Origin of the sequence: Actomonas aquatica (genome assembly GCF_019679435.2) — a bacterium.
GTDB lineage: Bacteria > Verrucomicrobiota > Verrucomicrobiia > Opitutales > Opitutaceae > Actomonas > Actomonas aquatica.
Window position 1 is genome coordinate 1 of sequence record NZ_CP139781.1, and the last position, 57,671, is coordinate 57,671.

At 63.5% G+C, this 57,671-nt stretch carries 44 protein-coding genes and 2 tRNA genes (1 of these 46 running past the window's edge); 32 read left to right on the forward strand and 14 right to left on the reverse strand.

The features are described from left to right. Nucleotides 1–8 precede the first annotated feature (8 nt). The 8 genes from K1X11_RS00005 (at nt 9) to K1X11_RS00040 (ending at nt 4,578) form a co-directional block, all read left to right on the forward strand. Entirely contained in the window at nt 9–428 is a 420-nt protein-coding gene (locus K1X11_RS00005) for a DUF2262 domain-containing protein (RefSeq protein ID WP_221029186.1), read from the forward strand. Nucleotides 429–865: 437 nt separating this feature from the next. Then, nucleotides 866–1,408 carry a hypothetical protein gene (locus K1X11_RS00010; RefSeq protein ID WP_221029185.1) on the forward strand — a complete coding sequence of 181 codons (543 nt, stop codon included), beginning with the start codon at nt 866–868 and terminating at the stop codon, nt 1,406–1,408. Between the two features lie 24 nt (nt 1,409–1,432). After that, nucleotides 1,433–2,308, forward strand: a complete 876-nt coding sequence (locus tag K1X11_RS00015) for a hypothetical protein (protein ID WP_221029184.1) — start codon at nt 1,433–1,435, stop codon at nt 2,306–2,308. 290 nt (nt 2,309–2,598) lie between these two features. After that, nucleotides 2,599–2,844: a DUF6429 family protein gene (locus K1X11_RS00020; RefSeq protein ID WP_221029183.1), complete on the forward strand. Its 246-nt coding sequence runs from the start codon at nt 2,599–2,601 to the stop codon at nt 2,842–2,844. Between the two features lie 175 nt (nt 2,845–3,019). Continuing rightward, complete coding sequence (locus K1X11_RS00025; RefSeq protein ID WP_221029182.1) at nt 3,020–3,205, forward strand: hypothetical protein; 186 nt, start codon at nt 3,020–3,022, stop codon at nt 3,203–3,205. After that, a complete protein-coding gene (locus K1X11_RS00030) occupies nt 3,190–3,498 on the forward strand; it encodes a type II toxin-antitoxin system RelE/ParE family toxin (RefSeq protein WP_221029181.1) in 309 nt (102 codons plus the stop codon). Before K1X11_RS00025 ends, K1X11_RS00030 begins: the two co-directional genes overlap by 16 nt. A 57-nt stretch (nt 3,499–3,555) precedes the next feature. Next, a complete protein-coding gene (locus tag K1X11_RS00035) occupies nt 3,556–3,924 on the forward strand; it encodes a hypothetical protein (RefSeq protein ID WP_221029180.1) in 369 nt (122 codons plus the stop codon). A gap of 30 nt (nt 3,925–3,954) precedes the next feature. Beyond that, complete coding sequence (locus K1X11_RS00040) at nt 3,955–4,578, forward strand: alpha/beta fold hydrolase (protein WP_225919222.1); 624 nt, start codon at nt 3,955–3,957, stop codon at nt 4,576–4,578. A gap of 329 nt (nt 4,579–4,907) precedes the next feature. On the opposite strand, the gene K1X11_RS00045 is transcribed toward K1X11_RS00040, so the two are convergent. Then, entirely contained in the window at nt 4,908–7,082 is a 2,175-nt protein-coding gene (locus K1X11_RS00045) for an ATPase, T2SS/T4P/T4SS family (RefSeq protein WP_221029178.1), read from the reverse strand. Nucleotides 7,083–7,195: 113 nt separating this feature from the next. Between K1X11_RS00045 and K1X11_RS00050 the strand changes: the two genes are divergently transcribed. The 4 genes from K1X11_RS00050 (at nt 7,196) to pgl (ending at nt 11,108) form a co-directional block, all read left to right on the forward strand. After that, entirely contained in the window at nt 7,196–7,600 is a 405-nt protein-coding gene (locus K1X11_RS00050; protein WP_225919221.1) for a YraN family protein, read from the forward strand. Nucleotides 7,601–7,691: 91 nt separating this feature from the next. Continuing rightward, on the forward strand, nt 7,692–9,224 hold the full coding sequence (zwf, locus tag K1X11_RS00055; protein WP_225919220.1) for a glucose-6-phosphate dehydrogenase: 1,533 nt from the start codon (nt 7,692–7,694) through the stop codon (nt 9,222–9,224). Nucleotides 9,225–9,243: 19 nt separating this feature from the next. After that, nucleotides 9,244–10,233: a glucose-6-phosphate dehydrogenase assembly protein OpcA gene (locus K1X11_RS00060; protein WP_221029177.1), complete on the forward strand. Its 990-nt coding sequence runs from the start codon at nt 9,244–9,246 to the stop codon at nt 10,231–10,233. 140 nt (nt 10,234–10,373) lie between these two features. Continuing rightward, a complete protein-coding gene (pgl, locus tag K1X11_RS00065) occupies nt 10,374–11,108 on the forward strand; it encodes a 6-phosphogluconolactonase (RefSeq protein ID WP_221029176.1) in 735 nt (244 codons plus the stop codon). 449 nt (nt 11,109–11,557) lie between these two features. On the opposite strand, the gene K1X11_RS00070 is transcribed toward pgl, so the two are convergent. The 3 genes from K1X11_RS00070 to K1X11_RS00080 form a co-directional block, all read right to left on the reverse strand. Continuing rightward, nucleotides 11,558–13,237, reverse strand: coding sequence for a GH39 family glycosyl hydrolase (locus K1X11_RS00070; protein ID WP_221029175.1), 1,680 nt, complete (start codon nt 13,235–13,237; stop codon nt 11,558–11,560). Between the two features lie 127 nt (nt 13,238–13,364). Further along, on the reverse strand, nt 13,365–15,035 hold the full coding sequence (locus tag K1X11_RS00075) for a sodium:solute symporter (protein ID WP_221029174.1): 1,671 nt from the start codon (nt 15,033–15,035) through the stop codon (nt 13,365–13,367). A 101-nt stretch (nt 15,036–15,136) separates the two neighbouring features. Continuing rightward, entirely contained in the window at nt 15,137–15,940 is an 804-nt protein-coding gene (locus K1X11_RS00080) for a 3-keto-disaccharide hydrolase (RefSeq protein WP_221029173.1), read from the reverse strand. Between the two features lie 72 nt (nt 15,941–16,012). Between K1X11_RS00080 and K1X11_RS00085 the strand changes: the two genes are divergently transcribed. Continuing rightward, complete coding sequence (locus K1X11_RS00085; protein ID WP_221029172.1) at nt 16,013–16,765, forward strand: tRNA-uridine aminocarboxypropyltransferase; 753 nt, start codon at nt 16,013–16,015, stop codon at nt 16,763–16,765. A 192-nt stretch (nt 16,766–16,957) separates the two neighbouring features. Here the strand turns inward: K1X11_RS00085 and K1X11_RS00090 are convergent, their stop codons facing one another. From K1X11_RS00090 to K1X11_RS00115, 6 genes are all read right to left on the reverse strand, one after another. Next, nucleotides 16,958–23,023 carry a DUF3857 domain-containing protein gene (locus K1X11_RS00090; RefSeq protein WP_221029171.1) on the reverse strand — a complete coding sequence of 2,022 codons (6,066 nt, stop codon included), beginning with the start codon at nt 23,021–23,023 and terminating at the stop codon, nt 16,958–16,960. A 62-nt stretch (nt 23,024–23,085) separates the two neighbouring features. Beyond that, nucleotides 23,086–24,747 (reverse strand): aldehyde dehydrogenase family protein, encoded by a 1,662-nt coding sequence (locus K1X11_RS00095; RefSeq protein WP_324726046.1) that lies wholly within the window; start codon nt 24,745–24,747, stop codon nt 23,086–23,088. Between the two features lie 42 nt (nt 24,748–24,789). Continuing rightward, entirely contained in the window at nt 24,790–26,376 is a 1,587-nt protein-coding gene (locus K1X11_RS00100) for an aldehyde dehydrogenase family protein (RefSeq protein WP_221029169.1), read from the reverse strand. 242 nt (nt 26,377–26,618) lie between these two features. Then, on the reverse strand, nt 26,619–27,515 hold the full coding sequence (locus K1X11_RS00105; protein WP_221029168.1) for an FMN-dependent NADH-azoreductase: 897 nt from the start codon (nt 27,513–27,515) through the stop codon (nt 26,619–26,621). Between the two features lie 321 nt (nt 27,516–27,836). Beyond that, a tRNA-Ser gene (locus K1X11_RS00110) sits at nt 27,837–27,926 on the reverse strand. A 70-nt stretch (nt 27,927–27,996) separates the two neighbouring features. Further along, a complete protein-coding gene (locus K1X11_RS00115) occupies nt 27,997–28,728 on the reverse strand; it encodes an energy transducer TonB (RefSeq protein WP_221029167.1) in 732 nt (243 codons plus the stop codon). Between the two features lie 124 nt (nt 28,729–28,852). On the opposite strand from K1X11_RS00115, the gene K1X11_RS00120 reads away from it, so the two are divergent. The 15 genes from K1X11_RS00120 (at nt 28,853) to K1X11_RS00185 (ending at nt 48,780) form a co-directional block, all read left to right on the forward strand. After that, nucleotides 28,853–29,320: an NYN domain-containing protein gene (locus K1X11_RS00120; protein ID WP_324726047.1), complete on the forward strand. Its 468-nt coding sequence runs from the start codon at nt 28,853–28,855 to the stop codon at nt 29,318–29,320. Further along, entirely contained in the window at nt 29,317–30,561 is a 1,245-nt protein-coding gene (locus K1X11_RS00125; protein ID WP_221029165.1) for a DUF2851 family protein, read from the forward strand. Before K1X11_RS00120 ends, K1X11_RS00125 begins: the two co-directional genes overlap by 4 nt. Nucleotides 30,562–30,673: 112 nt before the next feature. Next, nucleotides 30,674–31,909, forward strand: a complete 1,236-nt coding sequence (gene nusA, locus K1X11_RS00130; RefSeq protein WP_221029164.1) for a transcription termination factor NusA — start codon at nt 30,674–30,676, stop codon at nt 31,907–31,909. Nucleotides 31,910–31,966: 57 nt separating this feature from the next. Next, the gene (gene infB / locus K1X11_RS00135) at nt 31,967–34,537 is read left to right on the forward strand and encodes a translation initiation factor IF-2 (RefSeq protein ID WP_221029163.1); all 2,571 of its coding nucleotides are present in this window, start codon (nt 31,967–31,969) and stop codon (nt 34,535–34,537) included. Nucleotides 34,538–34,609: 72 nt separating this feature from the next. Further along, complete coding sequence (rbfA, locus tag K1X11_RS00140; protein WP_221029162.1) at nt 34,610–34,984, forward strand: 30S ribosome-binding factor RbfA; 375 nt, start codon at nt 34,610–34,612, stop codon at nt 34,982–34,984. Next, a complete protein-coding gene (locus K1X11_RS00145) occupies nt 34,981–36,000 on the forward strand; it encodes a DHH family phosphoesterase (protein ID WP_221029161.1) in 1,020 nt (339 codons plus the stop codon). Before rbfA ends, K1X11_RS00145 begins: the two co-directional genes overlap by 4 nt. A gap of 17 nt (nt 36,001–36,017) precedes the next feature. Continuing rightward, nucleotides 36,018–36,743, forward strand: a complete 726-nt coding sequence (truB, locus tag K1X11_RS00150) for a tRNA pseudouridine(55) synthase TruB (RefSeq protein WP_221029160.1) — start codon at nt 36,018–36,020, stop codon at nt 36,741–36,743. Next, a complete protein-coding gene (gene ribF / locus K1X11_RS00155) occupies nt 36,740–37,708 on the forward strand; it encodes a riboflavin biosynthesis protein RibF (protein ID WP_324726048.1) in 969 nt (322 codons plus the stop codon). The genes truB and ribF overlap by 4 nt, the downstream gene beginning before the upstream one ends. A 62-nt stretch (nt 37,709–37,770) precedes the next feature. Next, nucleotides 37,771–37,847: transfer RNA gene (locus K1X11_RS00160), tRNA-Val, on the forward strand. A gap of 134 nt (nt 37,848–37,981) precedes the next feature. Then, a complete protein-coding gene (locus K1X11_RS23405; protein WP_225919251.1) occupies nt 37,982–38,218 on the forward strand; it encodes a GIY-YIG nuclease family protein in 237 nt (78 codons plus the stop codon). Nucleotides 38,219–38,286: 68 nt separating this feature from the next. Next, a complete protein-coding gene (locus tag K1X11_RS00165; RefSeq protein ID WP_221029158.1) occupies nt 38,287–39,945 on the forward strand; it encodes a DNA repair protein RecN in 1,659 nt (552 codons plus the stop codon). An 81-nt stretch (nt 39,946–40,026) separates the two neighbouring features. Next, nucleotides 40,027–42,294: an alpha/beta fold hydrolase gene (locus K1X11_RS00170; protein ID WP_221029157.1), complete on the forward strand. Its 2,268-nt coding sequence runs from the start codon at nt 40,027–40,029 to the stop codon at nt 42,292–42,294. Nucleotides 42,295–42,302: 8 nt separating this feature from the next. Next, nucleotides 42,303–44,300 carry a polysaccharide lyase family protein gene (locus tag K1X11_RS00175; protein ID WP_221029156.1) on the forward strand — a complete coding sequence of 666 codons (1,998 nt, stop codon included), beginning with the start codon at nt 42,303–42,305 and terminating at the stop codon, nt 44,298–44,300. A gap of 17 nt (nt 44,301–44,317) precedes the next feature. Next, nucleotides 44,318–47,803: a beta-galactosidase gene (locus K1X11_RS00180; protein WP_221029155.1), complete on the forward strand. Its 3,486-nt coding sequence runs from the start codon at nt 44,318–44,320 to the stop codon at nt 47,801–47,803. Between the two features lie 53 nt (nt 47,804–47,856). Then, on the forward strand, nt 47,857–48,780 hold the full coding sequence (locus tag K1X11_RS00185; protein WP_221029154.1) for a ThuA domain-containing protein: 924 nt from the start codon (nt 47,857–47,859) through the stop codon (nt 48,778–48,780). Between the two features lie 15 nt (nt 48,781–48,795). Here K1X11_RS00185 and K1X11_RS00190 read toward each other — a convergent pair whose 3' ends face one another. The 3 genes from K1X11_RS00190 to mnmA all read right to left on the reverse strand — a co-directional run bounded on the left by K1X11_RS00190 (nt 48,796) and on the right by mnmA (nt 51,111). Further along, nucleotides 48,796–49,281 (reverse strand): hypothetical protein, encoded by a 486-nt coding sequence (locus K1X11_RS00190; protein WP_221029153.1) that lies wholly within the window; start codon nt 49,279–49,281, stop codon nt 48,796–48,798. Nucleotides 49,282–49,403: 122 nt separating this feature from the next. Further along, nucleotides 49,404–49,937, reverse strand: coding sequence for a GNAT family N-acetyltransferase (locus K1X11_RS00195; protein WP_221029152.1), 534 nt, complete (start codon nt 49,935–49,937; stop codon nt 49,404–49,406). A 43-nt stretch (nt 49,938–49,980) separates the two neighbouring features. After that, nucleotides 49,981–51,111: a tRNA 2-thiouridine(34) synthase MnmA gene (mnmA, locus tag K1X11_RS00200; RefSeq protein ID WP_221029151.1), complete on the reverse strand. Its 1,131-nt coding sequence runs from the start codon at nt 51,109–51,111 to the stop codon at nt 49,981–49,983. A 128-nt stretch (nt 51,112–51,239) separates the two neighbouring features. Between mnmA and K1X11_RS00205 the strand changes: the two genes are divergently transcribed. The 4 genes from K1X11_RS00205 (at nt 51,240) to tpiA (ending at nt 57,275) form a co-directional block, all read left to right on the forward strand. Further along, nucleotides 51,240–53,699: an alpha-amylase family glycosyl hydrolase gene (locus K1X11_RS00205; protein ID WP_221029150.1), complete on the forward strand. Its 2,460-nt coding sequence runs from the start codon at nt 51,240–51,242 to the stop codon at nt 53,697–53,699. A 214-nt stretch (nt 53,700–53,913) separates the two neighbouring features. Beyond that, nucleotides 53,914–54,963 (forward strand): type I glyceraldehyde-3-phosphate dehydrogenase, encoded by a 1,050-nt coding sequence (gene gap, locus K1X11_RS00210; RefSeq protein ID WP_221029148.1) that lies wholly within the window; start codon nt 53,914–53,916, stop codon nt 54,961–54,963. 175 nt (nt 54,964–55,138) lie between these two features. Next, nucleotides 55,139–56,383 (forward strand): phosphoglycerate kinase, encoded by a 1,245-nt coding sequence (pgk, locus tag K1X11_RS00215; RefSeq protein ID WP_221029147.1) that lies wholly within the window; start codon nt 55,139–55,141, stop codon nt 56,381–56,383. Between the two features lie 124 nt (nt 56,384–56,507). Next, nucleotides 56,508–57,275 (forward strand): triose-phosphate isomerase, encoded by a 768-nt coding sequence (gene tpiA, locus K1X11_RS00220; protein ID WP_221029146.1) that lies wholly within the window; start codon nt 56,508–56,510, stop codon nt 57,273–57,275. Between the two features lie 237 nt (nt 57,276–57,512). Here the strand turns inward: tpiA and K1X11_RS00225 are convergent, their stop codons facing one another. Further along, a protein-coding gene (locus K1X11_RS00225) for an alpha/beta fold hydrolase (RefSeq protein ID WP_221029145.1) crosses the window boundary here: on the reverse strand, nt 57,513–57,671 show its 3' end. 354 nt of this gene lie beyond the right edge of the window; the window shows 159 of its 513 coding nt (coding positions 355–513); the start codon falls outside the window, past its right edge; its stop codon occupies nt 57,513–57,515.

Consider the following 57,671-nt stretch of genomic DNA (forward strand, 5'->3'; position numbering starts at 1 on the left):
GCAGAAATATGAAATTCGACCTCCCACGCGATAATGATGCCTTTCGCCAATATACGGGCTGGGATTTCGAGCTATCCCACGAAGGCATTGATTTCCAAGTATCGACGCAGGAAATCGAGGGCATTGCCGAAGAAGATGAACTGTCGCATCTGAAGGAAGTCGTGAGTCGGATTCTCGCGCAGAAAGAGACTGCCGTCGATAAAGCCGCCGATGGCTACTTCGAGTCGTTTCTAACGAAATGGAACCGCGACGAGCCTATTTCGCGCGAAGAGTTTAAGGCACGGCTCCGCCCAGGCACTATTTCGATTGGGAGTGATCGCAGCGTGTCGCTGGAGCTTGAAGATGAGCACGATATGTTTTGGGGGCACGCTATTGTCGTGCACTTTGATCGTAATCTACAGATCCATGATACCGAACTAGCCGGATGAAAAAGACGGAGCCCAACCAGTCGCTACAGAGAACCTCCACAGCTGTCACGGATCGTGCTGCGCACGCTCCGCGCCAGCCGCTCCGGTCTCTGAGCTGAAACGATGGGCGAATAAGGTGATGCGAACGGTTGCTCAAATTCTGATTACGGTGCTCGTTCTCTTGCTCGCCATGAAGCTCGCGTGGCATGTGCAGCATGCTCTTCGGAGCGGCGTCGCCGTTGCGAACGGTCTGCGCGAATACAAAAGAAAGAAGAGGCCATTCGTATATTGGACGGCAGTCTCAGCCCAGGCCGCCATGTCGATTCTTTTGCTCTACTCCGTCGTATTGAGTATCGGGAGGATCATCCGATGAAAAAAGAGCCCATCCACCCACCGCAGCCAACGCATGTCAGCTCCGCTGACATGCGCGGCTGAGTTCAGACGATGGGCGAACTAGAATGCGTGCTATCATCACAGTCCTTTGCGCTGCACTGTTTTTAAGCGGGTGTGCAAAGTCCGATGACCAAGATACCGTTCTCGGCTTTGCCTGTGGTGACATTTCTTCCGAAGTTTCCATCGTCGCGGTTGATGGTGAGAATTTTGAGCCGCTCGAAGGGGTGAAGATCACTTTCTACGACAAATACGCTATTGTTCAGCTTAGGCTCATCGAGGCCTTGCAGAGTCGCGGGAGCACCGATCTTCCAGAGCGTCCGATAGGCCGCGTAGTCGCTACCGACTCGGATGGTCACGCAGACCTCAAGTGCACGTTCGGATTCTCTGATCTGACCATGACCTCAGGCCGGAAGAAGACTGAGATCATTCCCGACGGCATGATCCGAGTGGAGCGCATTGGCTACGTCTCATTGCTCATTTCTTCGGACCAGCTATTCCCTAACGCTCCCTATGATGAGATGCCGCAATCCGCTAGGATCACACTCGAAAAAGAGCCCATCCAGCCACTGCAGCCAACGACCGACAGGTCCGCTGTCAGTCGCGGCTGAGTTCAATCGTCAAAAATAGAAAAGATGCCTTTCGATCGCTGGAAACCTGTTAATCAATATTCGCTAGCGTGGCGCTTGTTTCAGCGCCACCACACCCACTTCAATCGTATTTTTTGGTCCGACCAAGCAGCGAGAAGAAGAGTATACACTTTCACGCGAGGGAAAGTTAAGTCCATCCCAGCCAAAGATATCTTTCCATTAGATGAACACCCCCGCGCACTTCTTGAAAATCTAGGCGAATGGTCACAGAACTATAATGCATTTGATCGCTGGGCTCGAATTGCCGCAGTCGCGGCATTAACAGGTTACCTCGAAACATTCATATCACAGCTGGCATACGCTGCTCTTGAGTCTTGTCCCGCACTCCTAGTTGGAGGTTCACGAGAAATTGACGGTGTTATTCATCTAAAGAATAATACCTTCCCAGAGCTAGAACGGGCAGTTTCACCTCTCGTTAGGGGTGAATGGTCTTCTCGCTGTTCAGCTTATGCTACACTATTCGGATCATGTGGCTTCACAGCCCACATTTCGACTCTGGAGGAAATGCGAAACTTAAGAAATGACGCCAGTCATTCATTTGGAAGGCCGATTGCATCTATGCGCATGGCAGAAAAATATTTAGTCGAGCGCATCGATAAAATATCAGACGCTCGAATCCAAGGCTTTCTTGGGGCTGTTGAGTCCGTCGCAAAATCCATAGAAAAAGATATCACCCATAGGTTTGTAGGTGCCTACGAATCCATGCGTATATATCACAATTGGCCTAGAAAGAATGATTTCAGTGGATATAGCCTCAAATCAGTAGCGATGGATTTTGGGGGCTATTACCAAGAAGTTACCAGCTACGGAATACCTAAATATGTAGGCGTTTCTCTAATTCAGCATTACCAGAAACTATGAAGAAGCCGAACCAGGCACCAGAGCCAACGACCATGCTTGTCACGTTCCGTGCTGCCGCACGGCCAGCGCCAAGAGCGGTCGCAGCTCGCCTTTTACGTTGAGACTGTCGAAGCCCCCCGTTTGTCGGAAATTTTTTGATACACGGTTGGCCTGATAAATGATGGGGCGTGCACATCATGGCGAAGTATAAACCTTACGACTACGCGCAGACGATGTCGCTGGCCGGGGACACTGGAACGGGTAGGGACTGGAAAGATGCTTAAGTTTGGGTTAAGCACCGGTCCATTCCTATGAAGCACGATACGGACAAGATTGATGAAGACGTTTTGGCGCTGCTGTTCCTGACTGCTCATCGCGAGCGAGATGGTTACCCGTGGCGGACGTGGAAAGGGCACGACTGGGAGGTAATGGACCGCCTTTGCGAAAAGGGCTTCATCTCTGACCCTCACGGTAAAGCGAAGTCCGTGGTCTTCACCGAGGAGGGCTTTGCCAAAGCCCAACAGTTGTTCGAAGCGAAATACACGAAACCGGAGTAAGCTTCATCGTGCAGTTGCAGTGTCCTCGACGTCGGGATGCTCAAATGGGGCTACATTCTGTTTTCGAAGCCGGCATTTCAGTGGCAGACCCGGTTGGCGGTTCATCATTCCATCGGCCGAGTTCCTCGTTGGACGGAGGCTTGCTCCGTTGCCGTCATTGGTTATCGATCACGCCATGAGTAACAAGGAACTCGTATCCGATCTCCTGACGCGGCTGCCTGATGATGTTTCGCTGCAGGAGATTGCGCGGGAAGTGGAGTTCATTGCGGGCGTGCGCGAGGGCATGGCTCAGCTTGAACGCGGCGAAGGCGTTGAGATCGATCAGGTCGAAAAAATGATCGGGTCATGGATTACAAAGTAGTCCTCTCTCCCCGTGCGATCGAAGACCTGAGAGATATCGTGCTCTACATTTCCCCTGATCGGCCCGAGACGGCTCGTCGCTTGGGACTGGCGCTCGTCGAGAAGACCAAAACCCTGGCGCAGTTTCCGTTGTCCGGTCGCATCGTTCCGGAGTTTGGCGACTCTACCATTCGGGAACTGATTTTGAGGCCCTATCGAATCGTCTATTGTGTCGATGCGCGGTCCGCGGTGGTGGGTGTCGCTCGATTTTGGCATGGCGCGCGCGAGGAAATCGGCAACGAGGATATGGGATAGTCAGCCGTTCGCCGAGAGCCGGTAAGGTTATCAACAGACTGCTTTGGAGAGACGCTTATGATGAATTTTCTTTGGGATCTAGGGCAGGAGGGGCGGATTCGCGGTGCGGAGAAGCAAGCGGCGCGGGCCGAAAATAAGACGATCGATTTGGCCAGTGGGGCGGGGTCGGTGCAACGACGCCTCGATGTGATGACGCTCGCTAACCAGGCGCTGTTTGAGATCTTGCGCGACCGACTCGGGATATCCGAGGAGGAGGTGCTTTACCGGATGGCGGAGATCGATGCTCGGGATGGGAAGAAAGACGGGAAAATCGCACCTCGGGTGGTTTCATGCCGGCGTTGCGGACGAAAAGTCAGCACGGCGCGACAGCATTGCATGTATTGCGCCGAGGTGGTCGTGGAGGGGCACCTCTACGAGAAGAGCTGAGGCCTGAGGCGACGCGGACGGTTTTCTCCTATGGTGACCTATGTTCTTCCCGGGATGGGTGCGGATCAGCGGATGTATGCGGGGGCATGGCATCGGCTGCCGCAGGTGCGATTTCTCGATTGGCCGAAGGAATCCACGGCGTCGTCGCTGGCTGAGTTGGCGGTGGAGGTGATCGCGATGGCCGGCATTGAAGATGGCGCGGTGGTGGTCGGCTCGTCGCTCGGAGGAATGGTGGCGGCGGAGATCGCCAAGCGGCGGAGTCTGCAGCGGCTTATTCTCGTGGGCAGTGCGCTGCAGAAGGAGGAGGTGAGCGCTCTGCTGCGGCTGCTTCACCCGCTGGTCGGCCTCGCGCCGCTTTCCTTTGTGCAGCGGGCGGGTGGGAAGCTGCCGTCCGAGTTGTGCACGATGTTTAGCGAGGCGGATGCGGCGTTTATCCGGAACATGTGTCGGGCGGTTTTTGCGTGGGAGGGATTGGATCACGCAAATGTGCCCGTTTCACGGATACATGGCCGTTTCGATCGCGTCATTCCGCCGCCGAAGGACGCTACGTTGCTCGATGGTGGGCATTTGATCGCGATGACGCACGCCGACGCCTGCGTGGAGTTTATTGAACGGGAGCTCGGGGCTCGCTGGGACGAGGGATGTCGGGCGTGAAGCCCGACCCACAGATGATGGGGAAGCGCCGACCCACAGATTGGTTTCTGTGTTTCAATATGGCCGGGCTTTCCTCGCGACGAGCCTTGCTGTAGCCGGTCGCGGTGAGGCCGGCCCTGGGTCAATGATCTTCGCCGAGTCTTCGGCGCGCGGGGACGAGGGATGTCGGGCGTGAAGCCCGACCCACAGATTGGTGGAGACGCGGGTTAGCGCAGTGGAGCGCGGTAGTAGTAGCCGATTCCGTGATCCTGCTTCGGGCCACGCTTTCACCTCCGGCTCAAGCGCAGCTACATAGGCTAGGCCTTCGGTGTGTATCCGTGGTCCTTGCCTCAGGTGATGAGGTCGGGGGGGACGTTGGCGAGGGCTTCTTCGATGGTGGTGATGCCTTCCTTGACCTTGAGCATCGAATCCTGGTGGAGCGTCTTCATGCCGTTGCGCATGGCGATGCGCTTCAATTCGGCCACTTCGATTTCCTTGTTGATGCCGGCGGTGAGCTCCTCGGAGTTGACCATCAGTTCGTGGATGCCGACGCGGCCTTTGTAGCCGAGGCCACCGCAGGTGGGGCAGCCTTGGGGGTTGGCTTTGTAGATCTGGCCCGTCCAGCCGATGGCCTTTTCCATGAGCATCTTTTCGCGGCCCTCCGGCTCGTAGGGCACCTTGCAGTTTTTGCAGACGCGGCGCATGAGGCGCTGGGCGCAGACGCAGAGCAGGGAGGCGGAAACGTTGAAGGGTTCGACGCCCATTTCGCCCAGACGGGAGACGGTGGAGGGCGCGTCGTTGGTGTGCAGGGTGGAGACCAACAAGTGACCGGTGAGGGCGGCTTCGACGGCGATGCCGGCGGTCTCTTCGTCACGAATCTCACCGACGAGGATCACGTCGGGGTCCATACGCAGGTAACAGCGCAGGGCGCGGGCAAAGGTGAGCCCGATCTGGCGGTTCATTTGCATCTGGTTCAGGCCGGGCAGGGTGTATTCGATGGGGTCCTCGGCGGTCTGGATGTTGATGTCGGGCGCGTTGATTTCGGCGAGGGCCGAGTAGAGGGTCATCGACTTACCGGAGCCGGTCGGGCCGCAGTGCAGGATCATGCCGTAGGGCTGCTGGATGCACTTGCGGTATTTCTCGAGGTTCTCCTCGGAGAAGCCGAGCGCCGGGAGGGGCAGGGTGGTCTTCTGCTTGTCGAGGATACGCATGACGACCTTCTCGCCGTGGTTCATCGGACCGGTGGCGACGCGCAGGTCGATATCGATGTTCTTCTTGGTGTATTTCTTGAAGACGATACGGCCGTCCTGCGGCAGGCGACGCTCGGCGATGTCGAGGTTGCACATGATCTTCAGGCGGGTGCAGAGCGCGTTGGCGACTTTGGTCGGCAGGCGCAGCTTTTCGGCGCAGAGACCGTCGATGCGGTAGCGGACGATGAGGTCCTTTTCCTGCGGCTCGATGTGAATGTCGGAGGCACCGGAGATGTAGGCGTCTTCGATGATGCGATTGGCGAGCTGGACGATGGGGCCGGACTCTTCGTTTTCGAGGTCTTCGGCGCTGACTTCGCCGCCTTCGCCTTCGCCGTAGGCGGTGCTGATGACGTCGGCGACGCCGGAGATGTCGACGTCGCTCTCGGTGGTGGGGGCCTTTTTGAAGAGTTTGCCGAGGAGTTCTTCGATGAAGGTGGCGGAGGCGACCTGGACTTCCTCGATGTGCAGCTCGGTCGCCATCTGGAACGCGTCGCGTTTGGCGTAGTCGAGCGGGTTGCTCATCAGGACCGCGACGGAGTTGGGCGAGAGTTGTTTGTGCGGGAAGATGCCCTCGCGGCGGATGATGGCATCGCCGACGACCTCGACCAGCTTCTCGTCGATCTCGATCTGGTTGGCGTCGGTGACGAGCGGGGTGTCGGTGAGGCGGGCGATGAACTTGGCGGTATCGTCGGCGCTGAGCTGGAACTTGGGGTCCAGCATGCGCTGGATGAGGGTGGCGGAGTATTCGGCGACCTCGACGAGGAGTTTGAGGTCGTTCTCGGTGAACTGGCCGTCGGTGCCGGCGGTGGGTTCTTTGTTGAGGACCTGGATGGCACCGATGTTCACGCTGCCGGCTTTTAGCGGGACGGTGAGCATGGAGCGCACGTCGAAGCCGGTGTTCATCTTCTTAAGCGACTCGGCGTCGGGGCCGTCGGCGTTGAAGAAGAGGGGCGTGCCGGACTCGATGACGGCGCCGACGTTGCCGGTGCCGAGGGGGAGGCGCAGCTCGAGCAGCTTTTCGGCGGTTTGGCGGAAGGTTTCCTCCTTGCTGGGTTCGTCTTTCCAGAGGGTGGGGGAGTAGAAAACGTGGCGGAAAGCGATGTCGTTGCCCTCGACCAGGTAGAGCGTCATCGACTGGGCTTGGAGGGCTTCGACGACCTTGGTGGAGGTGAGTTCGATGACGGAGGTGACGTCCTCGCGGCTGGGCGCGGGTTTTGCGATCACCTTGATCAACAGCGAGCGCCGCAGGGCGCCGGCAACGTTGGGAGCGGCCATGAGAAATGTGCTGGGTAAGAGGGCGGAGTAGTTGTGCGGATGCGGCTCGCCTTGGGGGCGTTTTCCTTACACCCGTTGTGACTAGGATGCTGAGAGCGTTGTTGTTTAACTGGTTGAGTCAACGCCGCGTGGGGGGCAACCGAGGCGAAGCGGGGGAGCGGCGCGCCGAGGTGTTTTTGGTCAAAGAGCGCGGGATGAAGCTGGTGGCGCGCAACTGGCGGAACCCGCGGGACCGGCGCGAGGAAATCGACCTTGTGATGCGCGACGGCGAGGTGTTGGTGTTTGTGGAGGTGAAGGCGCGGTCGGATCTGGCGCGGGTGCCGGGCCTGTATGCCATCGACAAGCGCAAACGGGCCGTCCTGCGCCGCGCCATTCGCGCCTACCTGTGGCACCTGCGGGAAGAGCCGCACACCCATCGCTTCGATGTGGTGGAGCTGGCCTGTCCGGATGGCGAAGACATGACGGCGGCGACGGTGCGGCACTTCGAGAATGTGCGGCTGGATCGGCCTATTCGCTGACAATCAGAAATAACCGTCATGGGTGAGCCCTCCAGAATGTAGGCTTCGGCCTTGCTAGGGCCGGACTTTGGCATGTCTTCATTCAATACTTATGGCTGATTCTTCCCGCCATCCCTTTCTTCAAGGCTTGAGCAAGCACCGCGGCGCCCCGCCGACCGCGGTCGTGATTTTTGGCGCCTCTGGCGACCTCACCAAACGCAAGCTCATCCCTGCCGTCTACAACTTGGCCGCCGACAATCTGCTGCCGCCGGATTTCCACCTCATCGGTTATGGTCGCAAGGAGATCGCCCACGAGGCGTTCCGCGAGCTGGCCGCCGAGGCGATAAAGGAATTCTCCCGGCGCGAGCTGAGCGACGACGTCTGGGACCGCATCGCCGAGCGCACCACCTACGTGGCCGGCGGTTACGACGACCCGGAGGCCTTCAAGCGCCTCGCCGCGCATCTCGAGGAGATCGAAAAGAAGGTCGGCCGCGACGTGCAGCCGCTGTTCTACATCTCCACGCCGCCGTCGGTTTTCGCGCCGATTTTGGAGGGGCTCGGCTCCTGCGGTCTGGCCCGCAAGCACCTCGACACGGCCCATCACGCCAAGGTGATCATCGAGAAACCCTTTGGCCGTGACCTGGAGTCGGCCCGCGAGCTCAACCGCACCATCCGCGGCGTGTTCGAGGAGCATCAGGTGTATCGCATCGACCACTACCTCGGCAAAGAGACGGTGCAGGACCTCCTGGTGCAGCGTTTCGCCAACGCCATTTTTGAGCCGCTGTGGAATCGCAACTACATCGACAACGTGCAGATCACCGTGGCCGAAGAGGTCGGGGTGGGCACGCGTGGCGGTTATTACGAGCAGAGCGGTGCGCTCCGCGACATGATCCAGAACCACACCATGCAGCTGCTCGCGCTCACCGCGATGGAGCCGCCGGTGTCACTCGACGCGGAGGCCATTCGCGACGAGAAGGTGAAGCTGTTGCGCGCCATTCAGCCCCTCGACGTCAAACCGGGTGGCGACGTGGTTCGCGCTCAATACGGCGAGGGCATGATGGGCGGCAAACCCGTGCCGGGTTACCTGCAGGAAGAGGGCATCGCGCCGGACTCCGCCACCGAGACCTACGCGGGCATTCGCCTCTCGATCAACAACTGGCGCTGGCAGGGCGTGCCCTTCTACCTGCGCTCCGGCAAACGTATGGCGCGTCGCGTCACCGAGATCGCGGTGCAGTTTAAGCGTCCGCCGGGCACCTTGTTTGCCGGCGGCGGTTTCGACGTCGCGGCCAACACGTTGTCGTTCCAGATCCAGCCCGACGAAGGGTTGAGCATGATCCTCAACGGCAAGGTTCCCGGGCTCGAGACCCGCATGCAGCCGGTGAAAATGAACTTCCGCTACAGCACGACTTTTGGCTCCAACACGCCGGAGGCCTACGAACGCCTGGTGCTCGATGCCATGATCGGTGACGGCACGCTCTTCATCCGCGGCGACGAAGCGGAAACCTCCTGGAAGCTTTACACGCCGGTGCTGGAAGCTTGGCACGGCAGCCGCAGCGGTATGGACACCTATGCCGCCGGCTCCTGGGGCCCGTCGAATGCCGACGCCATGCTCGCCGCCCAGAAGCACATCTGGCGCAAGCCCTGAACCGCGGAGGCGCCCAGCCATGTCCCAGGTATTTGAATCCCTCCCCGGAGCCGAGGTCTCGGTCAGCGACATCAAACACAGCCTCAACAAGCTGTGGGAAGACGCCACCAAGACCGGCAGCGCCGCGCCTGCGCCCAATACGGTGCGGGCCATGCAGATGAATTTTGTGCTGCACTTCGGTTTCGCCACCGATCCGGACGACGCCCTCGCGCAGTTCGAGACCATCAAAAAATTTGCCCGGCGCTACCCGTGCCGCGTGGTCGTGCTTTGCCCGCTCAAAGAAGACGACGGCGTCGAAGAGATGCGCGCCAAGGTTTACGGCGAGTGTTTCCTCGGCAAATCCAAGAGCGACACGCGTTGCGTCGAGTTCGTGATGCTGAGCTATCCGCTCAAGCTGCGACGGTTTCTGGAGAGCCAGGTTTCGGTCTGCCTCTCCACCGATCTGCCGCTCTATTACTGGGCGCATCGCTTTTCCGACAGCAACCGACTGGCCGACTACCAGTTCATGCTGCAGCACGCCAAGCGCGTCATTTTCGACACGGCCATCGTGCCGGCCGACGCCATGTCCTACCCGTGGCCGAAACCGGAGGCGATCCGCGATCTGGTGCATGCCCGCCTGCTGCCGGTGCGGCAGTCGCTCGGGCAATTCCTGTCGGGCTTCGAACCCGCCAAGCTGGTCGAAGGCCTGCAACAGGTGCGGTTGTATCATAAAGCCAAATACGGCCCGGAAGCCCGCGTGCTGCTGGCTTGGTTGCGCGAGCGCCTCGAGCGCTGCGGCCTGGAAGGTGAGTTCGACGGTGTCATCACGCCGAGCGAAGCCGTCGGCATCGACGACTTCGCCGTGGAGTTCCGCTACACCGGCGGTGAGCGCTGCTTTAAATGGCGCGCTGACATCGCGAAAAACCACGCCGAGTTTGCCGCCGATATGGGGGGCGGACGCGTGGATCTCACCACGGCCATGCACCTGCTCGAACCCTCGGCCGCGATGGCCGAAGCGGTGTTTTTCTAAACGCATTTTGTTGAACCACGAATGGACACGAAAGGCTCCACTACCGTTTCGCCGGGTGAGGAGTTGCCTTTCGGAGTTCTCAACGCGTAGCCGGCAGGCGAAGCTATTCGGGCCATTCGTGGTTAACCTCCCTTGCTTACATGACTGAGAAACAGACAGATTACGGCCGGTTGCTGATCGGCGAGAAAATGGAATTGTTCGCCGAGGCCGTGCGCCTCGCGGTCGCGCAAAAAGAGGCGAGCGAGAGCACGAACTTCACCTGGGCCTTCACTGGTGGTTCCACGCCGCAGGCTTGGTATCAGTGGGCGGCGGAGACCGATGCCATTCCGGCAGAGGTGCTCGCGTCGACGCACTTCACGGTGAGTGACGAACGCTGCGTGCCGCTCAACAGCGACGAGAGCAATTTCGGCAACGCCGAGCGCAAACTGCTCGCGCCGAAGAGCGTGCCGGTGGAGCACCGTCATCCGTGGGTCGTGGCTTACGAACCCGAAAAGGCGGCCGAGGCCTACCGCCGCACCATGCAGCTGCTCAACCCGCCGGGCAAAGCCTACGATGTGTGTTTCCTCGGCATGGGCGACGACGCGCACACGGCGTCGTTTTTCCCGGGCAGCGAATTGCTGAAGTCGGACGGCAGTGTGTTTTTCGCCGCGGTCGACACCCCACAAAAAGGCTGGCGCCTCACCATCACCCCCACGGGCCTGCAGGCCTGCGGCCTGATCGTGGTCATGACGCTGGGCGCGGGCAAAGCCGAGGCGCTGAAGCGCGTGTTGGAAGGCGACGACGCGTTGCTCGATGCGCCTTCGAAGATTTTGAAGACCTGCGCCGACAAGGTCGTGTGGTTGGTCGACGAAGCGGCAGCGAGTCAGCTGAGCTGAGTTGCGCTGAACGAGCCTGACGTGGACCGGCCTCACCGAGGCCGGCTACAGCATTTGCCTCGGTAAATGCCAATGCCGGCTGAAGCCGGCGCTACGGGGTGTCGGTGTGGGGCGAATGTCGGGCGTGAAGCCCGAGCCACAGGTGAGTTGCGGTGCTTTGCCGTGGGTCGGGCTTTACGCCCGACTGCGTTGTTTACGCTTGGTCGGTCGTAGCGGCGGCTTCAGCCGCCGACTCGATTTACGGGCGAAGAATGCCGGCTGAAGCCGGCACTACGGGGTGTCGGGGTGCGGCGAATGTCGGGCGTAAAGCCCCACCCACAGGTGAGTTGCGGTGCTTTGCCGTGGGTCGGGCTTTACGCCCGACGGCGGCGTTTACGCTTGGTCGGTCGTAGCGGCGGCTTCAGCCGCCGACTCGATTTACGGGCGAAGAATGCCGGCTGAAGCCGGCACTACGGGACTTCGACGAGCACGACGCTTTGCGGGGCGAGGGTGAGGGTTACGCTGCCGTCCGCGGCGAGGCGTAGGTTTTCACTGGTGAGCTGCGAGGCGGCGTGGAGGGCGGCGATCTGCGCGGGCGTCGGCTCCTGCGGTTCCCCCATTTCGCGCCAAGTCGTGTAGGCGTTGGCGTGGGTGGCGTCGATGCGTTGGGCGGTGGCGTAGAGGGGAGCCGTGCCGCCGGTCCAGACGAGGCGCACAGTGGCGCTTTGGTCGTCGGTATCGATGTCGTGGAAGTTCCACAGGAGCACCTGGCCGGAGGTCGTGGCGACGGCACCGACGTCGGGTCGCCCCCGCACGCTGTCGGCGATGATCTGAGCGGTGCTGAGCATGTCTGGATTGTCGACGCGCACGCGTTCACCCTCGAGTTGGGCGAAGAGGCGGAAGGCGTTCAGCACGGGCAGGGCGACCTCGTTGGTGGTGAAGGCGCGCAGGCCGTTGAACCACGGTTGATCGTGGAAGGTGAAGGCCCAGCTGACGGCGCCTTCGAGGCGCACGCCGTGCTCGGCCATCAGGTCCTGTTTGCGCATGAAGGCGGCCGCGCTGTAGGCGGCGAATTGCGAGGTGCGGCGGTAGTCGCGCTCGGGATCGAGGGTGGCGGGGCAACCGGCGCAGCCTTCGGGGTCGGATTCGCCGATGTAGACCGGCAGGTCTTTGTATTCGGGAAACGACGCGATGATGCGGGCGTAGGTGTCGATGGTCTTGAGCTGGTTGCGCAGGTTCATCTCCACGCGGCCCTGCTCGTCGAGGCGGGTGGTGCCTTTGGCGTGGAAGGCAATGAAGTCGAGCGGCGCGCCGATTTCGCCGGTGGCGGCGTTGAGGCCGGAGCGGCAGTGTTCGAGGAAGGCCTCCATAAACACATCGCCGTTTTTCCACCCCGGGTCGGTGACGTGAGGACCACCTACGCGGGCTTGGGGCAGGACCGATTTCACACCGGCGGCGAAGTGATCATAGAGCATGAAGAACTCCTCCATGGTGCCTTTGAAGTAGGGCGACTCGGGTTCGTTCCAAGGTTCCCACAACCAGGATTCGACGCGTTCACGGCCGTAGCGGTCGACGCTGTGTTGCACCCAGGCGGCGATGAGGTCCTGCCACTTTTGATAGTCCTTGGGCGGATAGAAGGCGCCGCCCGAAACCATGTCCTTGGGCAGGCCGCGCTGGGTGAGTTCCGGCGTGTAGGGCTCGGGTTGCGAGGAGAGATCGCGCGGCATGAAGCCGGCTTGGACGAAGGGCTCGGTGTTGTAGCGGGTGAGTTCGTCCATGATCTGGTCCATGATCGTCCAGTCGTAGACCGGATTGCCGGCGGCGTCCTCGGTGTAGGCGTTGGTGCTGGACCATTTGAGTGCGAGGGTGCCGTCGCCGCTGGTGAGCAGGTGGTGGACGCGCACGTGGATGGGCGCGGGGGCGGCGAGGGCGCGGAGTTCGCCGAGGAGGTGTTGGCCTTCCGGGGTGAGGGTGGTGAGGGCCTCGTCGTAACCGAAGTAGTTCCAAATCGGCCGCAGTTCGCCGATGGGTTCGTCGGTGTGGACGGTAAGGGTGGTGACGGGTTGCGCGGCGGCGGGGACAGCGGCCACGACGGTGAATAGTGCAGCGAGAGCGGCCCAGTGGGGTCGCGAACAAAGGGGCAGGGGCATGGTTGGATGGTTGGGGAGGAGGTGGGGCCGATCCAACGCCGCCGGTGCTTACCGTTAGCGGCGGCCGACAAAAAACCCGCGCCGGATGGGGCGCGGGTTGGAGAGGGGAGCGGATGGGGCAGCGCGCTCAGTTCAGCCAGAAGCTGAAGTAGACGTAGATGCCGAGCACCAGCGCGAGCACGAGGATGGAACCCCAGACTTCCGGCGCGCCCCACGAGGCGCGATTCTCGGCGGCCTGTTCCGGGGTGTCGGAGCCGTAGGTGAGGCCAGCGATGGACGCTTCGGGTTGGGCGGGAGCGGTCAGCGACGCTCCGATCACGACCACGATGCTGATCACGAGCAGCCAGCCAGAGGCGTAGAGGAAGTTGAAGGCGCCGATAGCATGGAGCAGGCCGGTATCACCGAAGGCGCCGCCGCCGTCGAGGGCCTGCAGGGTGAGTTTGATCATACCGAGCACGAAGCCGACGGTGAGGCCGACGAAGGCGCCGCGGGCGTTGATGCGCTTGAAGAACAAGCCGAGCAGGAAGACCGCGGTGATGGGCGGAGCGAGGTAGCCCTGCACGCTTTGCAGGTATTGGTAGAGGCCGCCGCCAGAGACCAACTTCATGACCGGAATCCAGATGATACCGGCGATGACCACGAAGCTCGTGGCGACGCGACCGACGCGCACGAGTTCCTTCTCGGAACGGCCGGGGCGCAGCTTGTCGTAGATGTCGACGGTGAAGAGGGTGGCGCAGGAGTTGAAGAGCGAGGCCAGCGAACTCATGAGGGCCGAGAGCAAACCGGCGACCACGATGCCGCGCAGGCCCTGCGGGAGGAGGGAAGCCACCATGGTCGGGAAGACCATGTCGCCATTCACTTCGCCGCCGTCTTTGAGCGGGATGGAGATGATGCCCTTGCTGTGCAGGGCGTAGCCGATCATGCCCGGCACGAGGAAGATGAAGACCGGCAGGACCTTGAGGAAACCGCCGAAGATGGCGCCGCGGCGGGCGTCACGGAGAGACTTCGCGGCGAGGGTGCGTTGCACGATGTATTGGTCGGTGCACCAATACCAGATGCCGATGACGGGCGAGGCGATCATGACGCCGAGCCAGGGGAAATCGGGATCGGAGAGCGGACGCCAGAGGGCGAACTGGGCGGGGTCTTCGCCGAGCACGGCTTTGAGTTCACCCCAGCCGCCGAGCTGTTGCAGACCGAAGATGGTGATGAAGACCGAGCCGAAGAGGAGCAGGCCGGTCTGAGCGACCTCGGTGTAAACCACGGCGCGCAGACCACCGATGACGGTATAGATACCGGTGAGGACGACCGTGGAGAAGGCGCCGACCCAGAAGGCGTTTTCGGGCGAGCCGAAGGTGTCCGGTAGCAGCGTCATGAATACAACGGCGCCGGCGTAGACGGTCACGGATACCTTGGTGAAGACGTAGGCGACCAGCGAGACGATGGACAGCGTCCAGCGGGAGCGGCTGTCGAAGCGACGCTCCAAAAACTCCGGCATGGTGAAGACGTTGGTGCGGTAATAGAACGGCACGAAAATCCAACCCAACATGAGCATAATCCACGCGTGGAGTTCCCAGTGCGCCTGCGCCATACCATTGGCGGCACCGGAGCCGGCGAGACCGACGATGTGTTCGGAGCCGATGTTGGAGGCGAGGAGGGAGCAACCGACGACGAACCACGGGATATTACGTCCGGCGAGGAAGTAGTCGGCAGTGGTCTCCGTCTTGCGGGAGCTATACCAAGCGATGCTGGCGAGCACTACAAAGTAGGCAGCGATGATAATCCAATCGAGTGGGGTCATAGGGGAGGTGGGATAGAAAACGAGGGGAAGGGGCTGCAGAGAAAGGGATCCCCGCAGGCTTGAGGAGCCTGCGCTGGTTCAACCGTTAGACTAGAGCCGCCTCATTTCACGTCGGTGATGGTGCTGACGGGGAGGTCGAGTTCGCGGATCCAGATGTTGCGGTAGGCGACGGGGTTGCCGTGGTCTTGCAGTTTGATGGGCAGACGCGGCACGTGATAGTTGTATTTTGTGAGTCCGCGCCACTGCGTCGGGCCGGCGAGGGGGACGTCGAGTTGGGTGAGCACGCCGTTGTGGAAGACGGTGATGCGGGCGGGCGAGATGAGTTCACCGCCAGCGTCAAAACGCGGGGCGACGAAGATGATGTCGTAGGTGTTCCAGGTGCCGGGGGGCTGGGTGGCGTTCACCAGCGGCGGGTATTGTTTGTAGACCGAGGCGGCCTGTCCGTTCACGTAGGTCGGGTTGTTGTGCGAATCGAGGACCTGCACCTCATAGCGCTCCATGAAGAAGACGCCGCTGTTGCCGCGGCCCTGGCTGTTGCCCTTGATCTCGGACGGGGCGCGCCACTCGAGGTGGAGTTGCACGTCGCCGAAGGCGGCTTTGGTGCGGATGTCGCCGGTCTTGGCCTTCACCACGAGATTGCCATCGATGATGTCCCACGCGGCGGCGGCGCGGGGTTGGCCTTTTTCCTCAGGGGCGTTGGCGGACTCCCAGGCGTCGAGCGAGCTGCCGTCGAAGAGCATGATGGCGTCGGAGGGGACTTCGCCGACTTTCGCGCTCACGAGGGCGGGCTGCGGGGACCAGTATTCCGTCCATTCCGGGGGCGGCAGGCCGTCGTTGGGGGCTTGGGCGAAGAGGCCGGCGGTGAAGGTGAGGAGGAGCGAGCCGAAGCGGCAGGTCTGACGCATAATCGAGTGGCAGATGAGGGTTAGGGGTTGGACGGGTTCGAACAGGCTGTTCTCAATGAACCGATTGCCGCGATGAGTCGAGAGACCTGTTACCGATGTTTTTGGCCCAAGCCCCTTTGCTGGTGCGAGCGCATTACGCCTATCGCAACGGATACGCGTTACGTGTTGCTCATGCACCCGAAAGAGACGCGCACCAAGGCGGGCACGGGGCGGCTGACACACCTGTGTCTGAGCAACAGCGAGATCATCGTGGGTGCGACCTTTGAGCAGCATGAGCGGCTCGACGCGCTGCTGGCCGACGAAGCCAATCACGTGGTGCTGCTCTATCCGGGCAAGGAGGCGGTCAACCTGTCGGTCGCGCCCGCAGGCGATGGCGATAGTGACGGCGGTGGCGCGACCGCCGAGGCCCTGGTGTCGGCGGGCAAACGACTGGTGGTGCTGGTGTTGGACGCGACTTGGTCGTGTGCGCGCAAGATGCTGCGTTTGAGTCCGCGGCTGCAGCGGTTGCCGCGCATCATGTTTACGCCCTCGGCGCCGAGTCGGTTTGTGATCAAGGCGCAGCCGATTGAGGGCTGTCTTTCGACGCTGGAGTCAGTGCACGAGGTCTTGAGCGCGCTGGCCCGGCGCGGACTCGATCACTACGATCGGCCGGAGCAGTTGCTGGAGTTGTTTGCGGCGATGCAGCGTTACCAAATCGAGTGTGCGCAGGACCCGGGTCGCGGCGGGTATCGACGCGGCAACTACAAAGCCCCCGGCGAACGCAAACCGATGAGCGCACGCAGCGTGCAGCGGCGATCGAATTACTTTCGGGTGGGCGAGGGGTAGGCGGCCACGGTGGCGGGGAGTAGCTGCGCTTGAGCCGGAGGCGAAAGCGTGGCCCGAGGGGGGGCGAGCGTCCCGCGAACCGTCCCGCGATCCGCGTTGTCGCTTGGCTCCAACGCGGCTACTTTGAAGGCACCTTTTGATAGAGTGCGCCGCGGCAGGATGCCGCGGCCACGGTGCGGTGCGACGAGGGGCTCAGAGGTGTTCGCGGGCGCGGGCGAGGAGTTCGGCGCGGGCGGCGCGGCGCGGGGAGGTCAGGTCGCGTTCGAGGTAGAGTTCGAGATCGGCCACGGCCTCGGCGTAGTGACCGAGGTGGAAGTGCGCGACGCCGCGGAATCCGATGGCGGAATACCCTTCCGGTTGGCGGGCCACCGTGGCGTCGCTCACCGCGAGCAGTTCCTCCCAGTCGGCCGCGAAGTAGTCGCGATGCATGCGGATGAAGGCCTGGTCGTCCACGTCTTTGATGACAGTGAGGAGACGTTCCCAGAACCAGTCCTCGAGCGTCGCCTCCTGGCCGAGGAAATCGACGCACTGGAGGAAGCTGTAGATCGAACTCATGTCGACGAGGCTGAAGACATCGTGGCGCGCTTTGAGGAAGCGTTCCAAGGCGACTTCCTGCATCAGCTCGAGTTCGTCGGCGGCATCGACGGCGATCAGCACCTGCCGGGTGAAGGGGAAGTTGTGCAGTTGAGTGAGGATGTCGGGATCCATGCGGTTCAGGACGGTGTAGGCTTCGTCGTAGCGTCCGCGGGTGACCAGGAACTGGAGCTGAAACGCGTCGGTATCGACGGTTCCGATCTCCTCGCGCGCCTCGGCGGTGAACAGGGTGTCTGGCTGGGCTTCGAGGGAGCGCCGCAGGTCCATGATGGCGAGGAGGCGGCGCACGCTGGCGCGGGTGAGCGGCAGCTTGTCGCGCGGTGCTTCCGCGAGGAAGGTCTGCAGCACGGCGCGATTGGCGTGGTAAACGCGATCGATGTCGGGGTCGACCAGCCCGTTGAGATTCCACAGGAACTGCGAGCGGCGGGAGTCCTCGATGTCGGAGCTGAGCAGGAACTCGATGAGCGGCAGGCTGAGGTCGGGGTGCGGCACCACCAACATGTGGCAGGAGGACAGGACGTTGAGCAGGTCGGTGTGATCGACGCCGTTGAAGGCCGCTTCGGCGAGGGCGAGGGTGACGGCGCGGGCGCGTTGGGTGTGGCCCAACTCGTAGAATGACAAGGAGCCGAGCATGCGACCGAGGTTGGCGCGATCGGTCTCGTCGGTGAGAAGCACCGAGGTCAAACGGTCGCGCAGGGCGTGGAAGAACGGGCGCTCGGTGCGGGCGGTGCGCACGCTGCGCAGCCACTGGAGGCGCAGCGCGGCGGAGGTGTTGGAAACGGTGGAGCCCACTTCGAGTTGCTTCGCGGCGGCGAGGAACGCGTCGACCAGCGGATCGGCGTCGAGGTAGACGAGACGCTTGAGCTGGAGCTCGATGATCTCGGGCTCACCTTCTTCGAGCGGATGGTCGAGCAGCGCCTCGATGGCGGCGGCGATGGCGTCGGGTTCGCGCAGCGCGAGGGTCTCACCGGCGTTTTGGGCGAAGGCGAGCAAGTCGGTGAAGCGCTCCGGGAGTCCGGTATTGGCGGGGAGCTCCACGATCTCGCGGGCCTGCGCGGAGAAGCCGGCGCCGCTCAAGCGGGCACTGCCGTAGGATACGAGCGGCACCCGCTCGTCGAGGGGCCAGAGATCGCTGTCGAGGGCGGACTTGATCTTGGCGGCGAAGTCCGGGGCTTCGTCGAAGGCGACGAGCAGGGAGACGAGTTGGCGAAACGCCGCGAGGCGCACCTGAGTGGTCGGCGCGGGGGAGCGGGCCTGCAGGTAGTTGAGGCGCACGGTGCGGCCATAACCGTCGTCGTTCCACTCGTAGTAACCATCGTCGCTTGGCTCGCGCACACCCGGCTCGTCGAGAGTGGCGGGTTCGAGTCGGTCGAGCCATTGGAAGTTGTTGGCGGCCACCCATTGGTCGACCCACTCGGTGAGGGCGGCGCCTTGGCTGAGACTGCGATGCAGAATGTCGCGTTGCTGGCGCAGGGCTTTGACGAGGCCGGCGTTGGCTTGGACGCGCGGTTCTTCGAGTTCGCGCATGATCAGGTCGAGGCGTTCCTGCGAACGGCCGAGGGCGAGCAGGCGGTCGTGCATTTGGGCGACGATCCCATCGCGGAACTCGACGTCTTCCTGTTGCAGCACGGCTTGGGCAAAGGTGAGCGACTCCTTGTCTTCGGGCGTTTCGCGCGTGGCGTTCAACCAAATGAGCGCGGCGTAGTGCGCTTCGGCGGTGTCGGCGCCAAAGCGGTTGAGCACCTTTTCCACCCAGTCGGGGACCTGATCGAAGTGGCCGAGTTGGAACAGGAGCAGGCCGGTGCGGCGGCTCATGAGTTCGTCCACCTGCGTCCCGGTGTCGGGCATCGTGCGCACGACGGAGAGAAACCACTCGCGCAGGGCGCGGTTGAGCTCGGGCATGGGCTCGGCGGTTTCCTCCATGGTGTTGACGACCAGCTGCGTGCCGAAGGGCGTGAGGTGCATCAGGCTGACGAAGGTGTCAAAAACGCGCAGCAAGGCAGTCGTGTCGCGCGCTTCGATGGCGTTGGCGGCTTGGGTGCCAAGGCCTTTGAGGTCAGTGAGGTCAGGCACGGGCACGGGCGTGAGCTCACCCTCGCTCAGCTCGGCGAGTTGATTGCGCCAGGCGTTTTGCCATTCCGCCGCCCATGTCCAGTAGCGCCGCAGCTCCTCGGGGTGGTCGGTGACGAAGGGCAGGGTGTCGGTGTAGATCGGGGCGAGGTCGAGTTTCTCGCGATACTGCTCTTCGATTTCGCTGACGTCCTGGAGCCAGGCCATGGCTTGGTCGTAGTCGTGTTTGCGCAGCGACAGCATGATGCCGGGGAAGAGGAAGTCGCCGCCGTCGGTGTTGCGTCCCTGCACGGGCGCGAGGAGGCGGACCTGTTCCAAGGCCTCGCCGTAGGCACGCCGTTGCAGCGCGATCTGAGTGAGTTTGGCGTGGGCTTCGGCGAGTTGGTAGGGCTGCGTTCCGGGATCGTCGACGATGAGTTGGTGCACGCGAATCGCGGCGTCGAGGTCGTCGAGCGCGACCAGACCATCGCCGAGTTCGTCCCAAGCGCTCACGACTTCGGTGTTGTCCTCGCTCGCCGGCATGAGCACGGCGATGTCGCCGAGGCGGCGCAGGAAGGCGTCGTCCTGGCGGGAGGAGCGCAGCCACCAGAGGGCCCAGCGGGTGTATTGGGCGACCGCCTCTTTGTTGTCGTTGTGATAGAGCGCGAGGTTGAGGGCGGCGTTGATGACGGCGACGCCTTCGCGGGCGTCGTTGGCGCGTTCGAGTTCGGCTTCGACGGCGGCAAAATCGGCCCAAGTGGACGCGTCGCCGACGGCCAGCCAATCGAGGGAGCTGGACGTTTCGACCAGCTCCTGCAGGGCAAGGTAATACTCGCGCCAGGCATCGTCGGCTTCGAGGCGGCGGATGAGCGCGGCGAGACCAGGGGAGTTGGTTTCGTCGGACGGATTGGCGTCCGGGAGCGTGGCGGTGGCGAGGGTGGCGAAGGCAGTCAGCGCTTCATGCTGCTCGGTCGGAATGCTGGTGCTCAGGTAATCAAACACCTGATCGAGCACGCCGGGGGTGTTCTCGGGGCCGACCTGATTAGGCAGTTGTTCGAGCCAGGCTTGGGTGGCGGAAGCATCGGCGAGCTCCACGAGAAGGCGGGCGTGGTATTTGATGATGGCGAGCTGCGCGTCGGAATTGATGTCGGCGAAGCGGGCAAAGGTTTCGCGCGCCGCGGCGGGATCGTTTTCGGACTGGAACGCGCCGGCGTAGTAGGCGCACCAACCGCGCCGGTAGGGCGAGGCTTGGGTGTCATCGGCGACGTCCAGCAGGATGCGGATGCCCTCGGGGTCCTTGGCGTTGGACCAGAGGGCGCGACCGAGCAGGTAGCGGCCCCAGTTGAGGGAGCTCGGCGGCGCGGAGGCCCCAAAGCGCTGCAGCACGTCGCGCAGCTTGGCGATGAAGGTCTCGTCCCAGGTCCCATCGGCATCGAGCAAGGCGAGATACACGGTGGCATCGAACGCGGTTTCCGGTTCGTCGGGAAACCACTGGATGATCCGCTGCAGGGCGAGACGGCGGCGCAGGTCATCACGACCCTCCGGGTAACGGTTCTCCAACAAGCGCATCTGCCCGCCGCCGGTGGCGAGTAGGGGGAAGTCGGCGGTGGAGAGGGTTTCGGTCGCGACGGCGTCGGCGTCGGTGGCGTCCGTCTCGGACGGCGCTTCGCGGGTCAGCGTGGCGGGGCGATCGAGCCACGCGGTGAGGGCGCGGATGGCGCGATGGAAAACGGGGTAGTCATCGGGCGCGATGATGGGGCGTTGCGGTTGCCAACGCAGTTGCATGGCGAGTTCGCCGGGGCGTTTTTCCCAACGCGCGGAGATGCTGATACTGTCGGAGTTGACCTCAAAGGGCTCCGGAATCTGACCGGCATGCAGGTTGGGCGGCAGGGTGATGCGCGCGGTCAGGGATTCAGTGCGGGTGTAAGTGAAGTATGGATACGTGCGATCGTCGTCGGCATCCAGGTCCGGCAGCCAGTGCACGGGGAAGGGGAACTGCACCGTGAGGTTTTCGCTGCCGGGCGAAGGGCGCACGAAATAGCCGCGGATGGCGAAGTCGCCCACCGGGCCCTGGGTGGGCGTGTAGTCGAGGTCGAGGGTTTCGGAACCGGGGAAGAAGGCTTGCACGTCGTCGCTCAAGCCGGAGCGACGCCTCTGCGTGTCGCGGGCGTTGTAGTAGCCGGCGTAGAACGCGGCGTCGGAGCCGGTGGCCGCGAAGGTGAACCAACCGCTGAGCTCCGCCTGTTCGTTCAAGCTCGCTTCGGCCGAGATGTGAATGCCGCTGTCGTTGCTGGTGGGCGTGCGCACCCACACCGCTTTGCCATCGGCGAGCATGAGGACTTCGCGGGCGGAATCGGCGAGGGGTAGGAAGGTCGGGTCGAGTTGGTCGACGGTGGGATCGAGAAACCAGATGGAACCGTCGGCGCGTGGCACGGCGAGGATGGCGTGGTTGAACTGGTGCCACGACGGACTGCGGCGCTCGACGCGGCCGTGGTTGGTGGTGCGCAGCAGAACGATGTGGGACTCGATGCCTTTGGCGGCGAGCAGGGCGCGCAGCAGGTTGGCTTTGTCTTTGCAGTCGCCGTAGCGATTGGCCCAGACCTCGGCGCAGTCGTAGGGTTGGTAACCGGCGAGGCCAAACTCGAGGCCGGTGTAGCGCACGTCGTTGGAGACGTGATCAAACAGCGTGCGGATGATGGCGTCGTCGTCGGTCAGGTCGTCGGTCCACTCGGCCAACAGGGTGGTGAGTTCGGGGCCGATCTGGGAACGGTCCTGCAGCAGACCATCGAACCACGCGGCGACTTCGTCCCAGGACTCGAGGGTCGACAACCACACGGTGGGAGCGCGGAAACTGAAGGCGGGCGAGCGGCTTTCCCAATCCATGTCCGGGGAAGGACCGCGGGCCCAGGTGCGGCGGGAGCGGCCGGCGGCGTAGTCGCGCTCGTCGGTCGGCGTGGGCACGTCGGGGTGGGCGGCGAGCGCATGCACGCGGTCGAGATCCGCCGTCGGGAAATCGAGCACGAGTCGGGAGCGGAAGCGTTCCCAGCCGGATTGAAAGGACATGGAGGCGGCAAACTCACCCGGGAAAACCGGGTCGTCCTCACGCACCAGCACGATGGTGGATGTCACCGCGCCGGCCGAGACCATGGGGAAGATGACGGTGAGCTCCTCCTCGCTGGTGTAGAGGCTGTTGGCGGCCTCGTGTTGGGGGGCTTGCAGGAACGCACCGCGGGTATCGATCTCGCGCCGCGTGCCGTCGGGCAGGATGGTGGCGGCGTCGATCAGGAAGAGGGACTCGCGGGTCTTGTCGTAGCTGTAGGTGTTGGATCCGAGTGCCTCGATTGCGCCCTCCGTGCGCGCGTAGTAGATATCGTGATACACGCGGTAAGTCGTGCCATTATCTGCGCGGTAGTGGATCGTCTCGGCGAGAAGGGTGAGGCCGTTTTGATCCGTATCCGGATGGTGGTCACGCCCCGCCAGGACGTCCTCCAGCGGAGTCAGCAGGGGGGCAATCGCCTCGTGGTAGATCGCCGGTGCCTTGCGCTCGGGGGGGACTTGCGCGAAGACGTTGAGAGTAAGGAGTGGGGTGAGGAGGGCAACGGAGGCAAAGAGCATCCGTTTGAGGAAGCATGGCATCGCCGTCCGTTAACGGGAAACGGGGCGATGGGGGCAAGTCATTACCGGTCGTTCGCGGGCACGGGGCCGAGGGTCCAGGTGCCGTCGATGCAGCGCCAGAGGGCGGGGAAGGGACTGCGGTCCTGCAGGGTGGGCGGCAGGCGATGCGGACGCACGTGGTCGTAGCAACGCAGCGCACCAAAACGACGGAGCGAGGCGGGCATGCCGACGGCGGTGAATCCGGGATGGCCTCCGGCCGGAAAGGGACCGCCGTGCATCATGGCCGGCGAGACCGCGACGCCGGTGGGCATTTTGTCGTTGAGCAAACGGCCGACGCGGGGGGCGAGCCGGGCGACGAGTTCGTCGTAGAGCGCGTCATCATTGCCGTCTGCGGCGCTGTAGAGCGATCCGGTGAGCGAGGCGTCCAAGTGCTCGTAAACGGTGCGGAGTTCGTCGGCATCGCGAGCGACTACGAGCAGCGAAGCCGGACCAAACATCTCGCGCTGGAAACGGGCCGGGTCGGCGAGGTAAGTGCGGGCGTCAACGCGGAGCACGGCGGGACGCGGGTAAAACCCGTCGGCCGATGGCGCCGGTCCTCGGGCGACGAGGGTGGCGCCGGCGTCGAGCAAACCTTGCACGGCGTCGTCGAGTTCGCGTGGGAGTGCAGCGGTGAGCATGGGACCGGATGTGTGCTCGGCGAAGGTGGCGCGAACCCTTTCGAGATAGCGGTCGAGGCCGGCGCTGTCGGTCGTGAGCACGAGGCCCGGGTTGGTGCAGAATTGGCCGACGCCGAGCAGGCTCGATTCGCAGAATGCGCGGGCGATCTCGGTCGGCCGTTCGCGCAGCGCTCCGGGCAGGATACCGACGGGGTTGACGCCACTCATTTCAAAGTAGGCGGGCGTGCCGGTGGCGTCGGCGGCGGCTTTGATGGCGCGGCCGGCTTTCTCGCCGCCGGTGAAGCCGATGGCGCCGAGGCGCGGGTCGCTGGCGAGACGCAGGCCGTCTTCGTTGCTGCAGTGATAAAAGAGCTGCACGGTGGCCGACGGCAGACCGGTGGTGGTGGCGGCTTCGTGGGCGAGTTCGGCGAGCCGTTGGGTGGTGCCGGGATGGGCCGGGTGGGCTTTGGCGATGACGGCGTGACCGGTGGCGATGGCCGCGGCGAAATCGCCGCCGGCGATGCCATTGTAGGCGAAGGGGAAGTTGTTCGGCCCCATCACGAGGATGGGTTTGGCGAGCGGTTCGAGTTGGGTGCGCAGGTTGGCGGTCGTGTCGATGACCGGTTGGCGCCAGTTCTGGTCGCGGGCGCAGGCGGCAGCGTCGCGGAGTTGTTTGAGGGTGCGGGGAATCTCGACTTGGACGAATCGTGCGTCGGCGGGCAGGCCGGACTCGCGACTGGCGAGGGTGGCCAGTTCGTCGGTGTGGGTCACGATGGCGTCGGCGTAAGCTTCGAGAAAGGAGGCGAGTTGGACGGGGGACGTTTGCGCGAGTTCACGGGCGTCGCGGGCGGCGGAGGTGAGGAGGTGGTCGAGTTGCGACCAGGGGCTGACTGGAAACTGCTCGGGCAGAGACTCGCCGGTGGCGGGCGCGGAGGCGTTGAAGAAATCAGCATCGGCCGAAGCTGCGATCCATTCACCGTCGATGAGCAGAGGTTGGTTTCCCATGCCAACAAGGTAGCCGCTTGCGACGACGATGCGAGGCGGGCGGGCAAAAAGAAGGGCCGACATGGGTCGGCCCGGTTGAAGGGATGAAGGACGTGGCGGGGACGTTCAGCCGATGTCGGCTTGCGTCCACGAGCCGTCGATACAGCGCCAGAGCGTGCCAGTGGGATTTTTGTCCTGCAGCGTGGCGGGAAGGCGGTTGGGCCGCACGTTGTCGTAGCAACGCAGGGCGCCGAAACGACGCAGCGACGCCGGAATGCCGACGGCGGTGAATCCCGGATGGCCGCCCGCCGGGAAGGGGCCGCCGTGCACCATGGCGGGTGAAACCGCGACGCCGGTGGGCATCTTGTCGTTGAGCAGGCGACCGGCTTTGGGGGCGATGATCGGGACGAGGCGATCATAGAGCGCGTCGTCGGAGCCATCGCTGGCGGTGTAGAAGGCCGCGGTGAGGGAGGAGTCGAGGTGGGCGGCGACGGCGGCGAGTTCATCGGCATCGGCGGCCACCACCACGAGCGAACCGGGGCCAAACATCTCGCGCTGGAAGGCGGCCGGGTTTTCGAGGAAGGTCGCGCCGGAGACACGGAGGAGGGCGGGTTGGGCGCGGAAGCCGGGTTCCTTGGGTTGGGTGCCGCGACCGATCACTTCGGCCCCGGCGGCGGTGAGCGCGACCACGGCCTCGTCGAGCTCGGTGGGCAGGGACGGCACCAGCATCACGCCCGAAGGGGCGGCGTTGAAGTTCTCGGCGGCGGTGGCGAGGAAGGTTTCGGTGGCGTCACCAGCGATGGTGAGCAGCAGGCCGGGGTTGGTGCAGAACTGGCCGACACCGAGCAGGCAGGAGCCGCTGAATTCGGTGGCGAGTTCGGTGGCTTTTTCGGCGAGCGCGCCGGGCAGAAAGGCGACCGGGTTGACGCTGCTCAGTTCAAAGTAGGCGGGTTTGCCGACGGCGTCGGCGGCAGCTTTGATTTTGCGGCCGGCACCTTCGCTGCCGGTGAAGCCGATGGCGCCGAGGCGCGGGTCGCTCGCCATGCGATGGCCCTCCTCGTGGGAAGAGCGGTAGTAGAGCTGCACGGTGGCGGCGGGCAGACCGGCGGATTGGACGGCGGCGAAAGCGATCTCGGCGAGACGTTGGCTGGTGCCGGGGTGAGCCGGATGGGCTTTGGCGATGACGGCGTGGCCGCTGGCGATGGCGGCGGCGAAGTCACCGCCGGCGATGCCGTTGAAGGCGAAGGGGAAGTTGTTGGGGCCGATGACGAGGACGGGTTTGGCGAGCGGCTCGAGTTGGGAGCGCAGGTTGTTGGCCGTATCGATCACGGGCATACGCCAGTCGCCGGCGCGGGCGGCGGCCGCGGCCTGCTTGAGCTGGCCGGTGGTGCGCGGAATCTCGACCTTGGCGAGGCGGGGTTCGACGGGCAGGCCGGTCTCGGCGTGGGCGAGGGCTGCGAGCTCGTCGGCGGCGGCGGTGATGCCCTCGGCATAGGCATCGAGAAAGTCGCCGATCTTGGCGGGATCGGTCGCGGCCAGCGCGATGGACGCGGCAAGGCCGGTGTCGAGCAAGGCATCGATCTCGGCGGCAGTGGCGACCGGGTAGGCGTCAGGGAAGGTCTCGCCGGTATTGGGATTACGGGACGAAAAGGTGGCGGCAGTGGCGGCCGGAGCCTGCCAAGTGCCCGCGATGAGCATGGGGTGAACAGTCATGGACAAAGGGGGAAGGGGAGTTTGGGAAGGGGCATGGTGAAACCGTCTCCCGGCAGGCCAAGTGCCAACTCGGTCAAACCCTAGTCCAGTTTGGTGGATCGTAAAGCGGAGGTGAGGAGAGGCGCCTCCCGGATCTCGAATCCGAATCGAAATCAACAAGGGGGACCCGCCTTCGCCAAGGCTTCGGCGGACGGGGGGAGGGTGAGGTATCCGATAGGGCCGCTCCGGTTACACAACTGCGCTCACTTCGCTCGATCTCGACCCTCGCCTTTGGTTTTCTCCATATAGGATGAGCGGATCTTTTCAACGATTGTAGGCAACTTTGAGAAAGCGCGCGCTTTGGACTCTTCAAAGCGTTTGTCCCCGAATTCCTGATATTCAATGGAGGCACTCCAAGACCGGGAGACACCCAGATAGTGCGCTATGGTCTCTACGTGTGGGTGGAGATGGTTTTTCCCAGCGCGGATTCCGGATTGTTCAAAGCCAAACTCGCCCGCTGATGTCAGCAGGACCATTCGTTTCCCTTGCAGGATGGGCTCAATCGGAAAGTCACCCCGATCGAGGTCGAAGGAGAAGGTTTCATTCACGCGGATGACTTGATCGACCCAAGCTTTCGTCGCCGCAGGCAAACCGTAATTGTGCATGGGCGTGGCCAGAACCATGATATCCGCCTCGCGAAGCTCAGCGATTGCCTCATTCGAATAAGTCAGGACTTCGTTCATTCTATCCGTCCTTTCGTCGGCGGGCGTAAAGGCGGCCGCGATCCAGTCTTCAGTCACAAACGGTGGCGGGTTGCGACCGACGTCGCGTTCTATGATCGATCCTGCGATGCTTTTGGTGCGCCAGGAGTCGATGAAGGAGGAGGCCAGTTGACGAGAAAGCGAGCGCTCGCCACGCGGACTGCCGTTGATGAGGAGCAGGTTGAGTTCTTTTTTCACGATAATCTTTGGTGGTGTATCGATGATTTTTGTTCGTGTGCTCATTGTTTCCTTACCTGCAAGTAAGTGCTTCGTGAGATCCGGTTTATTTCGTTTCTGAGGAAAATATCGAATCGCCCCCTCCTCAAAGCGCTTCCCCCTCGCAACGAGGTGAACAAAACAATCGCAATAAGCACCACCCAGTAACTGCGATGAAACCACGGTGGTCAGTGTCGAGAGCCGCGGTCATCTCCGCGAGCTAGGCCGGTGCCGCACAACCGGAGGGCGTCCTCCTAACTAGGGGCGCCTCTCGGATTTTGAGGTCGAATCGAAATCAACAAGGGGGGGACCCGCCTTCGCCAAGGCTTCGGCGGACGAGTTTGGTTTCGCTGCGCGAAAGTGCTGCGCACCCGCACTGCGTGCGGCCCATCTCGGCTGCGCTTCGTCGAACCCTCTGAACGGGTTCTCATCCCTCCACAGCGTTCGGTCCGCGTGCGGCTTACCCGCAATCCAAAATCGATGATCGAAAATCCAAAATCACATTGGCGGAGAGGGAGGGATTCGAACCCTCGGGACCCTTACGAGCCCAGCGGTTTTCAAGACCGCCGCAATCGACCACTCTGCCACCTCTCCGGGTTGCTGTGGGGAAACTCCGACAGTTTGGGGCAGACTCGGGATGTCGAGTCTATCTTAAGCCCCTGTCTTACAAGGTGCGTTCGTCGCCACGGCCGGTGGTGGCGGCTCCGGCTTCGCGGCTGGCGTGGGGGCGATCGACGTGCTCCGCCACGTGCTCGGGCGCGGGGCGGGACCCGGTGCCTTTGAATTCGAAGGGCACAAATATCCTGGTCGCGACGTGATAACCTTCCTGCAGCGCGGGACGGAAACGCCAACGCAGCGCGGCGTCGATGGTCGCGTCGTTCAGCGAGGGGTCGGTCGACTCGACGACCGTGACGTCGGCTACATCGCCGGCGGCGGTGACTGAAAAGGCGATGAGAACTTCGCCGGCGCGGTCGGCCAACTCGCTGGGGAGGTGGGGAGTGACGCGACGGCGGGCTTGGGCGGGGTGCGAAGCGGCGGTCATGGCGGCCATGTCACGGGAGCCGAAACGCAGCGGTTGGATAAACCGCACGCGAGCAGGGAAACCGTTTTTGAGCACCGGGGCGAAGCGCCAGTTGCGCACGGCGCGCAAGCAGGGCACGGCGAGACCGGGATCGGTGGCGCGTTGCACGGCGGCGTGGATGACCCGGCCGGACTCGTTGATTTCGACGTAGAGGTCGACCTCGGCGCCCGAACGATAGATGTCGGCGGGGACTGAGGGTCGGCTAAAATCGAGCACCCGCGGCCGTTCCACCAAATCGTTGGCGGCGGTCAGGAGCGTGCCAGAGACGATGAGGCCAAACAGCAGGGCGGAAAGGGTGATGCAGCGTTTTCCCATAAGAGCGACCTTGAGAGGATCGTCGCAGGGAGAAGCGACTTGAGGGTTTTGCCCGGCGGTGGGGGCACTTTGTTGAAAGAAAGCTGGTGCCGCGGGCGTTACAGGAGTCGAGATGTGCGTGCTCGTGTCTGAATCTCTCCAACATCTTCTGGTCGACGGTAACAACGTGGGACGGGCGTGGCAGGATGTCGGCAAGCTCTGGCGTCGCGACGCCAATGCGGCGCGTCAGCAGGTCGTCGACCGCGTGCGGGATTGGCATGACGTGATGGGCTGGCGGGTCACGGTGGTCTTCGACGGGCGCGGGCGGGAGTTGGCGGTGGAGCAACCCACGGGCGAGGCAACCTTTGTGGTGGCCTACTCTCCGAGCGGGGTGACGGCCGACACGGTCATCGAGCAATGGGTGGAGCGCTCGCGCGACCCGCGCTCATGTGTGGTGGCGACCGGAGACGCGGCGTTGCGCTCGACAGTCACGGCGAGTGGAGCCGAGGTGATCAATACGCGCGACCTGCGCGCGTGGTTGGAGCGGGCCGGCGAGACGGCGCAGCGGCGGCTGTTGGCACGGCGGCGGGAAGGCGGTGGAGACGCATCATGAGCGCGGACGACGCCACGCAGGTGATGGAGCTGCAGGGCCTGTATGGTCCGTTTCAGTTTCCGGAACTGCTGTTGCAACGCATCTGGGCGGAGCGGGCGTTTTGTGTGAGTGACGGGCGGACGGCGAATGGCGAGGCGGTGCGCATCGACACGGTCGGGCGCTGGAACCGGCAGGGCGGGCCGGACTTCAAGGGGGCGCGGGTCTGTGTCGGCGGGCAGTGGTTGCACGGTGACGTCGAGTTGCACCTGCGCGAGGAGGACTGGCGCCACCATCGCCATGCGGCGGACCCGGCTTACAACGAAGTGGTGCTGCACGTGGTGCTGTTTCCGCCGGAAGTCGGCACCACGACGCGCGGGGCGCAGGGGGCGATCCCGGTGCTGCCGCTGCTGCCCTTGTTGTGGCACGACCTCGAGGAGTATGCGAGCGATGCGGCGGTTTCGGCGATCGCGGCGCGACCGGCGGATCGATTGGCAGAGGATTGGTTGGAACTGGATGAGGAGGCCCGGGCCGAGCGGGTGGAGCGGGAAGCGCGGCGGCGTTGGACGGCGAAGATGCGGTATGCACGATTGCGGGTCGAGCGCCTGGGCTGGGAGTCGGCCTGTCATCACACGGCGCTGGAGATTCTAGGCTATCGCTTTAACCGGGCGCCGATGCTCGAGGTCGCGAGTCGCTGGCCGTTGGGAGAGTGGCGGGGTGGAGCGGTGGACCCGGAGGCGGCTTATGAGGCGCTGAGCGGTCGCTGGTCATTACAAGGCGTGCGGCCAGCCAACCATCCGCGCAAACGTTTGGCGGCTTATGCGCGCTGGATTGGAGAGGGCACGGAGGCGTGGCCGCGGGTGTTGGCGCGAATGGCGGAGGCGTGGCCAGCGGCGACGCAGGTCGGCGATATCCGCGAGTGGCGGCGGGAGGCGGGTTGGAGCGACTGGCGCGCGAGCGTGATGAAGGCGATTGGCGCGGCCGAGGTGGTGCCGCGGCCGCGGGCGGACAATTTGTGGGGTGATGGCTTGTTGCCCTTGTTGGCGGCACGAGGAGGGGAGGCCGGCGAAGCGAGCTATTTCCCGTGGTGGTTTGGCGCGTGGCCGGGCGATCAGCCGGGGGCCATTGTAAAGGCGGCGCGGCTCATCGGTTTGGCCGATGGTGGCCGTCGGCATCCCTTGGCGTGGGGCCATGTGCAGGCCTTGTTGGGGTGGCAGCACGCGCGCGATGCCGAGGCGTTGTCGGCCAGTGGGCGGCGGACTTGACAAGGATTTTGCGCACCAGCTACGTTCAGCCCTCACATTTCAGTTCACTTCCTCTGAAGGTGGGCCTCTGGCCCGCTTTTTTTTTCCACCTTTCCGTCAATCTAACCCACTTATGAGCAGCGAAATTCTATCCGTCCTCGAATACATGGAGAAGGAGAAGGGCATCGAGCGCGCCGACATGATCGGTGCGATCGTGAATGCCATCAAAACTGCTGCCCAAAAGGGCGTGAATTCCGGACAGGAACTGAAGATCGAAATCGACCCGAAGAATGGCCAGCTGCACGCGTGGTCGATCCTCAAGGTGGTCGACTCGGTGAGCGATCCGAAGCTCGAAATCCATATCGAGAAAGCCACCGCGATCCAACCTGGTATCCAGCTCGGCGAGTTCATCGAGAAGGAAATCGATCCGTCTTACCTCGGCCGCATCGCGGCGCAGACCGCCCGTCAGGCGATCATGCAGAAGCTGCGTCAGTTCGAGAAGGATCGTATCTACGACGACTTCAAAGACATGGTCGGCAATATCGTCACTGGCACGGTGCGTCGTCGTGAGCGCAACGACATCTACGTCGATCTCGGCAAGGCCGAGGCGCTGCTGATGGGCCGCGAGCAGGTCCCGGGCGAAGAATACCAACCGGGTGACCGCATCCGTTGTTTGTTGGCCGCCATCGAAAGCACCCCGCGTGGTCCGGAGCTCATGCTCACCCGCGCCAGCCCCCGTTTCGTGCGTCGTCTGTTCGAACTCGAAGTCACCGAGATCGCGGACGGCACCGTGGCGATTGAAGCCTTTGCCCGCGAGCCGGGCTACCGCACCAAGATGGCGGTGATCTCCAACGATCCCAAGGTCGACCCGGTCGGAGCCTGCGTGGGTGCCCGTGGTGCCCGCGTGAAGTCGATCGTGCGCGAGCTCAACGGCGAGAAGGTGGACATCATCAACTATTTCGCCGACCCCGAGCAGATGATCATGGAGGCGCTCAAGCCGGCCGTGCCGCGCGAGATCCGTCTCGACGAACGCAATCGTCGCATCCTGCTGCGCGTCGCCAATGACGACCTCGCCATTGCGATCGGTCGCAAGGGCCAGAATGCCCGTCTCACTTCCCGCCTCATTGGTTGGAAGATCGATATCGAGGAATACAAGGAAGAGACCGTCGACGTGCAGGACGAAGCGACCAAGCGCCTCGCCTCCTCCCTCGATGTTCCTTACGAACTGGCCACCCGTTTGGTCACGGCCGGTTTTGTTTCGTTGGAAATTTTCGAAGGCGTCGAAGCCGACGACTTGGAAGGGCAGGGGTTCTCTTCCGAAGAAGCCGCGTTCATTCTCTCCAAAGTGTCGGCCGCCCAAAACGGCTAAGCTTCGACCAATTTTTAGTCAGTCCGCACCGCCAAGTTTGATTTATATTACTGCCTGATGAGCATCCGCATTCACGAACTCGCCAAGAAGATCGGCATGGAGAACAAGGACCTCTTGTCCTTGCTCAAAGAGCGCAATTACGAGGTTAAGAGCGTTTCCAGCACGATCGACAATATCTCGGCAGAGGCGCTCGTGGAGGAGTTTGCCAGTCAGGCCGAGTCCGCCGAAAAGCCGGCCCCGGAACTCGACCAGCCGGTCGCCGAAAAGGCGCCGCCTGCTCCGGTCAAGGAAGTCGTCGATGCGCCGGCCCAACCGCCGCAGGTGAAGCTGCCGCCCGGTGTTTTTGTGAAGTCGGCCGACGACGTCGAACGCGAGAAGGCCGAGAAGGCCGAGCAAGCCCGCCGCGAGGCCGAAGCACAGGCCGCCGCGGCCCGTGCCGCCGCCGCTCCGCCGCCGCCGCCCGCCCCGGCTGCTCCGCCGCCGCCCCCCCCGGCGCCCACGGGTTCCTCGCCGCGCCCGGTCACCATTCCGCAGGCTCCGGCTGGTCGTGCGCCCACCCCGCCACCCCCGCCGCCCGCGGGTCGTGCGCCGACTCCGCCCCCGCCGCCGCCGGCCGCGGGTCGTGCTCCCATGCCGCCGCCGGCCGCTCGTCCTTCATCTCCCGCTCCTGTGCCACCTCCGGCTTCCCGTCCTCCTTCCACTCCGGTGCCTCCGCCGCCGGTATCCCGCCCCGGAGCCGCTCCGGTGCCGCCGCCGCGTCCGCCCGCCAAGGGCCCGGTGGTGCCGCCGCCTGCCACCGCCGCCAAGCCCGCCGCCGAAGAGGATGGCGAGCTGCGCACCGTGCAGGTCAAGCCGCCGATCATCGTGCGGGAGTTTGCCCAATTGCTGGGACTCAAGCCTTTCAAGCTCATTTCCGAGCTGATGGAGCAGGGCGTGTTCGCTTCGATGAATCAGACCATCGACGAGCCCGTCGCCATCGAACTGGCCGCGAAGCACAATGTCATCCTCGAGGTGAAGCACCGTGGTGAGGGCCAGGTCCAAAACCAGGCGCCGACCGAGAAGGACATCAAGAAGCAGAAGGAAAAGGCTGCCGAAGAAGAGGAGCGCAACCTTGAGGAGCGTCCCCCGGTGGTCTGCATCCTTGGCCACGTCGACCATGGTAAGACGTCCCTGCTCGACACCATTCGCAAAGCCAACGTCGTGAAGGGTGAAGCCGGTGGCATCACCCAGCACATCGGTGCGTATCAGGTTACTCGTGACAACGGGAAGATCACCTTCCTCGACACCCCCGGTCACGCGGCCTTCAACAAGATGCGCGCCCGTGGTGCCCAGGTCACCGACATCGCCATTCTGGTGGTGGCGGCCGACGACGGTTTCAAACCGCAGACCGATGAGGCGCTGAAGTTCATCAAGGACGCTGGCGTTTCACTGATCGTCGCCGTCAACAAGATGGACGTGAAGGGCGCCAACATCGATCAGGTCAAAACCCAGATGCAGCAGCGTGACATCGCCTCGGAAGACTGGGGTGGTGAGACCATCACGGTGCCGGTTTCGGCCATCAAGGGCGACGGTATCGACGAGCTGCTGGAGATGATCCAACTGCAGGCCGAAGTGCTTGAACTCAAAGCCAACCCCAAGGCCAAGGCCTCTGGCGTGGTGATCGAATCTCAGCTCGATGTGGGTCGCGGTCCGCTCGCGACGGTCATCGTGCAGCGCGGCACCCTCAAGGTCGGCGACGCCATCGTTTGCGGCAAGGAGTGGGCCAAGGTCCGCGCCATGTTTGACGACCAAGGCAAGAACCTGAAGGAAGCCGGACCGGCCACGCCGGTGCGAGTGATCGGGTGGTCGGGCACCCCGGACAGCGGATCGACCTTCAAGACGGTCAAAAATCCGCGTGAGGCGGAAGCGATGGCCGAAGAGGTTGCCGATGAGCTCAAGAAAAAGGCCGCCACCAAGGCCTCCGAGCCGAAGGAAGTTTCCGTCGAAGCGCTCTTCGCCAACATCGCCGCCACCCAGGCCAAGACGCTCAAGCTCGTCATCAAGAGCGACGTTTATGGCTCGGCCGAAGCCGTGCGCGGGATGCTGGAAGGCATCAAGAGCGACAAGGTTTCCGTTGAGATCGTGGCCAACGAAGTGGGCCTCGTGACCAAGACCGATGTGCAGCGCGCCAGCGCCGCCGGCGCGACGATTCTCGCCTTCAACACCAAGTTGGAGAACGGGGTCACGCCGCAGGCCAAGCACCACGGTGTGCGCGTCGAGAGCTACAACATCATCTACGAACTCGTGGATGCCGCGCGCGACATGATGGCCGACCTGCTCGACCCCGAGCTCAAGGAGGTCAAACTCGGCGCCGCCGAAGTCCGCGAGGTCTTCCCGCTGGCCAAGGGCTTTGTCGCCGGCTGTCTCGTCACCGAAGGCAAGATCATCCGCAATGCCTCCGCTCGGCTGCGCCGCGGCAAGGAAACCGTGCACGAAGGCAAGGTCCAGACGCTCAAACGCTTCAAAGACGACGCCAACGAGATCCGTGCCGGCCTCGAGTGCGGTATCAAGCTCGACGACTTCAATGGCTACGAGAAGGGCGATGTGATCGAGACCTTCGAGATCCAGAAAGTGCGCGCGTCGCTCTAAGCGGCTCGTTTCTTCCTCAACCCGGGCGCCGCGCTCTTCCGACCGGCGCCCCCATCGCGAACTCACCACCAGATGTCCAACCGCACCATTCGCATCGCCGAGCTCGTGCAGCGTGAATTGGGCTCGTATTTGCACACCAAATACAAGCAGGAAGCCGTGGCGATCACGGTGGCCGATGTCGAAGTCGCGCCGGATCTCAAGACCGGTAAGATCTACTTCTCCATTCTCGGGGATGAAGCGACCGTGGATGAGCGTTTTCGCTGGCTCCTGCGCAAGCGGGCCGAGTTGCGCAAGGTGTTGGCCCAGCGAATCAAGATCAAGTTTGCTCCGGATTGGGTGTTTCTAATCGATCAGGCGGTCGAACGCGGCAACCGCGTGCTCGATCTGCTCGATGATCTGGCGCGAGAGGAGAAGGCCAAGCAAAGCGAGGAGGACGGCGACGCGTGACCGACGACGGGCCGAATTACCCCAAGTTGCACGACGGGTTTCGCGCCCTGTTGCAGGAAACGGATCAGCGGCCGGTGGCAGTCGTGGGCCATGCCCGGCCGGATGGGGATTGTATCGGTTCGCAAGTGGCCCTCGCTCGCATCCTGCGCGCGATGGGACGAGAGGTGATCTGCGTGAACTCCGATACGGTGCCACGCCGGCTGGAATTTGTAGCTCACGGTGAACGATTTGTGAACGTCGAAGGCCTGCCGGCGGAGTCCGCGCATGTCGCTATCTTCGTGGATTGTGCCGACCACGAACGTCCGGGACCCCGCCTGATGGCGCGCTTCCCGACGGTGCTCGGCAACATCGATCACCACGTTTCGAACCAAGGTTACGCGGAACACAATTGTGTGGATCCGCGGGCGGCCGCGACCTGCGAGATCCTCGCCGGCCTGTTTCTCGACTTCAACCTGCCGATCGATGCGCAGACGGCGCAGGCGCTCTACGCCGGCATCCTGACCGACACCGGGCAGTTTCGATTCGCGTCGACGACGCACCGCACCTTCAAGTTCGCGGCCGAACTCATGGCCTGCGGAGCCGATCCGGTGCAGGCGGGGTTCGAGCTCTACGAGCGCGAGCCGCTCGGCAAAATGAAGCTCCTGCAGCGTTTCCTCGCCTCACTCGAGCTGCATGCCGGTGGCCGGATTTGTGTCGGCACCTTGGTCCGCGGCGTATTCGAGGAGACTGGGACCAACCACGAGGACACCGAAGGGTTGGTCGACTATGCGCGCGCGATCGATGGTGTTGAAATCGGTTGCCTCATCGAGGAGCGCGAAGACGGCGCCAAGGCGAGTCTGCGTTCCAAGGATCCGGTCTACCGGGTCGATCGTATCGCGGCCTTGTTCAACGGCGGCGGGCACGCCTGTGCGGCGGGCCTGAACGTCAAAGGGGTGGCGATGCCGGAGTTTCGCCGCCAGCTGGCCACCGCGCTCGTTGCGCGGCTGGATGAAGTGCAGGCGGGCGAGGGGATTTAACCCGAAAACAGTCAAAGATGCTCGGACCCAAAAAGGAATTCGAGGGCGTCCTCCTGGTGGACAAGCCCACTGATCACACGTCGCACGACGTCGTTGCCCGACTGCGCGGGAAGTTCAAGATGAAGCGCATCGGCCACGCCGGCACGCTCGACCCGTCCGCGACCGGCCTGCTGGTCATGCTAGTCGGCAAGGCGACCCGCGTCTCGCAATACATGATGAGCGTGGAAAAGGAATACACCGGCACGGTGGTGCTCGGTGCGGTCACCAATACGCAGGATGCCGACGGCGAGGTGCTGGAGACGCGCCCGGTGCCGGAGCTGAGCGAGGCCGACATCCTCGCCGCGATGAAAACCTTCAAGGGCGACCAATACCAGATTCCGCCCATGTTCTCGGCCATCAAGATCGACGGCAAACCGCTCTACAAGTCGGCCCGCAAAGGTGAGGAAGTGGAGCGCGAGCCGCGCTTCATTCGCGTCATGCAATACGATTTGAAGCGCTGGGAATCGCCGGAGTTGGACTTCCTGGTGCGCTCCAGCAAAGGCACCTACGTGCGCACGTTGGCGCACGACCTCGGCCAGAAGCTGGGCTGCGGCGGTCACCTCAAAAACCTGCGTCGCACGGCGGCCGGTGACCTCAATGTCGCCAATGCGCTGCCGCTCGAAGAGATTCTGGAAATGCCCTTGCTCGACCTCGAAAAGCGCCTGTTGCCGGTGCACGAAGTCGCGCCGCGAATCGCGTTGTGAAACTGCCCGCCCACATCGCCGGTTTAGATGAGGCCCGCGACCTGCCGGCGCGGCCCCTGCACTTGGCGATTGGCATGTTTGACGGGGTGCACCTCGGCCATCGCGCGGTGGTGGAGGCGGCGGTGGCTTCGGCCCGCAATACGCGTGGATTGGCGGCGGCGCTCACGTTTGATCCGCACCCGAGCCGACTGCTGCGACCGGACGCGCCGGTGTGCCTACTGCAGCCTGCCGGGATCCGTTCGCGGCGACTGCTGGCGGCGGGTTTGGATGTGGTCATCGCTCAGCCCTTCACGCCGGAGTTCGCGGCGGTATCGGCCGAGGACTTTTTGCCCAATCTGCTGAAGGCCCTGCCGGAGCTCCGCACCATTTACGTGGGCGAGAATTGGCGCTTCGGACGCGGACGCGTCGGCGACGTGGCCATGCTTAATGCGGAAGCCCGCAAGAACGGCCTGCGCGTGTTTAGCGCGCCGCGCGTGAACTTCGACGGCGAGCCCATCAGCAGCACGCGCATCCGCGTGGCGCTGCGCGAAGGGCGGCTCGACACGGTGAACGCGCTCCTCGGCTACACCTATTGCACCGACGGCGTGGTGAAAGGCGGTCAACAGCTGGGCCGCACCATCGGATTCCCGACGCTCAACGTGCCGTGGGCGCCGGAATGCGCGCCGCGACTGGGCGTGTATGCCGTGCGGATCCGACGCGCGGTGCGGACGTCGGACGACACGGCCTCTTGGGAAGGCGTGGCCAACTATGGCGTGCGCCCGACGGTGGCCGACGGTGAAACCACGCCGCTGCTGGAGGTGCATGCGTTTGAGACGCCGCCCTTTGATGCGGGGGATCACATCGAAGTGGAGTGGTGCGCGTTCCTGCGCGACGAGCGACGTTTTGATGGCATCGAGGCCTTAAGGCGGCAGATCGATCAGGACGCGGCGGCGGCGCGAAGGTTTTTCGCCGAGCAGGCCGGATAAGTTGAAAATTTTCCTTGCGCAGGGGAGGGCGCATTATGCTTACTCGCCGGCTCCTGATTTTTGGACCCTTAGCTCAGTTGGTTAGAGCGCTTCCTTGACATGGAAGAGGTCACAGATTCGAGTTCTGTAGGGTCCACCATCCTTCGTCCGGCGAAGCCGGCACTTCGGATGGCAAAGCCATCTGAAGGCGACGAAGGATGCCCGCCGAAGTGCTGCGGAGCAGGACGTAGGAGGGCTGAAACTAAAACGTAACCAGTCGTGCACTACGTCTACATGATCGTTTCAGAAAGTCATCCGCGGGAACGATATGTCGGTCTGACGAACGATCTCAAATGCCGACTGAAACGTCACAACGAAGGAGCCTCTTTGCATACGGCCAAGTTCAAGCCGTGGCGGCTGGTGGCTTACACGGCGTTTGAAGACGAGACCACAGCGCGAAACTGGGAACGGTATCTTAAAACCGGCTCAGGAAGAGCATTCGCCGCGCGCAGATTCTGGCCCCGAGCTTAAGCAAGCAGGAGGAGGTTGCTAAACCGTCTTGAAGTTGGACGGGTCTCTGCGCTGATTGGTCGCGCTCTATGCTGCAGACGCTCACCATTCGCAATCTTGCCCTGCTTGAAGAGGTTTCACTCGAGTTCGACGAGGGCTTTACCGTGGTCACGGGCGAGACCGGCGCGGGCAAAAGCATCCTGCTGGGCGCGTTGAGTCTGCTCGCCGGCGAACGGGTCGAAAAAACCATCATTCGCCAGGGCGCGGAGGCATGTGAGGTGGAGGCGGCGTTGTGGTTTGCCGAGCCGGGGCGCATCGATGCGGTGCTGACGGCGTTGGATCTGCCGACATGCGAAGACGGGGTGCTGTTGCTCAAGCGCAGCTTGTCGCGCAGCCGCGCGCCGAAGATCAGCGTGAACGGCAGCATGACGACGCTGGGCAATCTGCAGCAGTTGGGGGAGGCCTGGATCGATTTTCATGGTCCGAGCGAACCGCGCCGACTGTTGAAGACGCAGTGCCAGCTCGAGCTGCTCGATCTCTATGCGCAATGTGGTGGTGCACTGTCGACGTATCAGGAAAGTTATGACGGCTGGCGAGCCTTGCGCAGCGAGCGTGATCGTTTGGCCAAGCAGGACCGGTTGTCGCCGGATCAGATCGAGTTCATGGGCGCGCAGCTCAAACGCCTGGACAAGTTGGAGCTCACCGCCGAAGCCATCGACACCTTGGAGCGGGATTACATGCGGGTGAGCCGGGCGCAAGAGCTGACCGAATTGGCGCAGAGTCTGGAACTGGGGCTGAGCGGCGAAGAGGGGATCGCACCGCAGTTGGCGCCGCTGCTGCGTGCCGCCCGGGAGTTGGCCGAGATCGATGAAAGTGCCGGGCCTTTGGCTGATCGTCTGCAGGCGGTGGCGATTGAGTTGGCGGATCTGGCCGGTGAATACGCGAGCTTGGGCGGGCAGTTTTCCTTCGAGCCGGATGAGGTGGAATCGCTGCACACGCGGATGAATGCGTGGCTGGAGGTGAAGCGGAAATACGGGGACCTCGACGCGGTGATTGAGGCACGGGAGGCACTGCGTAAACAGCTCGACAGCCAGGGCGACATTGAGGGCGCGCTGGCCAAGCTCGATGGTCGGATCCAGACGGCGGAGAAGACGGCCAGGGCCGCGGCGGCGAAGTTGCGCGAAGCGCGCACCAAGGCGGCGGCCAAGCTCTCGAAAGTGGCTGCGAAATCGATCGCGCAGCTCGGCTTCAAGAAGTCGGAGTTTCGTATCGAAGTTTCCGCTACAGGGGAACTTGGTCCGACCGGTGACGCGGCGGTGGAGTTTTTGTTTTCGCCCAATGTGGGCGAGGCGGCGCTGCCGCTCAATCGCATCGCTTCCAGCGGTGAGTTGGCGCGCGTGATGTTGGCGTTGAAGACGGTGTTGGCCGACCTCGATGCGGTGCCGGTGTTGGTCTTCGATGAAGTCGACGCGAACGTGGGTGGGGAGATTGGCCGCGTGGTGGGCGAGCAGATGGCGGGCATCGGCGCGAACCATCAGGTCTTGTGCGTGACGCACCTGCCGCAGGTGGCGGCGCAGGGCCGGGCGCATTTGGTGGTGGAGAAGGATCAGTCGAAGGAGCGCGTGAGTGTTTCGATCACGCCGATCGATGGCGATCGCGCCGGGCGGATCGACGAACTCGCGCGCATGTTGGGTGACCGTAAAGCAGCCAGTGCCCGCGCCCATGCGGAAGAGCTGTTGGGGAACTGAGCCGAGCGGGGCGCTCTGACCGTCCGGTGGAACGGTGGTTGCGTGCGGCGGGGAGGGAGCGCTGGGCTCGGGGCTTACCCCATGACCCCACTGGCGCGTTTTTGGTCCCGCACGGGACCTTGGCTGGCCGCGTTTTGCGTATGCCTGGCCGCGACTCAGGTGTCGGCCGACGAAACGTCGCGCCGGGCGCACCTGCAGTGGATGCACACGGCGCTCCACGACGTGCCGACGTGGACGGCGTGGCAGGAACGCACGGGAGAGTTGCCGCCGGACTTTGCGGAGTTGCCGAGCAGTGAGTTTTTGCCGGACCCGTTGGTAACGTTGGCAGGGGACGAGGTGACGGATGTGGCCGAGTGGAGGGAGCGGCGAGCGGAGATTTTGGCGGAATTTCAGCGGGTGTTTTGGGGGCAGCTGCCAACGAAGCCGGCGATCGAAGCGGTGGAGGCGCTGGATGAACGCGAGGAGGAGGGTTACCGCGTGCGCACGGTGCGGCTGCGGTTTGGTCCGGAGGGGCGAGGCAACCTGCGGGTGCGGATCACGGTGCCGGAGGGAACGGGACCTTTTCCAGCGGTGCTCACCACGTCGCTGGATGGGTGGAGTCATCACGTGGTGCCGCGGGGTTACGCCAATATCGGTTTCGCCGGGAATGATTTCACGGATGACACGGCGAACCTCGGGGATCTGTATCCGGACTACGATTTTGCGGCGCTGCCGCGGCGAGCTTGGGCGGTGCAGTTGGTGATGGATTATGTGCTGAGTCAGCCGGACATCGATGGCGCGCGCGTGGCGATCTACGGGTATTCGCGTGACGGCAAGATGGCGACGATTGCGGCGGCTTTGGATGAACGCATCGCGGCATTGATCGCGGGCAGCACAGGTGTGGGTGGGGTGCTGCCGTGGCGGTTGGCGGGCGAGTTCGGCATGGGCGAAGGCATCGAATCGACCACGATGATGTTCCCACACTGGTTTCATCCACGCATGCGGTTCTTCGTGGGCCACGAGGATCGGTTGCCGGTCGATGCGAATCTGTTGGTGGCGGCGATTGCGCCGCGGGCGTGTTTGCTGCAATACGGCTTGAACGACGAAGTGTCCAACGGGTGGGCGTTGGAGCGGACCTATGAGTCGGCCTTGCGCGCTTACGGGCTGTTCGGGGCGGAGGAGCGGCTTGGTTTGCTGCGCGAACCGGGCTTTCACGGATCGATCGACCCGCAGCGGTGTTTGGATTGGCTGGATCGGCAATTTGGTCGGTCGGAGGCGGAGACGGCTTGGGACTACCGGCAGATGTTTGCGTGGGATTATGCGGCGTGGGCGCAGGCGCGATCGGCGGACGCTGAATACCACGGCGACACGGTCCGCGAGGCGGTGCGTTGGGTGTTGGGCGAAGCGCCACCGCAGCCGCCCACGCCGGTGCCGCTGTGGATGCGGGGGCCGCGTCCGCCGGCGCCGGGACCGACGAACGGTGAAGGGCATGGGCCGGGGCAATTGGCCCCGGATGTGCCGGCCTGGGTGATCGGTCGCGGCATTCAGGAGTTTGGTTGGGTAGATGAAGACAACGCGCAGGTGGAGTCGGTGCGGCTACGATTTGGGAATGGGTTGCAGGGGGATTTGTTTTGGCCGCGCGGTGCGCCGGAAGGCGAACGGTTGCCGACGGTGATTTGGCTGCACGGCTACAGTTATCCGTTGGGTTACATGTGGGTGTATCGGCGCGATCTGCATCCGGTGCTGGCACTGGTGCAGGCCGGGTATGCGGTGCTGGCGTTTGACCAGAGTGGGTTTGGTTCGCGGCAGGCGGAGGCGGGTGAGTTTTACGAACGTTATCCGCAATGGTCGTGGTTGGGGCGGATGGTGGAAGATGTGCGCGCGGCGGTGGACGTGCTGTCGGAGCAGGAGCGGGTCGACCCGCAGCGTATCGGCGTGCTCGGCTACAGCGTGGGGGGATTGGTGGGGCTGCATGCGGGAGCGCTCGACGAGCGGGTGGCGGCAGTGGTGTCGGTGGGCGGATTTACACCTTGGCGAACGAGCGACGGAGACGTGCTGCGGCAGCTCAGTGAATGGCACAGCTTGGTGCCGCGCTTGGGGCGGTATGCGGAGTCGCCGGCGCAGGTGCCCTACGATGGGGAGGAGCTCATCGCGATCACGGCGCCGCGACCGGTGCTGGTGGTGCAGCCGAGCATGGGGCGCGGGGCGGATCCCGTGGCCGTGCGACAGGCGGTGGATCGGGCGCGGGTCGCGTATGCGGAGGCGGGCGCGGGGGAGGCGCTCACGCTGCAGGAGCCGGAGGAGTATCAACGCTTCACGGCGGCGATGCAGGAAGAAGTCATCCGCTGGCTGAACGCGCAGCTGCGCTGAACGTATTTATGAAACCACGACACAACCCTCTGATCGCCCTGCTTGGCGTCCTCGCGCTGGGCTGGACGGCGTTGGCGCGGGCGGCTGCGCCCGTCACCGTGAGCGAAACCGACGCGCTCTACATCCTCGATAACGGGATCGTGCAGGCGAGCGTGGCGAAGGATTCGGGCGACCTTGTTTCGTTGCGCTACCGCGATCGCGAAATGTTGGCGACCTTCCTCAAGCCGGACGGCACGCCCGACCTCGAACGCGATCCGCCGGGTCACAACGTGAACGGCCTGAACCGCGGGTTCACCGATCACCAATATGGGTTTTGGTCCCACGATGCGATGGGACCGCGTGGGTCGGGCGAGGCAATTGCCCGCATCACCATCGACCCGGTGACGAACGGCGGCGCGCGCGCCGAGGTCTCGGTAAAAGGGATCGCGCAGGATCGTCTCATGGGCACGGGACCGGGCGTGCGCGGCGGCGCGGAGACGAAGGGGCAGTTTGCGGCCGATATTGAGATCCGTTACGCGCTCGGGCGCGGGGAGGCGGGCGTCTACACCTATTGCCAGTTTGAGCATCCGGCGGATTACCCCACGACGGCCCTGGGCGAGGCGCGCTTCTGTGCGAAGTTGGCGGACTTTTTTGATTGGATGAGTGTCGCCGACGGGCCGCACCATCACAAAGCCTACCCCAAGGGGCTGCGTGAGGGGGACAAATACGTTTACACCGTGCCGCAGGCGGAGAACCCGGCGTTTGGCTGGTCGAGCACGACGGAGAACGTGGGCTTCTGGTGCCTCAATGCCTCGATGGAATACATGAGTGGCGGACCGACCAAGGTGGAGTTTGCCGGGCATCGCGATACCAACGCGGTATCGGCGCCGTGTGTGTTGAACTACTGGCGCAGCAGCCACTACGGCGGCTCGGCGGTGGATGTCGCGGAGGGGGAACCCTGGGCGAAAGTGATCGGTCCGTTCATGCTTTATGTGAATGCCGGGACGACGCCGCAGGCGATGTTTGACGACGCCAAAGCCAAGCAGCGCGAAGAGGCAGCGGCGTGGCCTTACGCGTGGGTCGAGGGCGTGGATTATCCACTCGCGGCCGAGCGCGGCACGGTGAGCGGACGCATCGTATTACACGATCCGCTGGCCCCGGCCGATGCTCCGGAAGTGAGCCGGTTGCGGGTGGGGCTCACGCAGACACCGTGGACCTCGCCCATCCCGGGGCGTGACGGCGAAGTGCGGGTGATCGGATGGCAACGGGACGCGAAACACTATCAGTTCTGGACCGAAGCCGAAGCGGACGGGCGATTTGAAATCGGTGCAGTGCGCCCCGGCACCTACACGTTGCGGGCCTTTGCCGATGGCGTGTTGGGCGAGCTGGCCGTGGCCGATGTAACGGTGGCGGCGGGCGATACCACGCTCGGCGATATCACGTGGACGCCGGTGCGACACGGGCGACAGCTCTGGGACATCGGCGTGCCAAATCGCAACGGCGCAGAGCTCTTTAAGGGTGAGGAGTTTTGGCGGCCGGACATCCCGCTGGTTTACGCGGAGCTGTTCCCTAACGACGTGACTTACGTGGTGGGGAAGAGCGACTACCGGCAGGATTGGTATTTCCAGCAAGTGCCGCACAACGAAGACCCGACCGTCGAGCCGCGGCCGTTTTGGGGCATTCGCGATGAAGGACGAGCGACGCCGTTTCGAGTTGTGTTCGACGTGGCGGAGGTTTCCGCCGGAGACGCGCATCTGCGGCTGGCGTTGTGTGGCACGGCGACGCGCTCGCTGGAGATTCGGCTGAACGACGAGATGCTCGGCACGATCGATCTGCCGATGAGCGATGGGGCCATCGCGCGACACGGACGACAGGGGCTGTGGTATGAAACCGGACTGAGCTTCGATGCGGCCAAGCTGCAGCCGGGGCGCAACGAGCTGCAGATCATCGTGCCCGCCGGACCGATCAATGACGGCATCCTCTACGACTACGTGCGGCTCGAGGTGGAGAGCGGCGAAGAGACTTGAAAGCAAAGGATCTGATCATGCGAAACTACCCTGTATTCACTCGCTGGGCACCGCTCGCGCTGCTGGCCCTCACCTTCGCGGCCCTCGCTGGTCGGGCGGACGACGCTCCGGCGGAGGTGCCGACGCTCTTCATTGCTGGCGATTCGACCTCGGCCAACGGGAACCCGGTGGCGGTGGGGTGGGGGCGTATGCTGGGCGACTATTTTGATCCGGCGGAAATCGCGGTCGTGAACGCCTCCCGCGGTGGCCGGAGCAGTCGCACGTTCGTGACCGAAGGGCATTGGGACAAGATGTTGGCGGATGTTGGCGCCGGGGACGTGGTGCTGATCCAGTTCGGCCACAACGACGGTGGCCCGATCAATCACGAACGCATTGCCCGCGGGTCCCTGCCAGGGTTGGGGGACGAGACCGAAGAGATCGACAACCTGCAGACCGGGAAGCCGGAGACGGTGCATACCTTCGGTTGGTATATGCGCAAAATGATCGGCGACGTCCGGGCGAAGGAGGCGCAACCGATCCTGCTTTCGCTGACGGTGCGCAACTACTGGGACGACGGCGAAGTCGAGCGCGGTTCCGGCGACTACGGCACCTGGATTCGGGAGCTGGCGGAGGCGGAGCAGGTGCCGTTTATCGACCACACCAAACTGATCGCCGATCATTACGAAAAGCTCGGGCAGGAAACGGTGAACACCTTCTTCCCGCGCGATCACGTGCACAACGGCGAGGACGGTGCCCGGCTCAATGCGATGTTGGCGGTGAGCGGTCTCAAAGGCCTGCGCGAGCAGTGGATCGTGAACGGGCTCTCGCTCATGGGAAAAGTCATCCCGACGGCGGATCCGATCAACGTGTATGTGCCGCCGCAGCCGCCGCCCAAGGGCGGACCGCGCGAGGAGTTTCTAGCGTGGCTTAACCTGCCGGCGCCGGCCAGCGAGCTCCTGCCCACACTGTGGCTCATTGGCGACTCGACGGTGCGCAACGGTCGGGGCAACGGCTACGACGGCCAGTTTGGCTGGGGCGATCCGCTGGCGAAGTATTTTTATCCGTCGGGCATCAACGTGGTGAACCGCGCGGTGGGCGGCACGGGGGCTCGCACCTTCAATGAACACTGGGCGGCGGTGCTTCCGCGTATCGAAGAAGGTGATACGGTGCTGATTCAGTTTGGCCACAACGACAACGGCTCGCGTGGGGCGCTGCCGGGCATTGGCGAGGAGACGGAGGAGCGGAACAACGTGATTACGGGCGAGCCGGAAACGGTGCATACCTTTGGTTGGTATCTGCGCCGTTACATCGCCGAGATCCGGGAGCGCGGGGCGACGCCCATTCTTTGCACCCTAGTGCCGCGCAACCGTTGGGACGGTGATCACATCGTGCGGTCGTCGCAGGGGCATGCAGCGTGGACCCGCGCGGTGGCCGAGGCCGAGGGCGTGCCGTTGATCGATCTCTACGAGCGCCTCGCCCGGCACTACGACGTGCTGGGGCAGGAGGCGACGACGGCGTTGTTTGCCGACCGTGGCACACACACCAATTGGGAGGGAGCGGAGTTGGCGGCGCAGACCGTGGTGGACGGACTGCGGGCGCTGGAATCTAACCCGCTCGCGGGCGTGTTGCGGCCGGGGATGGGACCCGCGGGGCATCCGCTTTTTACCCGGGCCGAGCCGGATGGCACACCGCGGGTTTTTGGGTGGCGGGACGACCATTTTTATCTCGATGACGCGCCCATGCTGATCGCGGCCGGGGAGATGCACTTCGGCCGCGTGTTGCCGGAGGATTGGGAGCACCGCATTCGCCAGGCGAAGGCGATGGGGCTGAACACGATGAGTTTTTATCTGTTCTGGAACCTCTGTGAACCGCGGGAAGGCGAGTTTGTGTTTGAGGGCATGAGTGACGTGCGGCGCATGCTGGAGTTGTGTGCGGAGAACGGCATGTGGGCCATTCTGCGGCCGGGGCCGTATTGCTGCGCGGAGGTGGAGTATGGCGGCATCCCGTGGTGGACGGCGCGGTATCCGGAGGTGCCGATCCGCACGAATCATCCACGTTATGTGGAGTGGAGTCGCCGCTACATCGAAAAGGTTTACGCGGAGGTCGAGGACCTGCAGGTCACGCGCGGTGGGCCGTTGCTGATGGTGCAGATGGAAAACGAATACGGCATGGTGGCGCGGGGGAACAACGACTACCTGCAGACGTTGCACGGCATCTTCGTCGATGCCGGCTTTGAGGTGCCGCTGTTCACCTGCGATCCCTACTTTGCGCCGGAACGCGACTTTGGCATCAATCTGCCGGGCGTGCTGCGGGGACGCAACGGACTCGATGATGCCAAGGACTTGGAGATGACCAAGGGCGTGATCGGATCCGATCCGGCGTTTTGCTCCGAACTCTATACCGCATGGTTCAGCGGTTGGGGCCAACCGCTCGCCACGCGGCACGCGTCGATCGAGCACATCGTGGATAAGACCGGCTTCCTTTTGGAAAACGACGTCTCGTTTTGTTACTACGTGGTGCACGGCGGCACGACCTTTGGGTTCTTCAACGGCTGCAATGAATTCCTGCCGGTGCAGACCAGCTACGACTACAATGCGCCGATCGACGAGGCGGGGCGAGTGACGGCCAAATACCACGCCCTGCGCGATGTATTGGCGGCGGGACTACAGCGGCAGCTGCCGCCGGTGCCGGAGGATCCGCCGGTCACGACGGTGGCGGAGTTTGCCCTGGAACCACTGGCGACGGTAGCCGACGTGTTGCCGAGCACGCCCACGCGCGTGGCGGACCATCCGGCGACGATGGAGGAGTTGGGGCAGGACTACGGGTTTGTGTTGTATCGCAAAACCTTCCCAGACGGGCTGCGCGGTGAACTCGAGTTGCGCGATGCGCGCGATTACACGCTGGTGATGGTGAATGGGCGCACGGTGGCGCAGGCGTTTGTGGGGCTCGGTCTCGACAGCAATCGCATCGCCTTGGACGAGGGCGGACCGGTGACCTTGGATCTGTTGGTCTACAACCTCGGTCGGATCAGCGTGATCACGAGTCAGCACACGCAGGAGCGGGCGCGCAAAGGACTCGATGGTGGGGCGTGGTTGGGCGGCGAGGAGGTGCTCGGCTGGGAGATGTTCAGTCTGCCACTGGCGAACGGCGTCGGCGCTGAGCGGGTGGGGGACGGGGCGATTCGAACCGACGGACCGACCATCTATCGCGGCACCTTCACGCCGGAGGGGCCGGGCGGCACTTTTCTTGATATGCGACAGTGGCGCTTCGGGGTGGCGTGGGTGAATGGTCACAACCTCGGCCGCATCTGGGAACGTGGGGCGCAGCGCAGTTTGTTTGTGCCGCGGCATTGGCTGCGGGCGGACGGCGAAAACGAGTTGATCGTGCTGGAGCTCGACGGGGTGCCAGCGCGGCCGGTCGTGTCGGGGGGCACCGAAATCATCACGGTGGAGCCGGAGCCTTTCCCGGTGCGCTTGGATCGGCGGCTACTGGAACCGCCACCGGCCGAAGCGACGGACATGTGAATGAGCATCGCTCCGGAGTTGCGCGATGATCCGGAGCGAACGAAGGTGGCGCGATGTTACCCCTTACCCGCACCGCTTTTCGTTGTCTGATCCTTGGTTCGTGCCTTTGTGCCGCCGCGTGGGCGGCCGAGCCCTTGAAGGTGTTGTATTTCACCAAGTCCGCCGGCTGGGAGCACTCGGTGGTGAAGCGCGGCGAGCACGGCGAGCCGAGTCATTCCGAGCGGTTGCTTACGGCGCTGGGAGCGGCGCACGACATCGATTTCACCTTCAGCAAGGATGGCAGCCTGTTCTCGCCGGAGTATCTGGCGCAGTTCGACGTGGTGTTTTTCTACACCAGCGGAAACTTGGAGATGGTCGGCACGGATGGGAATCCGCCGATGAGTCCGGCGGGCAAACGGGCGCTCCTCGGTTGGGTGGCGGGCGGCGGCGGTTTTATGGCGGTGCACGCCGGCTCCGACTCGTTTCACACCTATGAGCGCTATGACGGGAATACGCCGCAGGATCAGCGCGGCTACCGTTATCAAAACAATGGGGAGGCGTCCGACCCTTACGTGAAGATGCTGGGAGGCGAGTTCATCAACCATGGCCCGCAACAAGAGGCGACGGCGCACATCATTGACCGGACGTTCCCGGGATTTGAGTCGCTGGAGGCGGAGCTCACGGTGCATGAGGAGTGGTATTCGCTGAAGGAGTTCTCCCCGATCAACCGCGTGCTGATGGTGCTCGATACCGAGGGCATGAAAGGCAGCGACTATGATCGGCCGGACTACCCGGTGGCATGGGCGAAGCCGTATGGCCAAGGCCGCGTCTATTATAACGCGATGGGGCATCGCGAGGACGTATGGGATGCCGACTACTATCAGCAGATGCTGGTCGGCGCCTTGCGTTGGCTGGGGCGTCGGGTCGACGCGGACCTCACGCCGAACCTGCTCGAGGTGGCTCCGGAAAGCAGCGTGTTGCCGCCGCCCCGGAGCTGAGGCGGAGTTCGTCGTTCAGCCGGCGCGATCGGTGGAGTTGTTGCGCACGGTGGCCGCCATGATCGGCTTCACCACGCGGGTCTCCACGTCCTCCAGCCACGCCGCGAGGGCGGAATCCGCTGACGGGTCGAGTTCGAGCCAAGCCAGCGCTTCGGTGAGTGTGCGCACCGGGCGGGTTTCCACGCCGGCTTCGTCGGTGTAGCTCATGTGCATGCGCGCGAGGCCAAATTCGAGATCGGTGGGGGCGATCATGGCGCTCCTTTCGCCGACAAAATACCGATGGTAGCGCTTCTTCACGGCGGGCAGGCTGCGTGACTCTTCGAGTGACAGTTGCACGACCTGATTGTGGGCGTAGCGCACGATCTTATTCATGGGGCGATCGTAGCGGGAGTCCTGGCTCAATTCCTCGAAGTGTTGGCACAGTTCGAGGAACGTAATGGTGCCGTAGCCAATAGTGTAGACCAGCTTGGCGGGCGCGTAGAATTCGCAAACGAAAGGCATGATCTCGCGGTGGGTAATAAATCCGGGGGAGTCGGCCCCGTGCCTTGCGTTTAACATCGGCGACGTCGCGCGGAGGTAAAGCGATTTGTGGGCGGCCGGGACGGGGCGGTCAGCCGGCGGCGTTACCCCTCGGGCGGTAGCTCGATCCAGTAACGCTGCACCCAGCAGTCGCGGTGGGGGGCCGGCACTTCGGAGTGCAGCACACCGCCGTTGCGCAGGATGGTGCGGGCGGAGCCCTCGTTTTCGCGGTCGCAGGTGATCAGACAGCGGTGGATGCCGCGTCGGCGCGCCTCGGTTAGCGTGGCGGCGAGAATGGCGGTGGCATGGCCGCGGCGGCGGGCGGATGGGCGCACGCCGTAGCCGATGTGACCACCTTCGACGCGCAGGCTCGGCGTGAGCTCGTGCCGCAGATTGGAGACGGCGACGACCTCGGTATCGTTTTCCACCAGCCAATAGCTGGAGTGGGCGACGAAACCGGCCGGGAGGTTTTCGCCGCGCTCACTGGCTTCGAGGCCGGCGAGGAATGCCGGGAAATCGTCGGTCGGAAAGGAAAGGGGAAAGGGAATGAGCGGCTCGTCGCGGGCTTTGAACTCGGCGATCAAGCCGAGGTAGGATTCGCGCCAGCGGGCGGACGGGCGTTCGAGGGTGGTGCTCATGCAGAGGGGAACGGCAGCAGTCCGCGGGCCGACAAGCAGCGCGCTAGAGATAAACGCCGCCGCCGAGGAGGCGGGGACCGTCGTAGAGGGCGAGGATTTGGCCGGAGGCGAGACCGCGTTGCGGATCGCGGAAAGAGATGGTGGCAGCCGTCGGGTCGTCGGGATCGGGGCTGAAGTGCAGCGGCACGCGCGGATCGCGGTAGCGCACTTTACCCTCAAGGTCGGTGGCGGTGGTGGGCGGGGTGGGGGTGTTCCAGCGCAGGCTGTGCACTTTGACCTCGGATTGATGCAGGCCGGGGGCGTCGGGGCCGTCAAAGGCGACGAGCAGGGCGCGATCGGCGGCGCGTTTGCCGACGACCACGTAAGCTTTGCCGTCGGTGTTGGAGGGGATGCCGATGCCGCGGCGTTGGCCGAGGGTGTAGAAATGCAGGCCGCGGTGTTCACCGAGCACGGTGTCGTCGGTGGCGCGCACGATGGGGCCGGGGGCGTCGGGCACGTATTCGCGCAGGAAGTCGGCCATCTTGATTTGACCGATGAAGCAGATGCCCTGGCTGTCCTTCTTGGTGGCGTTGGGCAGTCCGGCTTCGGCGGCGAGGCGACGCAGCTCGGGTTTTTGCAGGTGACCGATGGGGAAGCGGGCGAGGGCGAGCTGCGCCTGCGACATGAGCGCGAGGAAGTAGGTTTGGTCCTTGTTGGGATCGGCGCCTTCGATGAGGGCGAAGGGACCGGCGGCGGCCGGGGAGCCGGGGTCGACGACCCCGGCTACAGCATCTAGGGGGCGGCGTTGGGCGTAGTGGCCGGTGGCGACGGCGTCGAAGCCGTGACCGCGGGCCCACTGGGCGAATACGCCGAACTTGATGTCGCGGTTGCACATCACATCGGGATTCGGCGTGAGGCCGCGTTGGTAGCCATCGAGCAGGTAGGCGACGACACGTTCGCGATACTCTTGCATCAGGTTGACCACGCGAAACGGGATACCGAGGTGCTCGGCGACGGCGCGGGCGTCGGTGATGTCCTGCTGCCACGGACAATCGCCGATGATTTCGTCCTCGTTGATCCAATTCTTCATGTAAGCCGCTTCCACGTCGTAGCCCGCGCGCTGCAGTTGCAGGGCGGCGACGGCGCTGTCCACGCCGCCGGAGAGGGCGACCAGAATGCGGGAGGAGGAGGACATGGTGGCAGGCTTCCAACTAAGTTTGCGGGGCGTAAACCCTCAAATAGCGAATGGTATAACTCCGCGGGAGATTTGCGCCTTGAGCGATGCATGGCTTGTTCGATGCTAAGCGGCCCTCCGTCCGACCTATGCCTTCCCGAGCCAATCGTATTGTCCAAGCCTGGTTCAACTCGCCCACCAGCGGCGTGTTGGAGCTGGCCCGTGACTGGAAGGCGCGCCACGCGCCGCCGGTCAAATTCTCCGGGGGTCTGCGCGTCTCCTCCCTCAAGCGAGTGCGCGATCATTCCTATGGCAGCGAGAGCGGCTATTTCGTGAGCCGGGCGGGCCGGATTTTCTTTTTCCTGTCGAATGGGGCGCATCCCAAGCCGTTTGCGCGCAGCAAGTCGGTGTATCTGGCGGGCGACTTCAATGGCTGGGGCGACGCGATTGGCCAGGAAGATTGGCTGATGCGGGAGGCGACGCTGGATGGTCAGCCGGTGCTATTGTGGTGTGGCGAAGCCGCGCCGTTTTTGGCGCATCCGCCGATGCGGTTCAAATTTGTCGACGACGAAGGGCATTGGTTCGACGTGCCCGGCGATGCACCCAACGTGGTGGCGGACGACGGTGGCAACCGCAACCGCGTGGTGGATCCGGATCGCACCGGCCAGCACCTTTACACCTTTGAGTTGGCGAAGCCGATCGACCTCACGCAGTCGTGGCGGGCTCACTGGGCGGTGGCTGACGGTGACCATTCGGTGCCGATTCGACCGGGCGCGTATTTCAATCAATTGGAATCAAAGTTGCCACAGGGCGTGCGTATTGAAGATGGGGATACGGTATTTCGCCTCTTTGCACCGCGGGCCCGCACGGTGGAGCTGGTGCTGCGGGAGCCGGATGAGGGGGGCGAGATTCCGGCGGAAGGCGTGCGCGTGGCGTTGAGCCGGAGTGAAGCCGATCCCACGACTTGGGAGGTGATCATCGAAGGCAACCTGCACGGATGGCTCTACCACTACCACCTGGATGGTCCGCGCGATGAGTTCAGCCTCTTCGATCCCGCACAGCCGGTGCTCGACCCGTGGGCGATCGCGGCGGTGGGGCGCGAAGGTCCGGGCGTGGTGGTGGATCGCAGTCAATTTGCGCCGCCGCGCAAACCGTCGGGTTACCGCACGCCGTCTTGGCAGGATTTGGTGATCTGCGAAGCGCACGTGCGTGACCTCGTGGCGGGCGCGCCCATCGAGTTGACGGCCGAGGAGCGGCGTGGCTTCGCCGGCCTCGCGAAGTGGGTGCGCAGTCCGGCGTTTTACCTGCATCGGCTGGGCGTGAATGCCGTCGAGCTGCAGCCCATCCAGGAATTCGATAACGAAACCACCGAGGAGTATCATTGGGGCTACATGACCAATAACTACTTCGCCCCGGAGAGCAGTTATGCGCTCGATCCGGTGCGGGCGAGTGGGGTGAAGGAGCTGCAGGACGTCGTGCGGGCATTTCATGAGCGGGGCACGGCGGTGATCCTGGATGTGGTCTACAATCATGTGGGCGTGCCCGGTCACCTCATGTTCATCGACAAGTTGTATTACTTCGCGGTGGGGCAGGAGGGCGACCTCTCCAACTGGAGTGGATGCGGCAACGACCTGCGGGCCGATGCGGCCATGGCCACGCGTCTCATCATTGAGAGCTGCACCCATCTGCTGAAGACCTACGACGTCGACGGCTTCCGCTTCGACCTCGCGGAGTTACTCGGGGTCGAGGTGCTCAAGCAGATCGAGATCGCGCTCAAACGCGTGAAACCCGACGTCGTGCTGATCGCCGAGCCGTGGAGTTTTCGTGGTCACATCGCCGGCGCGCTGGGTGAAACCGGCTGGGCGTCCTGGAACGATGGATACCGGCGCTTCCTCAAGGATTACGTGCGCGGCGGCAGCTCGCGGGAAGCGTTTGAGTATTACCTGAAGGGCTCGCCGTGGTATTTCGCGCACTGGCCGGCGCAGACGGTCAACTACGTCGAATCGCACGACGATCGCACCTGGATCGACGAGATCACCGAAAACAGCGACGGCAACGGCCACCTGCCCACCGCCAACGATCGCCGACGCACGCACCTGATGGCGGCGGTATTGTTCAGCTCCATCGGCATTCCGATGATCTCGGCCGGGCAGGATTTCCTGCGCTCCAAGCACGGCGTGAACAACACCTATCAGCGCGGCGACCTGAACGCGCTCGATTATCGGCGCCTGGAACGGTTTTCCGGGACGCACACTTATTTTGCGGAGTGGATCGCGTTTCGCGGTTCCGAGACCGGCCGACTGCTGCGGCACTTCTCCCGCGCCTCGGAAGGGTTCTTCCAGTTCTGGTGGGCGCCCGATACGGCGGCGGCGGTGGTGCTCTACAATGCCGACCTATCCGCCGGCGATGAACAGTTGCTCTTCGCCGTCAATCCGACCCTGCACGACGTCGAAGTGGAGGTGGACGCCACGCTCGTCGTCGGAGTCTGGCGTCGCGTGGCCGACCACGAAGGGTTTGCCCGCCCGGATTTGCCCGCTTGGGAGACTCCGCTCGATAGCAGGATATGGGTGCCCGCCCTCGGTTGCGGCCTCTGGCAACGGGTGGAGTAGGGCGCGGGGCGGCATGAGGTAAGTTCATCCGCCTCAAAATGATGGGTTTGTGCCGCCCAGGGGGCCGTCGCCAAGATACGGCAAGGTCACAACAATGAATGCCCGGTAAAACCCCTTGCCAATGACAGGGTGCCCGATTTCGCTGCTCTTCCCGCGTCCGCAGGATGCGGGTTCAACCTGAAACAGCATATAACCCACTACACTGGAGAAACCCATGGCAGTAAAAGTTGGCATCAATGGTTTTGGCCGCATCGGGCGCTTGGTCTTCCGCGCCCTCGTTGAGCAGGGCCTGCTCGGCGATACACTCGACGTTGTGGCCGTGAACGACCTCGTTCCCGCCGACAACCTCGCTTACCTTCTGAAGTATGACTCTACCCAGGGTCGCTTCAACGGCACCGTCAGCAGCAAGAAGTCTTCTGACGCCGTCGCCGAAGACGACGTGCTCGTCGTCAATGGTAAGGAAATTAAGGTTCTCGCCGTTCGCGAGGGTCCGGCCGCTCTCCCGTGGGGCGAGCTCGGCGTCGATCTCGTGATCGAGTCGACCGGCCTCTTCACCGAGGACAAGAAGGCTCAGGGTCACATCGACGCTGGCGCCAAGAAGGTGATCATTTCCGCCCCGGGTAAGGGCGACGTCGCCACCATCGTGATGGGCGTCAACGACGCTTCCCTCGACGTCAAGACCACCAACCTCATCTCCAACGCCTCCTGCACCACGAACTGCCTCGCGCCGCTCGTGCACGTGCTCCTCAAGGAAGGCATTGGCATCGAGGAAGGTCTCATGACCACCGTCCACTCCTACACCGCGACCCAAAAGACGGTCGACGGTCCTTCCAAGAAGGACTGGAAGGGTGGCCGCGCCGCCGCGATGAACATCATCCCCTCCACCACCGGTGCCGCCAAGGCCGTGGGCCTCGTTTGCCCCGAGGTGAAGGGCAAGCTCACCGGCATGGCCTTCCGCGTTCCGACCCCGACCGTCTCCGCCGTCGACCTGACCGTGAAGACCGTCAAGGAGACCTCCCTCAAGGAGATCAACGCCCTCCTCAAGACCGCGTCCGAGACCTACCTCAAGGACATCCTCGGTTACACTGAGGACGAGGTCGCTTCCTCCGACTTCATCCACGACAAGCTCTCGTCGATCTACGACGCTGGCTCGTCCATCGAGCTCAACAGCAAGTTCTTCAAGCTGGTGAGCTGGTATGACAACGAGTGGGGTTACTCGAACCGCGTCGTCGATCTCGCCAAGAAGATCGCCGCCGAGATCTAACCGGCGCCTCCGTCGCCGCTGAAAAGTAGCGAGTAGCGGGTAGCGAGTAGCGAGCATTCCTTCGAAGCTCCTGCCGCCCCGTTACTCGCTTTCTTTTCGTTCGGGACTCTCGCCAGTCCCTCGTTTCGGATTGCTACCCGCTACTCTCTACCCGCTACCCGCTACTTTCCCTCTTATGTCCGCCTTTAAATCCATTCGCGATCTCGACCTTTCCGGCAAACGCGTGCTCATCCGCGTCGATTTTAACGTCCCGCAAGACAAGGCCACTGGTGAGATCACCAACAACCAGCGTATCGTGGCCGCGCTCCCGACCGTCCAATACGCCCTCGATAACGGCGCTTCGGTGGTCCTCATGAGCCATCTCGGTCGCCCGAATGGTCAGGCGAACCCGAAGTTCACCCTCAAGCCCGTCGCCGACGAGTTGGCCAAGCTGCTCGGCCGCGAGGTCCAGTTTGCCGCCGATTGTGTCGGTGCCGAGGTCGAGGCCCAGGCGGCCGCCCTCCAGCCCGGCCAAGTGCTGCTGCTTGAGAACCTGCGCTTCCACATCGAGGAAGAAGGCAAGGCCAAGGACGCCGATGGCAACAAGGTCAAAGCCGATCCCGCCGCCGTCGAAGCCTTCCGCGCCAGCCTCACCAAGATGGGCGAGGTCTACGTCAACGACGCCTTCGGCACCGCCCACCGCGCCCACTCCTCCATGGTCGGTGTGGCCCTGGCCGAAAAGGCCGCCGGCTTCCTGATGGAGAAGGAACTCAACGCCTTCAACAAGGTGCTCGAGAACCCTGAGAAGCCGCTCCTCGCCATCCTCGGTGGCGCCAAGATCGCCGACAAGATTCCGCTCATCACCAACCTGCTGGAGAAGGCCGACAAGATCATCATCGGCGGCGGCATGTCCTACACCTTCAAGAAGAAGGTCAACGGCATGGCCATCGGTGACAGCCTCTACGATGAAAAGGGCGCCGAGATCGTCGAAGAACTCTCCGCCAAGGCCAAGGAGAAGGGCGTCGAGCTCATCTTCCCGGTCGACTACGTCTGCGCCGACAGCTTCAGCCCCGACGCCAACACGCAGCCCGCCGACGACGCCTCCGGCATCCCCGACGGCTGGATGGGCCTCGACGCCGGTCCGAAGTCGATCGAGCTCTACAAGGCCGCCATCCTCTCCTCCAAGACCATCATCTGGAACGGCCCGGCCGGTGTGTTTGAATTCGAGAAGTTCGCCGGTGCGACCAAGGCCCAGGCCGAGGCCGTTGCCGAAGCGACCGCCAACGGCGCGATCTCCGTGGTCGGCGGCGGCGACACCGCCACGGCCGCCAAGAAGTTTGGCGTGGCCGACAAGGTCTCGCACTGCTCCACCGGTGGTGGCGCGTCCCTCGAATTCCTCGAAGGCAAGACCCTCCCGGGCGTCGCGTTCCTCTCGAGCTGAGAGCTCGCAAAGTAGCGAGTAGGTAGTAGCGAGTAGCGAGCATCCCGAGCGCACTTCCTGCTACCTCTCGCCTCCTTTTTCTACCCACCACTCGCTACTCACTACCCACACCTTTTTTAATATTATGATCCGTAAAAAACTCATCGCCGGTAACTGGAAGATGAACAAGACCTCGGGCGAAGCCGCTGACCTCGTGAAGGACATCGTCGCCGAGGTCGGTCGCAGCAACGACGTCGACGTCGTCGTGTGCCCGCCGTTCACCTCCCTCGAGTCCGTCGGCAAGGCTCTCGATGGCTCCAGCATCAAGCTCGGCGCCCAAAACATGCACCCGGAGCGCAGCGGCGCTTACACGGGTGAAGTTTCCGCCGAGATGCTGCGCTCGCTCTTCGCCAGCTACGTCATCCTCGGTCACTCCGAGCGTCGCACCTACTTCGGCGACACCGATGCCTTCGTGAACCAGAAGGTCACCGCCGCCCTCAAGGCCGAGCTCAAGCCCATCCTCTGCGTGGGTGAGACCCTCGCCGAGCGTGAAGCCGGCTCGACCCTCAAGGTCGTGCAGACCCAGCTCGAGGCTGGCCTCGAAGGCGTTACCAAGGAGCAGGCCACCAGCGTGGTGATCGCTTACGAGCCCGTCTGGGCGATCGGCACCGGCAAGGTGGCGACCACCGAGCAAGCGCAGGAGGTGCATGCCTTCATCCGCGATCTGCTGGGCAAGCTCTTCACCCCGGCCGTGGCCGGCAAGATGCGCATCCTCTACGGTGGCTCCATGAAGCCGTCCAATGCGCCCGAGCTGCTCGCGCAGACCGACATCGACGGTGGTCTCATCGGCGGTGCGGCGCTCGAAGCCCGCAGCTTCGTCGACCTGATCAACGCCGCCGCCAAGGCGAACTGAGATCGGTCACGATAATCGTTTTGCACAAAGCCCGGCCCGAAACGGCCGGGCTTTTTTGTGCGTGCCGGGAGTGGATCGGGCCGACGAGGGCGTCGGCGGTCACGACGGGCGACAGCACCGGGAGGCAAAGCAGCGCGACCAAGGTCGCAGCCTACAATGAGACGTCGAAACCGGAATGTAGGCAGCGACCTTGGTCGCGCTGCGTTGCCTCAAAGTCGACGGTCTCCAAAGGTCCGTTCAGCTCAACCGCTCCAAACATTCGCGGATGGCGGCGAGGTAGTTGGGGTGCCACAGTTCGTGGTCGGCGCCGGGCACGTTGGTGTAGTCGCAGGTGGTGTAGAAGTCGCGCACGGCTTCGGCGCGGCGGTGCATTTGCTCGTCCTCACGGGCGCCGAC

Coding starts and splice junctions, on each gene's coding strand:
- K1X11_RS00040 (WP_225919222.1), top strand. CDS start 3,955: ATGGTGACCTATGTTCTTCCCGGGATGGGTGCGGATCAGCGGATGTAT.
- K1X11_RS00125 (WP_221029165.1), top strand. CDS start 29,317: ATGAGCGCGGACGACGCCACGCAGGTGATGGAGCTGCAGGGCCTGTAT.
- K1X11_RS00165 (WP_221029158.1), top strand. CDS start 38,287: ATGCTGCAGACGCTCACCATTCGCAATCTTGCCCTGCTTGAAGAGGTT.
- K1X11_RS00070 (WP_221029175.1), bottom strand. CDS start 13,237: ATGCCCCTGCCCCTTTGTTCGCGACCCCACTGGGCCGCTCTCGCTGCA.
- K1X11_RS00185 (WP_221029154.1), top strand. CDS start 47,857: ATGTTACCCCTTACCCGCACCGCTTTTCGTTGTCTGATCCTTGGTTCG.
- pgk (WP_221029147.1), top strand. CDS start 55,139: ATGTCCGCCTTTAAATCCATTCGCGATCTCGACCTTTCCGGCAAACGC.
- K1X11_RS00010 (WP_221029185.1), top strand. CDS start 866: ATGCGTGCTATCATCACAGTCCTTTGCGCTGCACTGTTTTTAAGCGGG.
- K1X11_RS00060 (WP_221029177.1), top strand. CDS start 9,244: ATGTCCCAGGTATTTGAATCCCTCCCCGGAGCCGAGGTCTCGGTCAGC.
- K1X11_RS00020 (WP_221029183.1), top strand. CDS start 2,599: ATGAAGCACGATACGGACAAGATTGATGAAGACGTTTTGGCGCTGCTG.
- K1X11_RS00090 (WP_221029171.1), bottom strand. CDS start 23,023: ATGCTCTTTGCCTCCGTTGCCCTCCTCACCCCACTCCTTACTCTCAAC.
- K1X11_RS00045 (WP_221029178.1), bottom strand. CDS start 7,082: ATGGCCGCTCCCAACGTTGCCGGCGCCCTGCGGCGCTCGCTGTTGATC.
- K1X11_RS00030 (WP_221029181.1), top strand. CDS start 3,190: ATGGATTACAAAGTAGTCCTCTCTCCCCGTGCGATCGAAGACCTGAGA.
- zwf (WP_225919220.1), top strand. CDS start 7,692: ATGGCTGATTCTTCCCGCCATCCCTTTCTTCAAGGCTTGAGCAAGCAC.
- tpiA (WP_221029146.1), top strand. CDS start 56,508: ATGATCCGTAAAAAACTCATCGCCGGTAACTGGAAGATGAACAAGACC.
- K1X11_RS00080 (WP_221029173.1), bottom strand. CDS start 15,940: ATGCGTCAGACCTGCCGCTTCGGCTCGCTCCTCCTCACCTTCACCGCC.
- K1X11_RS00095 (WP_324726046.1), bottom strand. CDS start 24,747: ATGTCGGCCCTTCTTTTTGCCCGCCCGCCTCGCATCGTCGTCGCAAGC.
- K1X11_RS00175 (WP_221029156.1), top strand. CDS start 42,303: ATGAAACCACGACACAACCCTCTGATCGCCCTGCTTGGCGTCCTCGCG.
- mnmA (WP_221029151.1), bottom strand. CDS start 51,111: ATGTCCTCCTCCTCCCGCATTCTGGTCGCCCTCTCCGGCGGCGTGGAC.
- infB (WP_221029163.1), top strand. CDS start 31,967: ATGAGCATCCGCATTCACGAACTCGCCAAGAAGATCGGCATGGAGAAC.
- K1X11_RS00180 (WP_221029155.1), top strand. CDS start 44,318: ATGCGAAACTACCCTGTATTCACTCGCTGGGCACCGCTCGCGCTGCTG.
- pgl (WP_221029176.1), top strand. CDS start 10,374: ATGACTGAGAAACAGACAGATTACGGCCGGTTGCTGATCGGCGAGAAA.
- K1X11_RS00195 (WP_221029152.1), bottom strand. CDS start 49,937: ATGAGCACCACCCTCGAACGCCCGTCCGCCCGCTGGCGCGAATCCTAC.
- gap (WP_221029148.1), top strand. CDS start 53,914: ATGGCAGTAAAAGTTGGCATCAATGGTTTTGGCCGCATCGGGCGCTTG.
- truB (WP_221029160.1), top strand. CDS start 36,018: ATGCTCGGACCCAAAAAGGAATTCGAGGGCGTCCTCCTGGTGGACAAG.
- K1X11_RS00190 (WP_221029153.1), bottom strand. CDS start 49,281: ATGCCTTTCGTTTGCGAATTCTACGCGCCCGCCAAGCTGGTCTACACT.
- K1X11_RS00035 (WP_221029180.1), top strand. CDS start 3,556: ATGATGAATTTTCTTTGGGATCTAGGGCAGGAGGGGCGGATTCGCGGT.
- K1X11_RS00025 (WP_221029182.1), top strand. CDS start 3,020: ATGAGTAACAAGGAACTCGTATCCGATCTCCTGACGCGGCTGCCTGAT.
- K1X11_RS00115 (WP_221029167.1), bottom strand. CDS start 28,728: ATGGGAAAACGCTGCATCACCCTTTCCGCCCTGCTGTTTGGCCTCATC.
- K1X11_RS00085 (WP_221029172.1), top strand. CDS start 16,013: ATGAGTCGAGAGACCTGTTACCGATGTTTTTGGCCCAAGCCCCTTTGC.
- rbfA (WP_221029162.1), top strand. CDS start 34,610: ATGTCCAACCGCACCATTCGCATCGCCGAGCTCGTGCAGCGTGAATTG.
- K1X11_RS00205 (WP_221029150.1), top strand. CDS start 51,240: ATGCCTTCCCGAGCCAATCGTATTGTCCAAGCCTGGTTCAACTCGCCC.
- K1X11_RS00015 (WP_221029184.1), top strand. CDS start 1,433: ATGCCTTTCGATCGCTGGAAACCTGTTAATCAATATTCGCTAGCGTGG.
- nusA (WP_221029164.1), top strand. CDS start 30,674: ATGAGCAGCGAAATTCTATCCGTCCTCGAATACATGGAGAAGGAGAAG.
- K1X11_RS00100 (WP_221029169.1), bottom strand. CDS start 26,376: ATGACTGTTCACCCCATGCTCATCGCGGGCACTTGGCAGGCTCCGGCC.
- K1X11_RS00170 (WP_221029157.1), top strand. CDS start 40,027: ATGACCCCACTGGCGCGTTTTTGGTCCCGCACGGGACCTTGGCTGGCC.
- K1X11_RS00005 (WP_221029186.1), top strand. CDS start 9: ATGAAATTCGACCTCCCACGCGATAATGATGCCTTTCGCCAATATACG.
- K1X11_RS00075 (WP_221029174.1), bottom strand. CDS start 15,035: ATGACCCCACTCGATTGGATTATCATCGCTGCCTACTTTGTAGTGCTC.
- K1X11_RS23405 (WP_225919251.1), top strand. CDS start 37,982: ATGATCGTTTCAGAAAGTCATCCGCGGGAACGATATGTCGGTCTGACG.